47 protein-coding genes, 2 pseudogenes and 1 riboswitch (1 of these 50 running past the window's edge) are annotated in these 57,671 nt (G+C 69.8%); of the genes and pseudogenes, 14 read left to right on the forward strand and 35 right to left on the reverse strand.

The genetic code is table 11. The annotated features are described in order from the left end of the window. A pseudogene (locus TN53_RS47420) lies at window positions 1–1,176 on the reverse strand (hypothetical protein); the annotation flags it as partial. A gap of 218 nt (window positions 1,177–1,394) precedes the next feature. Here TN53_RS47420 and TN53_RS25500 point away from each other — a divergent pair. Then, the gene (locus TN53_RS25500; protein ID WP_046260979.1) at window positions 1,395–1,892 is read left to right on the forward strand and encodes a DUF6668 family protein; all 498 of its coding nucleotides are present in this window, start codon (window positions 1,395–1,397) and stop codon (window positions 1,890–1,892) included. A 91-nt stretch (window positions 1,893–1,983) separates the two neighbouring features. Then, entirely contained in the window at window positions 1,984–2,568 is a 585-nt protein-coding gene (locus tag TN53_RS25505; protein WP_046260980.1) for a flavodoxin family protein, read from the forward strand. 7 nt (window positions 2,569–2,575) lie between these two features. Here TN53_RS25505 and TN53_RS25510 read toward each other — a convergent pair whose 3' ends face one another. The 5 genes from TN53_RS25510 to TN53_RS25530 all read right to left on the reverse strand — a co-directional run bounded on the left by TN53_RS25510 (window position 2,576) and on the right by TN53_RS25530 (window position 8,073). After that, window positions 2,576–3,445: an ABC transporter permease gene (locus TN53_RS25510; RefSeq protein WP_046260981.1), complete on the reverse strand. Its 870-nt coding sequence runs from the start codon at window positions 3,443–3,445 to the stop codon at window positions 2,576–2,578. Then, entirely contained in the window at window positions 3,432–4,424 is a 993-nt protein-coding gene (locus TN53_RS25515; RefSeq protein WP_046260982.1) for an ABC transporter ATP-binding protein, read from the reverse strand. The genes TN53_RS25510 and TN53_RS25515 overlap by 14 nt, the downstream gene beginning before the upstream one ends. A 33-nt stretch (window positions 4,425–4,457) precedes the next feature. Next, on the reverse strand, window positions 4,458–5,681 hold the full coding sequence (locus tag TN53_RS25520; RefSeq protein WP_046260983.1) for a LolA family protein: 1,224 nt from the start codon (window positions 5,679–5,681) through the stop codon (window positions 4,458–4,460). A 249-nt stretch (window positions 5,682–5,930) separates the two neighbouring features. Continuing rightward, complete coding sequence (locus TN53_RS25525) at window positions 5,931–6,932, reverse strand: CHRD domain-containing protein (protein ID WP_234441707.1); 1,002 nt, start codon at window positions 6,930–6,932, stop codon at window positions 5,931–5,933. 130 nt (window positions 6,933–7,062) lie between these two features. Beyond that, entirely contained in the window at window positions 7,063–8,073 is a 1,011-nt protein-coding gene (locus tag TN53_RS25530; RefSeq protein WP_046260985.1) for a polyprenyl synthetase family protein, read from the reverse strand. A gap of 228 nt (window positions 8,074–8,301) precedes the next feature. Between TN53_RS25530 and TN53_RS25535 the strand changes: the two genes are divergently transcribed. From TN53_RS25535 to TN53_RS25545, 3 genes are all read left to right on the forward strand, one after another. Continuing rightward, window positions 8,302–9,783, forward strand: coding sequence for a peptide MFS transporter (locus TN53_RS25535; RefSeq protein WP_420719125.1), 1,482 nt, complete (start codon window positions 8,302–8,304; stop codon window positions 9,781–9,783). A gap of 28 nt (window positions 9,784–9,811) precedes the next feature. Further along, window positions 9,812–11,809, forward strand: coding sequence for a CocE/NonD family hydrolase (locus tag TN53_RS25540; protein WP_046260987.1), 1,998 nt, complete (start codon window positions 9,812–9,814; stop codon window positions 11,807–11,809). Between the two features lie 207 nt (window positions 11,810–12,016). Further along, window positions 12,017–12,201: riboswitch (cyclic di-AMP (ydaO/yuaA leader) on the forward strand. Window positions 12,202–12,204: 3 nt separating this feature from the next. Next, a complete protein-coding gene (locus TN53_RS25545; protein ID WP_046260988.1) occupies window positions 12,205–12,651 on the forward strand; it encodes a transglycosylase SLT domain-containing protein in 447 nt (148 codons plus the stop codon). A gap of 148 nt (window positions 12,652–12,799) precedes the next feature. On the opposite strand, the gene TN53_RS25550 is transcribed toward TN53_RS25545, so the two are convergent. Next, entirely contained in the window at window positions 12,800–13,612 is an 813-nt protein-coding gene (locus TN53_RS25550; RefSeq protein WP_046260989.1) for an HAD family hydrolase, read from the reverse strand. Between the two features lie 512 nt (window positions 13,613–14,124). On the opposite strand from TN53_RS25550, the gene TN53_RS25555 reads away from it, so the two are divergent. Then, window positions 14,125–15,273, forward strand: a complete 1,149-nt coding sequence (locus TN53_RS25555; protein ID WP_046260990.1) for a glycoside hydrolase family 53 protein — start codon at window positions 14,125–14,127, stop codon at window positions 15,271–15,273. 115 nt (window positions 15,274–15,388) lie between these two features. On the opposite strand, the gene TN53_RS25560 is transcribed toward TN53_RS25555, so the two are convergent. After that, window positions 15,389–16,576, reverse strand: a complete 1,188-nt coding sequence (locus TN53_RS25560; protein WP_046261030.1) for an FAD-dependent oxidoreductase — start codon at window positions 16,574–16,576, stop codon at window positions 15,389–15,391. Between the two features lie 56 nt (window positions 16,577–16,632). Further along, a complete protein-coding gene (locus tag TN53_RS25565; protein ID WP_046260991.1) occupies window positions 16,633–17,868 on the reverse strand; it encodes a D-aspartate ligase in 1,236 nt (411 codons plus the stop codon). A 248-nt stretch (window positions 17,869–18,116) separates the two neighbouring features. Here TN53_RS25565 and fahA point away from each other — a divergent pair, with 248 nt between their 5' ends. After that, the gene (fahA, locus tag TN53_RS25570; RefSeq protein ID WP_046260992.1) at window positions 18,117–19,334 is read left to right on the forward strand and encodes a fumarylacetoacetase; all 1,218 of its coding nucleotides are present in this window, start codon (window positions 18,117–18,119) and stop codon (window positions 19,332–19,334) included. Between the two features lie 157 nt (window positions 19,335–19,491). After that, window positions 19,492–20,433 (forward strand): M56 family metallopeptidase, encoded by a 942-nt coding sequence (locus TN53_RS25575; RefSeq protein ID WP_046260993.1) that lies wholly within the window; start codon window positions 19,492–19,494, stop codon window positions 20,431–20,433. 227 nt (window positions 20,434–20,660) lie between these two features. Here TN53_RS25575 and TN53_RS49190 read toward each other — a convergent pair whose 3' ends face one another. Both TN53_RS49190 and recQ read right to left on the reverse strand, forming a co-directional pair. After that, window positions 20,661–21,059, reverse strand: a complete 399-nt coding sequence (locus TN53_RS49190) for a helix-turn-helix domain-containing protein (RefSeq protein ID WP_324609627.1) — start codon at window positions 21,057–21,059, stop codon at window positions 20,661–20,663. Between the two features lie 417 nt (window positions 21,060–21,476). Beyond that, a complete protein-coding gene (gene recQ, locus TN53_RS25580) occupies window positions 21,477–23,480 on the reverse strand; it encodes a DNA helicase RecQ (protein ID WP_046260994.1) in 2,004 nt (667 codons plus the stop codon). Window positions 23,481–23,721: 241 nt separating this feature from the next. Between recQ and TN53_RS25585 the strand changes: the two genes are divergently transcribed. Then, window positions 23,722–24,303 (forward strand): hypothetical protein, encoded by a 582-nt coding sequence (locus tag TN53_RS25585; protein WP_063776274.1) that lies wholly within the window; start codon window positions 23,722–23,724, stop codon window positions 24,301–24,303. Between the two features lie 91 nt (window positions 24,304–24,394). On the opposite strand, the gene nuoN is transcribed toward TN53_RS25585, so the two are convergent. From nuoN to TN53_RS25655, 14 genes are read right to left on the reverse strand one after another with little or no spacing between them, the layout of a single operon-like run. After that, the gene (gene nuoN / locus TN53_RS25590) at window positions 24,395–26,044 is read right to left on the reverse strand and encodes an NADH-quinone oxidoreductase subunit NuoN (protein WP_046260995.1); all 1,650 of its coding nucleotides are present in this window, start codon (window positions 26,042–26,044) and stop codon (window positions 24,395–24,397) included. Continuing rightward, the gene (locus tag TN53_RS25595) at window positions 26,041–27,612 is read right to left on the reverse strand and encodes an NADH-quinone oxidoreductase subunit M (RefSeq protein ID WP_046260996.1); all 1,572 of its coding nucleotides are present in this window, start codon (window positions 27,610–27,612) and stop codon (window positions 26,041–26,043) included. The genes nuoN and TN53_RS25595 overlap by 4 nt, the downstream gene beginning before the upstream one ends. Window positions 27,613–27,617: 5 nt before the next feature. Beyond that, window positions 27,618–29,582, reverse strand: a complete 1,965-nt coding sequence (nuoL, locus tag TN53_RS25600) for an NADH-quinone oxidoreductase subunit L (protein WP_046260997.1) — start codon at window positions 29,580–29,582, stop codon at window positions 27,618–27,620. 14 nt (window positions 29,583–29,596) lie between these two features. After that, window positions 29,597–29,896 (reverse strand): NADH-quinone oxidoreductase subunit NuoK, encoded by a 300-nt coding sequence (nuoK, locus tag TN53_RS25605; RefSeq protein ID WP_003974374.1) that lies wholly within the window; start codon window positions 29,894–29,896, stop codon window positions 29,597–29,599. After that, the gene (locus TN53_RS25610; protein ID WP_046260998.1) at window positions 29,893–30,735 is read right to left on the reverse strand and encodes an NADH-quinone oxidoreductase subunit J; all 843 of its coding nucleotides are present in this window, start codon (window positions 30,733–30,735) and stop codon (window positions 29,893–29,895) included. The genes nuoK and TN53_RS25610 overlap by 4 nt, the downstream gene beginning before the upstream one ends. After that, window positions 30,732–31,340 (reverse strand): NADH-quinone oxidoreductase subunit NuoI, encoded by a 609-nt coding sequence (gene nuoI, locus TN53_RS25615; RefSeq protein ID WP_046260999.1) that lies wholly within the window; start codon window positions 31,338–31,340, stop codon window positions 30,732–30,734. The genes TN53_RS25610 and nuoI overlap by 4 nt, the downstream gene beginning before the upstream one ends. After that, window positions 31,333–32,688, reverse strand: a complete 1,356-nt coding sequence (gene nuoH / locus TN53_RS25620; RefSeq protein ID WP_046261000.1) for an NADH-quinone oxidoreductase subunit NuoH — start codon at window positions 32,686–32,688, stop codon at window positions 31,333–31,335. Before nuoH ends, nuoI begins: the two co-directional genes overlap by 8 nt. Next, window positions 32,685–35,189 carry an NADH-quinone oxidoreductase subunit G gene (locus TN53_RS25625; protein ID WP_046261001.1) on the reverse strand — a complete coding sequence of 835 codons (2,505 nt, stop codon included), beginning with the start codon at window positions 35,187–35,189 and terminating at the stop codon, window positions 32,685–32,687. The genes nuoH and TN53_RS25625 overlap by 4 nt, the downstream gene beginning before the upstream one ends. After that, window positions 35,186–36,535 (reverse strand): NADH-quinone oxidoreductase subunit NuoF, encoded by a 1,350-nt coding sequence (gene nuoF, locus TN53_RS25630; protein WP_046261002.1) that lies wholly within the window; start codon window positions 36,533–36,535, stop codon window positions 35,186–35,188. The genes TN53_RS25625 and nuoF overlap by 4 nt, the downstream gene beginning before the upstream one ends. Beyond that, window positions 36,535–37,407 (reverse strand): NADH-quinone oxidoreductase subunit NuoE, encoded by an 873-nt coding sequence (gene nuoE, locus TN53_RS25635; protein WP_046261003.1) that lies wholly within the window; start codon window positions 37,405–37,407, stop codon window positions 36,535–36,537. Before nuoE ends, nuoF begins: the two co-directional genes overlap by 1 nt. Next, window positions 37,404–38,726: an NADH-quinone oxidoreductase subunit D gene (locus tag TN53_RS25640; protein WP_046261004.1), complete on the reverse strand. Its 1,323-nt coding sequence runs from the start codon at window positions 38,724–38,726 to the stop codon at window positions 37,404–37,406. Before TN53_RS25640 ends, nuoE begins: the two co-directional genes overlap by 4 nt. Then, complete coding sequence (locus tag TN53_RS25645) at window positions 38,723–39,469, reverse strand: NADH-quinone oxidoreductase subunit C (protein WP_046261005.1); 747 nt, start codon at window positions 39,467–39,469, stop codon at window positions 38,723–38,725. Before TN53_RS25645 ends, TN53_RS25640 begins: the two co-directional genes overlap by 4 nt. Continuing rightward, window positions 39,466–40,020, reverse strand: coding sequence for a NuoB/complex I 20 kDa subunit family protein (locus tag TN53_RS25650; protein ID WP_046261006.1), 555 nt, complete (start codon window positions 40,018–40,020; stop codon window positions 39,466–39,468). Before TN53_RS25650 ends, TN53_RS25645 begins: the two co-directional genes overlap by 4 nt. A gap of 14 nt (window positions 40,021–40,034) precedes the next feature. After that, the gene (locus tag TN53_RS25655) at window positions 40,035–40,394 is read right to left on the reverse strand and encodes an NADH-quinone oxidoreductase subunit A (protein WP_046261007.1); all 360 of its coding nucleotides are present in this window, start codon (window positions 40,392–40,394) and stop codon (window positions 40,035–40,037) included. A 714-nt stretch (window positions 40,395–41,108) separates the two neighbouring features. On the opposite strand from TN53_RS25655, the gene TN53_RS25660 reads away from it, so the two are divergent. Further along, entirely contained in the window at window positions 41,109–41,930 is an 822-nt protein-coding gene (locus TN53_RS25660; protein ID WP_052745306.1) for a C40 family peptidase, read from the forward strand. An 82-nt stretch (window positions 41,931–42,012) separates the two neighbouring features. On the opposite strand, the gene TN53_RS25665 is transcribed toward TN53_RS25660, so the two are convergent. Next, a complete protein-coding gene (locus tag TN53_RS25665) occupies window positions 42,013–43,815 on the reverse strand; it encodes a hydroxysqualene dehydroxylase (RefSeq protein ID WP_052745307.1) in 1,803 nt (600 codons plus the stop codon). An 83-nt stretch (window positions 43,816–43,898) separates the two neighbouring features. Here TN53_RS25665 and def point away from each other — a divergent pair, with 83 nt between their 5' ends. Further along, a complete protein-coding gene (gene def, locus TN53_RS25670; RefSeq protein WP_046261009.1) occupies window positions 43,899–44,525 on the forward strand; it encodes a peptide deformylase in 627 nt (208 codons plus the stop codon). Between the two features lies 1 nt (window position 44,526). Here the strand turns inward: def and TN53_RS25675 are convergent, their stop codons facing one another. Beyond that, window positions 44,527–45,825 (reverse strand): geranylgeranyl reductase family protein, encoded by a 1,299-nt coding sequence (locus TN53_RS25675; protein ID WP_046261010.1) that lies wholly within the window; start codon window positions 45,823–45,825, stop codon window positions 44,527–44,529. Window positions 45,826–45,922: 97 nt separating this feature from the next. On the opposite strand from TN53_RS25675, the pseudogene TN53_RS25680 reads away from it, so the two are divergent. Beyond that, window positions 45,923–46,105, forward strand: a pseudogene (locus TN53_RS25680) (GNAT family N-acetyltransferase); the annotation flags it as partial. A gap of 138 nt (window positions 46,106–46,243) precedes the next feature. Further along, complete coding sequence (locus tag TN53_RS25685) at window positions 46,244–46,558, forward strand: PASTA domain-containing protein (protein ID WP_095046724.1); 315 nt, start codon at window positions 46,244–46,246, stop codon at window positions 46,556–46,558. 4 nt (window positions 46,559–46,562) lie between these two features. On the opposite strand, the gene TN53_RS25690 is transcribed toward TN53_RS25685, so the two are convergent. The 4 genes from TN53_RS25690 to TN53_RS25705 are packed head-to-tail and all read right to left on the reverse strand — an operon-like array spanning window position 46,563 to window position 51,273. Further along, window positions 46,563–47,258 (reverse strand): demethylmenaquinone methyltransferase, encoded by a 696-nt coding sequence (locus tag TN53_RS25690; protein ID WP_046261011.1) that lies wholly within the window; start codon window positions 47,256–47,258, stop codon window positions 46,563–46,565. Window positions 47,259–47,304: 46 nt separating this feature from the next. Continuing rightward, window positions 47,305–48,597 (reverse strand): acyltransferase family protein, encoded by a 1,293-nt coding sequence (locus tag TN53_RS25695; protein ID WP_052745309.1) that lies wholly within the window; start codon window positions 48,595–48,597, stop codon window positions 47,305–47,307. Then, window positions 48,594–50,864: a bifunctional polysaccharide deacetylase/glycosyltransferase family 2 protein gene (locus TN53_RS25700; RefSeq protein ID WP_046261012.1), complete on the reverse strand. Its 2,271-nt coding sequence runs from the start codon at window positions 50,862–50,864 to the stop codon at window positions 48,594–48,596. Before TN53_RS25700 ends, TN53_RS25695 begins: the two co-directional genes overlap by 4 nt. Window positions 50,865–50,883: 19 nt before the next feature. Continuing rightward, window positions 50,884–51,273, reverse strand: a complete 390-nt coding sequence (locus TN53_RS25705; RefSeq protein WP_046261013.1) for a hypothetical protein — start codon at window positions 51,271–51,273, stop codon at window positions 50,884–50,886. A 306-nt stretch (window positions 51,274–51,579) separates the two neighbouring features. Here TN53_RS25705 and TN53_RS25710 point away from each other — a divergent pair, with 306 nt between their 5' ends. Then, entirely contained in the window at window positions 51,580–52,542 is a 963-nt protein-coding gene (locus TN53_RS25710; RefSeq protein ID WP_046261014.1) for a chitinase, read from the forward strand. A 91-nt stretch (window positions 52,543–52,633) separates the two neighbouring features. Here TN53_RS25710 and TN53_RS25715 read toward each other — a convergent pair whose 3' ends face one another. The 4 genes from TN53_RS25715 to TN53_RS25730 form a co-directional block, all read right to left on the reverse strand. Further along, complete coding sequence (locus TN53_RS25715; RefSeq protein ID WP_046261015.1) at window positions 52,634–53,083, reverse strand: imidazolonepropionase-like domain-containing protein; 450 nt, start codon at window positions 53,081–53,083, stop codon at window positions 52,634–52,636. A gap of 7 nt (window positions 53,084–53,090) precedes the next feature. Next, window positions 53,091–54,290, reverse strand: a complete 1,200-nt coding sequence (gene mqnC, locus TN53_RS25720; protein WP_046261016.1) for a cyclic dehypoxanthinyl futalosine synthase — start codon at window positions 54,288–54,290, stop codon at window positions 53,091–53,093. A 91-nt stretch (window positions 54,291–54,381) separates the two neighbouring features. After that, complete coding sequence (locus TN53_RS25725; RefSeq protein ID WP_046261036.1) at window positions 54,382–55,113, reverse strand: prepilin peptidase; 732 nt, start codon at window positions 55,111–55,113, stop codon at window positions 54,382–54,384. Then, window positions 55,110–57,671 carry the 3' portion of a BTAD domain-containing putative transcriptional regulator gene (locus TN53_RS25730; protein WP_095046725.1) on the reverse strand. The gene runs 432 nt beyond the window's last position, so 2,562 of the gene's 2,994 nt are visible here — the last part of the coding sequence; the start codon falls outside the window, past its right edge; it ends in the stop codon at window positions 55,110–55,112. The genes TN53_RS25725 and TN53_RS25730 overlap by 4 nt, the downstream gene beginning before the upstream one ends.

Raw genomic sequence — 57,671 nt, forward strand, 5'->3', positions numbered from 1 at the left:
GGGACCGGAAGTCGGCGCGGGACCGGAAGTCGGCGCGGGACCGGAAGTCGGCGCGGGACCGGAAGTCGGCGCGGGACCGGAAGTCGGCGCGGGACCGGAGGTGGGTGCCAGGCCGGAGGTCGGCGCCAGGCCGGAGGTCGGCGCTGCCCCGGGCGTCGGCGCGGGACCGGAGGTTGGCGCGGTTCCCGGCGTCGGCGCGGGACCGGAGGTCGACACGGGCCCGGCGCTGGGCTCAGGGCGGGCAGGCGGTGTGGGGCGTGGGGCGGTTTCCGGCCTGGCGTCCGTCGGCGGTGCGTCTTCCGGGGGTACGTCCGTCACCGGCGCGTCCATCACGGGCGGCGGCCCGAACTGGCCCATGGGGGGCGCGACCGTACCGGGCGCCGCGTCCGCCACCCACTCGGGCACGGCGCGCAGCCGGAACGTCGGCACGGCGTCGCGGGGCTCCTGGCCCTTCGGGTCCGGCAGGGCGCGGAGGGGGAAGGTCGGGGGCTCGGGGGTCTGGCGGAAGAGATGGGTGGGCTTGTCCCGAGGGGGCTGGTCGGCGGGCTCGGCAGAGCCGACCGGACCGGCGGGTGTGGCGGTGGGCAGCACGGCAGACGGGGTGGAGGCTCCGCCCGACTCGGCGGCCCCCGGCACGAAGTCGGCGGGCTCGGATCGCGGCGCAGGCTGAGCGGACTCGGCAACCCCCGGCGCAAAGGCGCCAGGCCCGGACGGCACCGCAGACTCGGCACGCACCCGACCCGACTCCCCCACGTACGACACCCGGCCCGACCCCTCCGGTCCGAAAGCCTCCCCCGGCTCCCCGGAACCCGGCACCGCGTACGACACCTGATCCGGCTCCCCCGGCTGCCTCGTCGGCAGCGGCACCCCACCCGGCACCCCCGGCGGAGCCGTCGGTACCGGCTCTGCCGTGAACCGGCTTGAGCCGTCCGCGTCGATGCGCAGGGCGAGTACGTAGCCGATGCGGTCGTCGTGGACCGTGGCGTGGACGGGGTGGCCGGTGGCGAGGACGATGCGGTGGAGGTGGTCGAGGACGCTCTGGTGGATCTCCTCGCCGGGGATCGGCGTCACCGGTACGCCGCCCACCGACGCGCCGGCCGGGCCGACCAGGACATCGATCGGCGCCGCCGCGAGCACGGCCTGCTGGTCCCGCTTCTCACGGCTGCGTCGCGACATCGTTCCCTCACTCGGATCCGTCGGGGAGTGGGTGGACGGCGTGTTCGAACTCCATGGTGCCTCCATCGGCCGCCGCCCTCCCGCTCCCCCGGCATCCAGAGCCGGTCGTACCCGTACTGTTGAGTAGTCTCTCCGCTCGCTCACGGTTCTCACGTCACCGTGGCGTCACAGGCTCGTCCCAGCCCGGCGGAGGGACGGCCCCGGAAAGGAGACCGTACGTGCAGCAGGCACAGGGACCGGAGATCTGGATCCGTGGTCCGGTGACCGTACCGGAGGGACCTGCGGGGCCCGCCGCCGCCCATGCCACCGCCCGGCGTTTCTCCTTCGTCGGCACCCATGGCGGCGCCGGTGTCTCCACGCTCGCCGCCGTCTACGGCGGCCACGACTGCGGGCGCGACTGGCCCGGCCCCGACGCTCCCCCGTCCGTGCTGCTCGTCGCCCGCACCCATGCGAGCGGGCTGGCCGCTGTCCTGCACACTCTGGACGCCTTTCGGCGCGGAGCGGCCCCGCACGGCCTCGACCTCGACGCCGTGGTGCTCGTCGCGGACGCCCCCGGCCGGCTGCCGAAGCCGCTGGCCCAGCACGTCAAGGTGATCGAGTCGCTGATCGACGTCTACCGCGTGCCGTGGGTGCCCGACTGGCGCCTCGGCGATCTCGGCGGCCGTCTCCCGCGCGAGACCGAGCCTCTGGCCCGCCTCACCGGCCGGTCGCGCTGACGGCGCTCCCCCGTCCACACACGACACCCCCTCGACAGATACTTGCATGCGCATATGATCGGCGTACGACGTCCATCACCTGGGGGATTCCATGACGCGCCGTTTCCTGTTCGTGCTCGGCAGCAGCCGCGACGACGGCAACACCGAGCTGCTGGCACGCACGGCGGCCGAACAGCTGGCCGACGACGTCGAGCAGCAGTGGATCGACCTCAACGACCACCCGCTGCCCGACTTCGAGGACCTGCGGCACGACAGCGACCATGCGCGACCGACCGAGGGGAACGTCGGGCTGCTGTTCGACGCCACCCTCGCGGCGACGGACATCGTGATCGCGTCCCCGCTGTACTGGTACTCGCTCTCCGGACAGGCCAAGCGCTACCTCGACCACTGGTCGGGCTGGCTGCGCACCCCCGGTGCCGACTTCAAGGGCACGCTCGCGGGCCGCACCCTGTGGGGTGTCACCGCGCTGGCGCACGAGGAGTTCGAGGTCGCCGACCCGCTGATCGGAACCCTGCACCACTCGGCCGCGTACATGCGGATGCGGTTCGGCGGGGTACTGCTCGGCAACGGCAGCAAGCCGGGCGACGTACGCGGCGACACGCAGGCGCTGGCCCGCGCGAAGACGTTCTTCGCCCAGGAGGCACCGCTCGCGCGTTTCCCGTACGACACCCCGTGACCGGCGCTCAGGCCGTGATGTCCTTCGTCGTGAACCTCGCCCATGCCGCCGAGCCGAAAACCGCCGCGTACAGAGCCTGGAGGCCGAGGTTCTTCACCAGGTCGTCCCAGTAGACGGGTTCGCGCATGAGGTCGGCGAAGGACAGCCAGTAGTGGGAGAAGAAGTACGGCTGGAGCGCGTGCAGCTGGGGGATCTGGTCGAGGATCTGGACCGTGATGAGCAGGCCCACGGTTGTCGCCATCGCGGCGATGCCGCTGCCGGTCAGCGTCGACACGAACAGGCCGAGGGCCGCCACGCCGGTCAGTGACGCGGCGACGACCAGGGCGATCAGGAAGGCCCGGCCGAGGCCTTCGCCGAAGCTGATCTGTGTGCCGGAGATAGTGGTCAGATCCCCCAGTGGGAAGAGCAGGGCGCCGACCGTGAGTGCCGAGGCCGCGACCACCAGGGTGGCCACGAGGCAGAAGGTCATCACCGTCGCGTACTTGGTGAGCAGGAGGCGGGTGCGGCCGGCCGGGGCGACCAGGAGGTAGCGCAGGGTGCCGGCGTTCGACTCACCGGCTATCGCGTCGCCCGCGATGACGCCGATGGCCATGGGGAGGAAGAAGGGGAGGGTGGCGGCGAGTGCGGTGAAGACCAGGAACAGGCCGTTGTTGGTGATCTGCGAGACGAAGGCGGGGCCGCCGCCACCGCCCCCTCGGGGGCCGCCGTCGTCGCCCGTCTCGATCTTCACGGCGATGCCGACGAGGATCGGTACGGCCGCGAGGACGCCGAGGAGGGCGAGGGTGCGCCAGCGGCGGAAGGTGGTGATCAACTCACTGCGGAACAACCCGAAGGTCCACAACGGACTCGGCTTGACCAGGACCTCAGCTCGCGACATCGAAGCCCTCTCCCGTCAGCGCCACGAAGGCGTCCTCCAGCGAGGCCCGTTCCACTCCGAAGGCCCGTACGCGCACGCCCGCTCCCACCAATGCGGCGTTGATGTCGGCCAGTTCGCCGTCCGGGGGATCCGCGGTCACCCGGTCGTCGGCCACCACCACATCCGCGACGCCCTGTTCCTTCAGCACCCGCGCCGCGTCCCCCGTGTCCGGAGTCGTCACCACCAGCCGTCCGCGCGTCCCCGCCGCCAGGTCGGCCACCGGGCCCTGCGTGATCAGGCGGCCCTGGGCCATCACGGCCGCGTGGGTGCAGACCTGCTCGATCTCGTCCAGCAGATGCGAGGACAGGAAGACGGTCGTGCCGTCCGAGGCCAACTCCCGGACCAGGGAGCGGATTTCACGCATTCCCTGCGGGTCGAGGCCGTTGGTCGGCTCGTCGAGGACGAGGAGTCTGCGGGGTTGGAGGAGGGCCGCCGCGAGACCCAGGCGCTGTTTCATGCCCAGCGAGTACGCCTTGGCCTTCTTGCCGGCCGCGGCCGCCAGGCCCACCCGGTCCAGTGCCGTCGCGACGCGTGCGCGCCGGGTGCGGGGGTCGGCGGTCGGGTCGGCGGCGTCGTAGCGGATGAGGTTGTCGCGGCCGGAGAGAAAGCCGTAGAGCGCGGGGCCCTCGATGAGTGCGCCCACGTGCGGCAGTACGGCGCGCGCGGAGCGCGGCATGGGGCGGTCCAGGACCCGGGCCGAGCCGGAGGTCGGTTCGATGAGGCCCATCAGCATGCGGATGGTGGTGGTCTTGCCCGAGCCGTTCGGGCCGAGGAAGCCGAAGACGCTGCCTGCCGGGACGGTCAGGTCGAGACCGTCGACGGCGAGCTGCCCGCCGCGGTAGCGCTTGGTGAGGGCGCGGGTGTGGATGACGGTGTCACCCACGTCCGCGCTGTCACCGTCGCCCTCCGGTTGCGGCTCCGTGGCGGGCGGCTGGTCCATCGGCTCCCTCGATCCGTTGTGCGCGTGGGGTGGTTACTTGGCCTCGTCGGCCGCCTTCACCAGCGCGTCCTTGGTCACCGCACCGACGTAGACCTTGCCGTCGTCGGTGATCAGGGCGTTGATCAGCCGGGTCTTGAACACCGTGCCCTCGCCGAACTTGCCGCTCGCCTTGTCGCCGAGCGAGTCGAGGAAGCCGCCGAAGGCGCCGCCGGCCTCGGAGCCGGACGGGATGCCCTGGCCGCCGGTGTCGAAGGTGGCGATGGAGGTCCAGCCCTCGCCGATGACGTCGAGCCCGTCGGGACCGCCCGGGGCGAAGCCCTCGTCGCCGGAGAAGCCGCCGGAGTGGCCGGAGTGGCGCTCGGGTGCCCCGGCGGCGTCCTCCTCGGTGACCTTCGCGCCCTTGGGAGGCGTGAAGTCGAAGGTGGACGCGGCCGGCTTGGCATAGCTGATCTGGGTGAAGCCGGCGTCGACGACCGCCGCGCCGCCGCTCGCCGGGGTCAGCGTGAACTTCAGCGGCAGCCCGGTCTTCGCGTCCACGGCCACAGTGACCTGACCGACGGTGGACCCGGAGTCCTTGGGCTTGATGACGAGCCGGTAGGCATCGCGGCCCGCGACGTGCGCGGTGCCCTCGACGGTCACGGAGGTCGTGTCGTCGACCGCCTTGAGGGCGTCCTCGGTGAGGTCCTTGGGCGTGGCCGGGACCTCTTCCCGCTGGTCCTTCCCGTCGCTGTCGTCGGCGGTGCCGTGGAAGACCTCGTTGGTCCCGCTGTCGTAGCCCCACACGTCCTTGCCGTTGTGGATGAGGCTGTACTCGGCGGCGTTCTCCAGGAGCGAGAGCTTCTGCTTGTCCTCGCCGTCGGCCGCGACCCGCAGGGTGTGGGTGCCGGTGGCGAGTGCGGTGAGCTTGGACGTCGGATCGGCCGACGAACCGTCACCCGAGCGCGATCCCGAACCGCCGCCGGTCAGGCTGTTCTCCAGCCCGCCGAAGTCCGGCAGCCCCAGATCCGTGGTGATCTTCACGGTGCCGGACAGCCGCTCCACGTCCGACGCGGCGATCTTCTCGATGAGTTGCTGTGCGCTGATCTTCGGCAGGTCGGGGTCGCCGGAATCGGCGAGCGCCGGGACCAGCCCGATGGTCGCCGCGGCCACTCCCACGACCGCGACCGGGACGACGTACCGCGCGGCCTTGCGCCGCCCGGCGCGCAGGTCGTCGCTCTCGTCCGGCGTCGTGCTGTCGTCGGATCCGTACGGTGCCATGTGTGCCCTACCTCCGTGATAGGCGGCGGCTTCCAACTGCTCCACTCGTCCACCCCGTAGCCGCCATTCTCACCCGAATCGGTGAGGAGTGGTGTTTTCCCGTGGTTCCCATCTGACCAAATCCGTCAGGGCGATACGTCAGCCCCCGGGCTCAACTCCACGTACACCTGCGGTATGACACATGGAGGCGGCGCCTCCCCCGACCCGTAGGGGTCGCGTAGGAAGACGCCGCTCGTGTACGTCGGTGGATCAGCCGCGCAGGAACACGTAGTCCGCCTGGTACGGCACGCCGACGATCGCACCGGGTGTGCAGGAGCCGGTCGGGGCGACGCCGCCGACGGTGTTCAGGCGCAGGATCTCGGTGGTGTCGGCGAGCAGGCCGTGGTGCTTGCCGGACCGGGTGGCCTTCAGGTCGAGCTCGGGGATGTTCCCGTCGCCGTTCGGCGTGCGGGAGATGACCGAGCCGGTGACCGCGCTGCCGTCCCGCGCGATCCATTGCGGGGTACCGGAGTTGGGCTCGACGAAGGAGTGCGCGATGTGGCCGGCGAGCACGGCGCTGACGTCCCGCTGGGCGAAGGCGTACCCGCCGCCCTCGGCCGGCTTGCACTCATAGATCTGCCGGCCCTCGACGACGGACGCCTGGAAGTTGCGCAGCGCGTCCCGGAAGTCGAAGCCGGCGACGGTGACCTGGTGGAGCTGGCCGCGGACGGCTCCGCCGGGGAACTCGGCGGTGTGCAGGTTGGCGTAGAACGCGCCGGGGTCGGACTTCAGGGCGTCGAGCAGCGCGCCGTCCTTCACCTTCACGGTGCCGGTGACGCTGTGCCCCTTGGCCTTGTCGAGCAGCTTGGTGAAGTCGACCTTGACGCCGCCGTTGGCGCCCTTGGCGCCCTGGTGGATGTGGAGCAGGGTGGGCCTGCCGGTGCCGCGCCAGGTCACGGCTACGGACACCTTGTCGCCCTTGACCTTGATGAACTCCAGTGCGGCGCCGTCCTTGTCGTTCACGGCGGGGCCGCCCTGGACGGGCACCTCGTTGGCGCCCCGGAGGCTCGCGGCGAGGATCGTGCCGCCGCTGCCGCCGAGGACGCCGCTCCGACTGACGATGCTCTCGCCGCCCGAGTGGCCCACGTGGTCGACGCGGTCACCTCCGGCGGCGAAGGCGGGAATCACCGTGGCGGCGACACCACCGGCGGCGGCCACCGCGACGGCGGTGACGACGAGGCTCTTACGGCGCTTGGAGAACGTCGCTTTCATGCCCATGATTCTTTTGTCTCCCCGTATTGCAGCTGACGCCCCCTGCGTCAGCTTCTGGGCATGAATACGGGGTCGATCTCAGATTGGACTCAGTCCAGATTGGTGACGTACGTCACATACGCCGGGCCTGTCAGCCCGCCCGGTGGACCACCGCGTCGCACATCTCCATGAGCGAGGCCTTCACATCGCCCTCCGGCAGCGGAGCGAGCGCCGCCCGGGCCTCCTCCGCGAACCGCACGGTGTCCCGCCGCGCCTGCTCCAGCGCGGGATGCGCCCGCAGCGCGGCCAACGCCTCGGCGTGCCGCGCGTCGTCGGTCAGGTCGGAGTCCAGCAGCTCGCACAGCGCGATGTCCTCCGCGAGGCCCAGCCGCGCCGCCCGCTCCCGCAGTCGCAGCACCGGCATGGTCGGGATGCCCTCGCGCAGATCCGTCCCCGGGGTCTTCCCGGACTCGCGGGAGTCCGAGGCGATGTCCAGGACGTCGTCCGCGAGCTGGAAGGCGACGCCGAGGCGCTCGCCGTACTGCGTCAGCACGTCGACCACCGACTCGTCGGCGCCCGACATCATGGCGCCGAACCGGCAGGACACCGCGACCAGCGAGCCGGTCTTGCCGCCGAGCACGTCCAGGTAGTGCTCGACCGGATCCCGGCCGTCCACCGGCCCCGCGGTCTCCAGGATCTGACCCGTGACCAACCGCTCGAACGCCTCGGCCTGCACCCGGACCGCCTCCGGACCGAGGTCGGCCAGGATGTGCGAGGCGCGGGCGAAGAGGAAGTCGCCGGTGAGGACCGCGACCGAGTTGCCCCACCGGGTGTTCGCGCTGTCGACCCCACGCCGCACGGACGCCTCGTCCATCACGTCGTCGTGGTACAGCGTCGCCAGGTGGGTCAGCTCCACCACCACGGCCGACGGCACGACTCCGGGGGCGTAGGGGTCGCCGAACTGGGCAGTGAGCATCACGAGCAGCGGACGGAAGCGCTTCCCGCCCGCCCGTACGAGGTGCTGCGCGGCCTCCGTGATGAAGGGGACCTCGCTCTTGGTGGCTTCGAGCAAACCCTCCTCGACGGCCGCCAATCCGGCCTGGACATCGGCTTCCAGAGCCTGGTCCCGCACGCTCAGCCCGAACGGCCCGACGACGGTCACGAGGGGTCTCCTGTCTGCTGGTGTCTACTGGCGATTACACGGTTTGTCGATAGGTCGCTGCCATCACTCAAGTCAGCGTATCCGGTCACGTTTCGATCACCGCTGCCGCCCACCCGTGCAGCACGGGCGGTATCGGATCACGACCGGTATGTTTTTGATCACCTGAAAAGAACGGATATCTGTCGACTTAGACGGAAGTAGTAGAGCGTGTCTCGAACAACCGTTGACGTGGATCCCGGCAGCCAACCCCCGCCCGAGGACGACACCGCCTTCTTCGGCCAGCCCAAAGGCCTGCTCACCCTCTCCGGTCTGGAGGTCTGGGAGCGCTTCTCGTTCCTGGGCATGCAGGCCATCCTCGTCCTGTACTTCGCCGACTCCGTGGCCAACGAGGGCATGGGCATGTCGGCCGGAACGGCCGCGTCCGTCTCCGCGGCCTACGGCACCCTCGTCTACCTCGTCTCGGTCGCCGGCGGCTGGCTCGCCGACCGGATCCTCGGCTCGTACCGCGCGGTGCTGTGGGGCGGCATCCTGATCGCCTGCGGCCACTACTCCATGGCCGTGCCGACCTCGACCATGACCTGGGTGGGCCTGGGGCTCATCAGCGCGGGCACCGGCCTGCTCAAACCCAACGTGGCCACCATGGTCGGCAGGCTCTACGCCACCGACGACGACCGCCGGGACGCCGGGTTCGCGCTCTACTACATGGCGATCAACATCGGCGCCTTCGCGGGCCCGCTGATCACCGGCTGGCTCGGCGACCACAAGGGCTGGCACTGGGGTTTCTCGGCCGCCGCGATCGGTATGACCTTCGGTCTGATCCAGTACGTCGCGGGCCGCCGTCACCTGGCCGGACGCAGACACTCGGCCGAGTTCGCGCTCGCGCCGCACGCGATGCGCCGGGCGGTGCGCCTGATCGTCCTGGGCCTCGTCGCCGTGGCGGTCGTCGCCGGTCTGCTCGCCGCCGCCGGCTGGCTGACCATGGACCGCTTCGTCGACCTGCTCACCCTGATCTCGGTGATCGCGCCGGTCGTCTACTTCGCGGTGATGTTCCGCAGCCCGCGGGTCACATCCGAGGAGCGCGGCCGCCTCAAGCCGTACATCGTCCTCTTCCTGGCCTCGACCGTCTTCAACTTCATCCTCTTCCAGGCCTACTCCACGATGATGCTGCTGGCCTCCACGAACGCCGAGACGGCCATCCTCGGCTTCGACTTCCCGGCCAGTTGGTACGCCTCCGCGCTCGGTGCCTTCGAGGTCGGTCTCGCGCCCTTCGTCGCCGCGCTGTGGGTCCGGATGGGCCACAGACAGCCGCACGCCTCCAACAAGATCGCGATCGGGGTCGTGCTGGGCGGTCTGTCGTTCCTGCTGATGGTCCTGCCGACCAGCGGGCACGGCGGCGACGACTACCTGATGTCCGCCTGGTGGATCGTCGGCTCGTACTTCCTGCTGGGCCTCGGCGACATCCTCCTGGAGACCTCCGGCATGTCGGCCACCACCAAGCTCGCCCCGGTCGCCTTCTCCAGCCAGACCATGTCCCTCTGGTTCCTGTCCCTCGCCCTCGCCAACGGCATCCAGGCCCAGACGGTGAAGCTCTACGACGACGTCTCCAAGCCGGCCTACTTCGGCGTCAACGGCGCGATCGCGGTGGCCGCGGGCCTCGCGGTGATGGCCGCCGCGCCGTGGCTGCGCCGCACCATGCACCCGGTCCACTGAAACCGACGGAGCCACTGGGGTCACGCTCATGCACATCCGTACGTCCTTCCCCTTCGACACGACCCACGAGGACCTCCGCATCCCGCTTCCGGACGGGACACAGCTGTACGCGCGCGTGTGGCGGCCGCTGACGGACGAGCCCGTACCGGCGCTCCTCGAGTACCTCCCGTACCGGCTTTCAGACTGGACCGCGCCCCGCGACTTCCAGCGCCACCCCTGGTACGCGGGCCACGGGTACGCCTCCGTGCGCGTGGACATCCGCGGGCACGGAAACAGCGAGGGCATGCCGACGGACGAGTACTCGGCGACCGAGCTGGCCGACGGGGTCGAGGTGGTCAACTGGCTGGCGGCGCAGCCCTGGTGCAGCGGCAAGGTCGGCATGTTCGGCATCTCCTGGGGCGGCTTCAACTCCCTGCAGATCGCGGCCCTCGCGCCCGAGCCGCTCAAGGCGGTCGTCACGGTCTGCTCGACGGACGACCGCTATGACAACGACGTGCACTACATGGGAGGTTCCGTCCTCGCGGTCGACATGCACGCCTGGGCGGCCACCATGCTCGCGTTCGTCTCCCGGCCGCCCGACCCGCGGTACGCGGGCCCGGCCTGGCGGGACATGTGGCTCAAACGCCTGGAGCGGGTCGACCCGTTCATCCACACCTGGCTGGCCCACCAGACCCGGGACGACTACTGGCGCCACGGCAGCGTCTGCGAGGACTACGGTGCGATCGACGCGCCGGTCCTGGCGGTGGGCGGCTGGCACGACCCGTACCGCGACACGGTCCTGCGGCTGGTCGGGCAGCTGCCGGCCGACCGCGTACGAGGGCTCATCGGCCCCTGGTCCCACCAGTACCCCGACCGCGGCCTGCCGCCGGGACCGGCGATCGGCTTCCTCCAGGAGACCCTGCGCTGGTGGGACCAGCATCTGAAGGGCGTGGACACCGGGATCATGCGGGAGCCGCTGCTGCGGGCGTACGTCAGCGACTCGCACCCTCCGGCCACGGTGTACGGGACCCTCCCCGGCCGCTGGGTCGGTGAGCCGGCCTGGCCCTCACCCCACGTCACGACGGTGTCGTACGGCCTCCAGGGCGCCCCTGTGCTGGTCCGTTCCCCGCAGCACACGGGCGTGGACGCCGGCCGTTTCTTCCCCTTCGGGAACGACGCCGATCTGCCGCCGGACCAGCGGGAGGAGGACGCCCGCTCGGCCTGTTTCGAGTTCGCGGTGGGTGCGGAGACGTGGGTGCTGGGGCGGCCGCGGGTGCGGCTGCGGCTGACCTCGGAGGTGCCGCGCGGGCAGGTCGTCGCCCGGCTCTGCGATGTGGCGCCGGACGGTTCGTCGACGCTGGTCACCCGGGGTGTGCTCAATCTGTCGGCGCGGCACGGGCGGGACCGGGCGGTGCCGTGGGAGCCGGGGGCCACCGAGGAGGTGACGTTCGAGCTGAACGGCATCGGGCACGCCTTCCCGCCCGGGCACCGCATCCGGCTCGCCGTCTCCTCCGCGTACTGGCCGTGGATCTGGCCGCAGGCCGACTCCGCGGCGGGGTTCGCGCTGGAGCCGGCGGGGAGTTTCCTGGAACTTCCGGTGCGATCCCGTGAGTCGGCGGGCGAGATCACCTTCGACGAGCCCGAACAGTCCGAGCCGCTCGGCGTCAACTTCCCGGCCACGCTGGACGAACCGCGCCCCGAGCGGCTGGTCGTACGCGATGTCGCCAAGGGTGAGTGGCGTCTGGAGGTCGACCCCCGGTACGGCGGCACGCGCGTGTACCCCGATGGTCTGGAGTTCACCGAGGACGCGCTGGAGACGTACACGATCGACGAAACGGACCCGCTGTCGGCGCGCACCCGCTCGGACTGGTCGATCCGGCTGCACCGGCCGGAGCAGGCGTGGGACACGACGGTCCGTACGCGCTCGGAGATCACCTGCGACGGGGCGGAATTCTTCCTGACCGTCAACGAGGTGGTCTGCACGGAGGGCGGAGAGGTGGTTTTCCACCGGACGTGGGAGAAGCGGATCCCACGGACGGCCGGTTAACTGCCAGTTGGGCATCTATGGTCGTTTTGCCCCTCTTGCGCTCGGCGGTGACTTGCCTCACTCCGCCACACCCGTCACCCCCGGAATTCAGCGCCCCATAAGCCGCACACCATGATCAACGGGTGTGATGTGTGAATCCGGTACTTGTTCCGGACATGTGCTCTCGCATACGTTCCCGGCCCAGGGCGGACGCCTAATCCTGCCGCCGCCCGGAGACCGCTCACTCACGAGAACACGTACGGCAGGAGCGGGGGACCCAGGTAAGTCGCCGTACCGGGATGTCTTCGGACAGAACCGGCACGGCTCGGGGTGAAGTCATGCCTTTTCGGCATGGCCGGGCAACTCCCGCCCGAACCCGACAGCTCACCTCGCAGGCGCCGGAGAGGAAATTCGTCATGCGTCTGTCCCGCAAGCTCGCCGTCGCCAGTACCGGCCTCGCCCTGCTGGCCCTCCCGATCGTCGGCGCGACCAGCGCCTCCGCAGCCACCCCGACCGTGGCCACGGCGACCTCGCTCGGCTACTCCAACACCCTCGACGGCTGGATCAGAGCCTCGCTCCAGGTCATGGCCCAGAACGGCATCCCCGGGTCGTACAACAGCATCTACCGCAACATCATCCGCGAGTCGTCCGGCAACCCCTACGCCATCAACAACTGGGACTCCAACGCGGCCGCCGGCACCCCCTCCAAGGGCCTGCTCCAGGTCATCGACCCCACGTTCCAGGCGTACCACGTGTCCGGCACCTCGTGGGACCCGTACGACCCGGTCGCCAACATCACCGCGGCCTGCAACTACGCGGCGCAGCGGTACGGGTCGATCGACAACGTGTGGGGCGCGTACTAAGCGCTCCGCTGGAAGTGCCGCGTTGCGCCGTCAGTCGGCTGCGGCACCGTCGTGGCTGGTCGCGCCCACGCGGCGGTAGCCGCACATGGACACAGCCCCGCGCCCCTGCGGGGCGCTGCCGAACCGCAGCGGGCTTCGCCCGGCCCGCTCAGGTCTTGCGGAACAGCCTCTCGAGGACGGCGGCGATGCCGTCGTCCTCGTTCGAGAGGGTGATCTCGTCGGCCACCGCCTTGAGTTCGGGGTGGGCGTTGGCCATGGCTACGCCGTGGGCCGCCCAGTCGAACATGGGGATGTCGTTGGGCATGTCGCCGAACGCGATGGTCTGTTCGGGGCCGAGGCCGAGGTGTTCGGCGGCCAGGGCGAGGCCCGTAGCCTTGGTGATGCCGCATGGCTGGAGTTCGACGGTGCCGGGGCCCGACATCGTCACCGTCGCAAGGGAACCGACGACTCCGCGGGCCGTCGCCGCCAACTCGTCGTCGGACAGGGCGGGGTGGCGGAGCAGGACCTTGCTGATCGGCTCGCACCACAGGTCGTCGCGGCGGTCGACCCGTACCGCGGGGAGGGTGGGGTGCGGCATCAGATACCCCGGCTCGATGAGCGTGAGACCGTCGACGCCGTCCTGGTCGACGGCGGCGTAGACCTGGCCGACCTCGGCCTCGATCTTGCCGAGCGCGGTCTCGGCCAACTCCCGGTCCAGGGTGACCGACCACAGCAGACGGTCCGCGCCGGCGTCGTACACCTGCGCGCCCTGCCCGCACACCGCGAGCCCCGTGCTGCCCAGGTCGTCGAGGAGCGGCCGCACTCTCGGGGCCGGCCGGCCGGTCACCACCAGATGCCGGGCCCCGGCCTCCGCCACCCGCGCGAGCGCGGCGAGCGAACGGTCGGAGAGCGTGTCGTCGCCCCGGAGCAGGGTTCCGTCCAGGTCAGTGGCGACGAGTGAATATGCGGTGGGTGCGGCCATGATCAGAGAATACGGATGGAAACCTCCATCGACTCGACGCGAACCGGACGGCTGCACCCTTCACATCCGTTGACGTCGGCTCCGGTTCGACGCTCAAGTGGAATCTCGCACCACCAGTTCCGTCGTGATGCGTTCGAAGGGCCGGCGGACGGAGGCGACGAACACCGCGTCAGCCGGCGCCGGTCACCGTCGCTCGCGGCGAGAGCCATTGAGTGCGAGCGCCCGGAACTCAGGTCGCGGGCACGGTGGTTGACGACGTAGCCGGTGGTTCGCGGCGCCCGTTCGTGTGGGCCTTCACGATGCGATCGAGGGACCACCGCACGCGGCGAGGCTCCCGCGCGGCTCTGTGATCGTGCACAGAAGAGAGGCCTTTCAACCCCTTGTCACGGGAGGGGGCTTCGGGTTACCTACTTGTTGCTCGCGGGTGTCCGGCGCTCGCGAGGTTGTGCACGATCACAGACCCACGGGGTGGTCACGTCACTTCGGCTTGATCACTTTGAAAGGAACCGAACATGCGCAGACGCAGTGTTCTCACCGCTGCGGGAGCCGCCGCACTGGCCGTCCCCGTGCTGGGGGCGGCACCCGCGGCCGCCTCCACGGGCGGTCACCGTGGGCTGGACATCCGGGCCATGGACATCTCCTCGCTGCCCAAGAACGAGGACCACGGCGCCGTGTACCGCACGGCCGACGGCCGCCGCGAGGACCCGATCCGTCTCCTCGCCCACGCGGGGATCACCCACGCCCGTCTGAAGGTCTGGGTGAACCCGGTCGACGGCTACAACGACAAGGCCCGTGTTCTCCCGCTCGCCCGCCGACTGAGACGGGCCGGCATCGGCATCTGGATCGACTTCCACTACTCCGACACATGGGCCGACCCGGCGCACCAGACCAAGCCGGCCGCGTGGGCGGATCTGGACATCACGGGTCTGGCGCGGGCCGTCTACGACCACACGGCCGACGTGCTCGGCGCCCTGAAGCGGCAGGGCACCCCGGCCGACCTCGTTCAGGTCGGCAACGAGATCAACGGCGGCATGCTCTGGCCCGAGGGCAAGAACTGGGGGAGCGACAGCGGAGGTTGGGGCAACCTGGCCGCCCTGCTGAAGTCCGGTCTGAGAGCCGCCCGCGACACCTCGCCGCGCATCCGCACGATGCTGCACATCGCCTCGGGCGGCGACAACGGCACGTCCCGCTGGTGGTTCGACACCGCCGTGTCCTACGGCCTCGACTTCGACATCATCGCCCAGTCGTACTACCCGTTCTGGCACGGCACCCTGGAGACCGCCGCCGCCAACTTCGCGGATCTCACCGCCCGTTACGGCAAGCCGGTCGTGATCGCCGAGACCGCCTACCCGTTCACGCTGGGCAGCGAGGACGACATCAACGACATCCTCAACAGCCCCTCGCAGCTGGCCCCCGGCTTCCCCGCCACCCCCGAGGGCCAGGCCGCCTGGCTGCGCGCGGTCGCCGACCTCGCCGCCGCCGTCCCCGGCGGACAGGGCCTCGGCTACTGCTACTGGGAAGGCGTGTGGACCTACCGCGCGGGCAGCGGCTGGAACCCACAGGACCCGGGATCGGGCAACGCGTGGGAGAACCTGGCGCTGTTCGACTTCGAGGACAAGGCGCTGCCGGGGCTGCGGACGCTGGGCCGCTACCGGTCGTAGCTCCCCTTTGTCCGTGTGACTGCCCCGGCTGGGAGCGTCACGCGACCGAGTACGCCAACCCGCCCGGGCTGATAGAGGAGTTCATGGCGTGGCAGCAGGCCCAGCTGCCGGGCGCCTAACCGTGCGCCGCCGCCAGATGCCTCACCAGCCTCGGTGAGGCGAACTCCGTACCGCACACGAACCGCATCACCGGCCCGTACGACGAGGCCGCCGGAAGTCCGGTGAAGTAGAGCCCCGGCACCGACGACACATATCCCGCGCCCAGTTTCGGCGCGCCCCGGCTCACCGCCAGTGCCGTACGGAGTTCATGGCCGAGGAAGTCCATCGCGGCGAGGTCGACGCGGTAGCCGGTAGCGGCGATGACGTGGTCGGCCGACAGCCGTTCCGTGCCGCCGGTGGCGGTGAGGACCGTCAGCGTGGGATGGCCGTCGGCCGCGTCCGCGCTCAGGACGCGACGGACCTCGCTGACCCTCACCCGGCCCTGGAAGCGGTCGCGCAGCCACCAGGCGCCGAGCGGGCCGAGGACACGGCGGACCAGGTAGTGGCGGGCCTGGGCCGGGAGGTGGCGGTAGGGGTGGGGGTAGTAGGTGAGCGCCCACAGGGACCAGGCACGGCCGAAGGGCGACTCCGGGCGGAGCCGGGGCTGGTGCCACGGGGGCTCGCCGAAGGCGACCCGGCCCCGGGAGACGACCCTGACCCGGGCGCCCGCCTCCGCCGCGAGGGCCGCCGTCTCCAGCGCGGACTGGCCTGCGCCGACGACGATCAGCTCCTTGCCCGCGTAACGGCTCAGGTCGTGGTGCTGGGAGCTGTGGGAGACCGGGCCCGTGGGGGTGGGTCCGTCACCCGTGGTCAGCTCGGGCGGCTGATGGGCCAGCCCCGCGAGTCCGGTGGCGACGACGACCGCGCGGGCGGTGAACGACTCTCCCGAGTCCAGCTTGAGTTCGAAGCCCTGGGAACCCCGGTCCACCGACACGACCCGCACCCGCTCCAGCTCGGGCACCAGCTTCTGCTGGAACCACTCGCCGTACGCGATGAAGGTCTCCACCGGGACGATGTCCTCGTCGGTCACCAGCCGCGGTATGCCCGCCGCGTCGCAGTAGTCGACGAGGGTGTGGCCCCGCTGGGGCGCGTCGAGGTCGGAGGCCGCCGGGGTCGACTTGAGGAGCATGCCGGCGGGCATGTGGTCGCGCCAGCTGACCATGGGGTCGCCGAAGACCCGGACGGGGATGCCGCGGGCCCTGAGATGGGCGGCGGTGGACAGGCCGTAGGGCCCGGCACCGATGACTGCTACCGGTCGGATCACGAAGTCCCTCCCCAGGAACGTCTCCACTTCGTGGAGCCATCTGTTGCTTCGCGCTGCTACTTCGAGGCGCCGCGGCGGTTGGTCCGCCACAGCTGGTACAGATGCTTCGCGCCCGGCCGCACGAAGCGCGCGAGCATCGTGAGGAACGGCAGCGGGTCGTCACCCGCGAGCCAGGCCAGCTCCGTCCCGCTCGCCCGGTCCGGCGCGTGCGGCGTCGTATAGCCGCTGCGGCGGTAGGCGAGGAGGGCGGCCAGGTCGATGTTCTCCACGATGTACCGGTGGCCGGCCCGCTGTTCCCCCTCCGGGACGCTGCGGCCTGTCAGGTCCAGGTGCAGGGCGCGGACGACGTCCACCCCCGACTCGTTCTCGAAGAGCCGGAACTGGGCGCCCATGCGCGGGTTGAAGTCGAGGAGTTTGTACAGCCCGTCGCGCCGGTCGAAGCGCAGGTCGAGGTCGATGATGCCGGTGAAGCCGATCTCTTTGATGAAACGCGCGGCGAGGTCCGCGAGTTCCGGATTGTCGACTACGTACGCGTTCGCGGTCATCCCCGCGTGCGGCGGCCAGGAACGGACCTTGACCCCGGTGAACATCGCCAGCGGCGTGGAGTCGGCGTCGAAGTAGGCGTGCACGATCCAGTCCTCCGCCTGCTCCCTGGGCAGATACTCCTGGAGGATCACCCCGGGCCGCTCGCCCCAGTCACGGGCGCGGGTGAGCAGGCGCTCGCGGGTGGCGATCCGGGTCGTGCCGTTCACGGCCGGCCGGGTGCGCCGCACGAACGCCTCGCGGTTCTTGGCCACCACCGGGAAGAGCGCCTTGTCGGCGAAGGCGACGATGTCGTCGTAGGACCGCGGGAAGGCCGTCGCCGGGCTGGGAATGCCGTGTTCCACACACAGCTCGTGCAGTCCCTGTTTGCTGGCGAGGCGGCGTGGCAGTCCCCGGTCGACACCCGGGACGAGGAAGCGGGCGCCGAGTTCGTCGCGGTGCTCGGCGATGAGCACCGCGGCCTCCTCGTCCGTGGGGACGAGGACCGTCGGGCGGCCGATGGCGCGACCGATCCGAAGCAGCCCCTCGACGAGCCGTCCGGGCTCCTCCGTCCCCGTCGTCGGCCAGACGAAGGCCTTCCTCAGATAGCGGGAGGCGGCCGCGGGCGTACAACGGTCCTCCGTGATCGCGTACATCGGGACGCCGAGGCGGCCCAGACTGCGGATCGCGCCGACCCCGCCGTGGTGCAGCGGATAGTCGCCGAACTTCACGATCAGGCCCGGCACCTCACGGTCGGCCTCAAAAGGCACACGTCTGTCTGCGCTCCTGGCCACGGGTCCCCCCACGTGTCCCGGCTGCGGAACGGCCCCACCCCGCCCGTAGTCCCCAAAGGACGCTAAGCCGGAATTGACGCCTCCAACGATCCCTTACCAGAGCATTACGGACTCTTTAGCCCCTCCCGGTCAGCCCTTTAAGCCCTCCCAAGACAAGCGACTCGGCCGTAACGTGTGGCGCGACCACATGGCATACGCATCGATTGAGAGCGAGGCAGTACCCCATGCCCCCCTTCGATCTCCCCGAGGGCGACCCCTTCGGCCCGCACAACCTCCCGTACGGCGTCTTCTCCGTGGGAGAGCCGGCCGACCGGACCGTCGGCGTCCGGCTCGGCGACCACGTACTCGACGCCGGCGCGGCGGCCCACGCACTGGGTTCGCCGTACGCCGCCCTGCTCGCCCGGCCGTCCCTGAACCCGCTGCTGGCGGCGGGCCGCACCGCGTGGTCGGACGTACGGCGGGCCCTGACGGCATGGGTGACGGTGCCCTCGCACCAGTCGGCCGTCCAGGAGTTCCTGCATCCGCTCTCGTCGGTGACCCTGCACCTGCCCTTCGAGGTCGCGGACTACGTCGACTTCTACGCCTCCGAGAACCACGCCCGCAACGTCGGCCACATCTTCCGCCCCGACGCCGCGGACTCCCTGACCCCCAACTGGAAACACCTGCCGATCGGCTACCACGGCCGCTCGGGCACGGTCGTGGTGTCGGGGACGGATGTCGTACGACCCTCCGGCCAGCGCAAGGCCCCTACGGACCCGGCCCCCGTCTTCGGCCCCTCGGTCCGCCTGGACATCGAGGCGGAGGTCGGCTTCGTCGTCGGCGTGCCCTCGGCCATGGGCTCGCCGGTGACGCTGGGCGACTTCCGGGAGCACGTCTTCGGGCTGTGCCTCCTCAACGACTGGTCCGCGCGCGACATCCAGGCCTGGGAGTACGTCCCCCTCGGCCCGTTCCTCGGCAAGTCCTTCGCCACGTCGGTGTCGGCGTGGATCACCCCGCTGGACGCACTGGAGGAGGCGCGGGTGGCACCACCGGAGCGGACACACGACCTGCTGCCGTATCTCGACGACTCGGCCTCCGGGGACGGTCCGGGCGGCTACGACCTCCGTATCTCCGTGTCGATCAACGGGCACCTGGTCTCCGAGCCCCCCTTCTCCACCATGTACTGGACCGCCGCACAGCAACTGGCCCACATGACGGTGAACGGCGCTTCGCTGCGCACCGGTGACCTGTACGGCTCCGGAACCGTCAGCGGTCCCTCCGGGCACGAACGCGGATCCCTGCTGGAACTGACCTGGAACGGCCGCGACGCCCTCGAACTCCCCGACGGCAAACGGACCTTCCTGGAGGACGGCGACGTGGTGACCCTGTCGGCGTGGGCGCCCGGGCCGGACGGCGTGCGGGTGGGTCTGGGCGAGGTGGTGGGACAGGTGGTGTCGCGGTGACGTGGTCGACGGTGAGGTGAAGTACGGGCCGGGGGTCGTCCCGAGGTCTGCCGTGCACCGCCCGCCGCCGTCATACTGGCGGCGGGCGACACAGCGGACGAACGCGTCGGCCCACCCTTAGCCGCCTCCTCCACCGACCGGATCCGGAGCCCGTGGGATGACGTTCTGCCTGCTCCTGCTGAGCGCCGTCGCGCTGGCCGCCGCCGTGCCGGCCCCCCGTGCGCTGACCCGGGCCGCCTGGCCCGAAAGGGAACCCGTGGTGGGGCTCTGGGTGTGGCAGTGCCTGGTCGCCACCGTCCTGATGTGCTGCCTGACGGCCCTGGTGCTCGGCGCCGCCGCCGTCTTCCACACGGTCCGCGACCATGTCTTCGCCCCCGCGCCACCGGCCGTGACCGCGGCCTACGACCTGTCCGCCGCCCCCGCCTGGGCGGCCCTGCTGACCCTGCTGCTGGCCTGCGGAGCCGCCTGGACGACCGCGATGCTCGCCCGCGAGCTCGTGGAGGCACGCCGCCGCCGCGGCCTGACCAGGGCGCATCTGCGCGAACGCGCCCCCGAACTGCCCGGCGGCCTGGAGAAGGCCGCGCGCGGCCCCCTGCTGGTACTGGAGGACGAATACCCCGACGCCTGGTGGATGCCGGGCAGCCCGCCCCAGCTCGTCGTGACGACCGGTGCCCTGCACCGCCTGACCGACCACCAGCTGGACGCCGTCCTCACCCATGAACGCGACCACGCCCGCTCCCACCACGACTGGCTGCTCCACCTCTCGACCGCCCTCGCCACCGGCTTCCCCCGGGTGCCCTTGTTCGCCCACTTCTGCGACGAGACCCACCGCCTGGTCGAACTGGCCGCCGACGACACGGCCTCCCGCCGCTGCGGCCACCTGACCACCGCCCTCGCCCTGATCGAGCTGAACCAGCACCGCGGCGTCCTGTCCTGCTCCTCCAGCCACCGCCTGCTGGGCGAGCGGGTCGACCGGCTGCTGGAACCCCGGCCACGCCTGCTGCGCAGACACCGCGCACTGACGGCCACAGTGGCGGCCCTGGTCCCCCTGCTGCCCCTGCTGATCGCGTTCGGGCCAGGGCTGTCGGCACTGGCCTAACCTGGCAGATCTTGCTCAACGACAGCCGTTTACGCAGGTCAGCCGCGCGCCTGACACCCCGGAAGATGGCGCAACACTGATTTTCCTACCTCTTCGCGGCGGTCCTGGGCGTGGCCACGGGCACGCTCGAACAGGCCATCGTCTTCATCAGCTTCGCTGTCGCCCTCTCCCGTCTCGGTCTCCACCCGGCACTCGGCGCACTGCCCACCTGCGTGAGGAGGTGGTGCTCACGATGGGCGGCTGGCTCGCGGTCGGCATCGGCGTCTCTTGACATCCTCCCCCTCTTGGAAGAGGGGGATTCCAGCCCGTGCAGGCTGGAGTTCACGGACGCTCTTGGACCGCGTGGGCGGTGTCGTCCCTCCGGCACCGGTGGTTCGCCGGGGGCGGGGGATACCGCCCTGTCCTGCCGCGACGTTGATACTGGCGTTGGCACCCAGCCACTCGTTCTCCCGCCGGGCCTCGGTGAGCTGACGACACTGCTCGGCTAACGCTGGCGCCGCCTTCCGGCCCGGCTGCCAGTGCGCGTGCTGCTCGACGGCCAGGTTCCACACGTACCGGGCATCCGCGCAGTGCAGCAGCATCCGCTGCTCCTGTTCGCCCGTCGGGTACATCCGAAACCGTGCCATGCCGCGAACCTAGGCCGCACGTTCCCCGGCCGTGCACGCTATCGATCACCATCACCCATTCAAGTGATCACATCCCACCGACCACCCACCACCTGTCCGTGGCAGCCCTCAACATCACCGGACGACGCCGAACCGCCCTGGCGGCGATCCGGCCTGGCGGCGATCCGGCCTGGCAGATCAGGTCCGGCGCCACGACCGCACTTTCCGCAGCCGCCGACGTCGCCGTCCCCGCCCTGACCGACCCCACCGGCCGACGTACGCAAGGCGACGGTCCTGACCCTGACCCGGCACGCGCACACCGAGGACGGCCACCTGACCCGACCGGAGTCGGCGCCGGAACCCGTCCGGCCGTGAGCCCCACCCATACCCAGCTCCGGTCCGCCCCCTGCCCCCTGCCCCCTGCCCCCTGCCCCCTGCCTACGTCCAGTCGGGCTCCGGCTCCTCGTCCATCTCGGGCCAGTGGTCCGCACCCGGATCCACGTCGCCCTCCGGACTCGGCGCCCCCGCGGCCGGAGGGCCGTCGCCGAGCCCGGCCAGGACCGCCAGCACGCCATCCCCGTATGTCACCAGCTTCTTCTCGCCGACGCCGCCGACCGTCCCGAGCTGTGCCACCGACGTCGGCCACACGGTCACGATCTCCTTGAGCGTGGCGTCGTGGAAGATGACGTACGCCGGGACGCCCTGCTCGCGCGCCTGCTCGCCCCGCCACGCCCGCAGCGCCTCGAAGGCCGGCATCAGCGACTCGGGCAGTTCCACCGCCGCGGCCTTCGCCTTGCGCTCGCCCCGCCCGGAGGAGGAGCCGGCGGTCTTCACGGAGGCCGGCTTCTTCGGCTCCTTGCGCAGCGGTACGTCGCGTTCCCGCCGCAGCACCGAGCCGCTCGCCTCGGTCAGCACCAGCGTGCCGTACTCCCCCTCGACCGCGAGCAGTCCCTGTGCCAGCAGCTGACGGACGACACCGCGCCATTCGCCCTCGGAGAGTTCCTCGCCGATACCGAACACGGACAGCTGGTCGTGGTCGAACTGGATGACCTTGCCGGTGCGCTTGCCGAGCAGGATGTCGACGATCTGCACCGCGCCGAACTTCTGACCGCGCTCACGCTGCAGCCGCACCACCGTCGACAGCACCTTCTGCGCGGCGACCGTGCCGTCCATGGTCTCCGGCGGAGTGAGGCAGGTGTCGCAGTTGCCGCAGCCCGCCGGGTCCGGCTCCTGGCCGAAGTAGTTCAGCAACTGCCCACGCCGGCACTGCGCCGTCTCGCACAGCGCCAGCATCGCGTCCAGGTGGGAGGCGGCCCGGCGGCGGAACGCCTCGTCGCCCTCGCCGGACTGGATCAGCTTGCGCTGTTGTATGACGTCGTTGAGTCCGTAGGCCATCCAGGCCGTCGACGGCAGTCCGTCGCGTCCCGCGCGGCCGGTCTCCTGGTAGTAGCCCTCGACCGACTTGGGCAGGTCGAGGTGGGCGACGAAGCGGACGTCCGGCTTGTCGATGCCCATGCCGAAGGCGATGGTCGCGCACACGACCAGGCCCTCCTCACGCAGGAACCGCGACTGGTGCGCCGCGCGCGTGCCCGCGTCGAGCCCCGCGTGGTAGGGCACGGCCTCGATGCCGTTCTTGCTCAGGAACTCCGCCGTCTTGTCCACCGAGTTGCGCGAGAGGCAGTACACGATGCCCGCGTCGCCCTCGTGCTCCTGGCGCAGGAAGCTCAGCAGCTGCTTCTTGGGGTCGGCCTTGGGCACGATCCGGTACTGGATGTTGGGCCGGTCGAAGCTCGCCACGAAGTGCCGGGCCGTCGGCATGTTCAGCCGCTGGGTGATCTCCTGGTGGGTCGCGTCCGTGGCCGTCGCGGTCAGCGCGATCCGCGGGACGTCCGGCCAGCGCTCGCCGAGCAGGGAGAGGGACAGATAGTCGGGGCGGAAGTCGTGGCCCCACTGGGACACACAGTGCGCCTCGTCGATCGCGAAGACCGAGATCTTGCCGCGCGAGAGGAGGTCCAGCGTGGAGTCGAGCCGCAGCCGCTCCGGTGCCAGGTAGAGCAGGTCCAGCTCACCCGCCAGGAACTCCGCCTCCACCACCCGCCGCTCGTCGAAGTCCTGCGTGGAGTTCATGAACCCGGCGTTCACGCCGAGCGCCCGCAGCGCGTCCACCTGGTCCTGCATCAGCGCGATGAGCGGCGAGACCACGATGCCCGTACCGGGTCTGACCAGGGACGGGATCTGGTAGCACAGCGACTTGCCGCCACCGGTCGGCATGAGGACCACGGCATCGCCGCCCGCGACCACGTGCTCGATGACCGCGCCCTGCTCGCCGCGGAAGGCCTCGTACCCGAAGACCCGGTGCAGCGTGGCCAGCGCCTCACTCTCGGCCGTATCTGCCACCTCGGTCACCCTTGGCATCTCGCTGATCCCACCCATCCCGCGCATAGCCCTGTCCCCCGTACGTAGTCCCTCGACCACTGCGTCCACGATAGGGGTCCGCACCGACAACGCCGGAGTTATCCACAGGCTCGCCCCGTCACTCTCCGCGCTCACGCCAATGGCCTCGGTCACATGGCGCCCCCGTGGTCGGCGGGACATGCTGCTGAGGCGGGTCAGGGGAGGCCCGTCACTTCGGACGGCGTGCCTCACAGGAGCATGCGCCTCTTTCGCTTCAAGGAGCCTCATCATGTCCTCTCGGCCCCTCAAGGCCGCCATCACCATGGCGATAGCCGGCGCTCTCTCCCTGACCGCCGCCCCCGCGCAGGCGGCGCCCGAGCCCGACCCGTTCGTCTGGGTGGACCTGGTCCCGACGTACACGAACACCGCCAAGAACTCCTACGAGCCGCTCGCCCCGCCGGACGGCTGGGCCCGCACCGACACCTGCGTGCCCGGAATGGGCTACCGCTACGAAAACGCCGAGTATCTCGCCGACAGTGTCGTGGACCCCGCCAAGCCGGAGGTCCTGCTGTACGAAGGCGGGTCCGACACCAGCGATCGCGATCTGGTCGCAGTGGGTTGGGCCGTCGAGAACACGGGACAGGCCGCGCCGGAGTTGTTCGGCAAGACGTTCCGCAGCACCGAGGTGTCCGGCTACTACACGCTTCACGCGTGGATCTACGAGGACAACCCCGACGGATTCTTCGAAGCCTTCAACCCCGACGTGAAGTGCCCCGCCGCGCCGACACCGGCGACCACAACCACGACCACGACCACGACCACCGTGCCCGACTGGGTGTCCAGCCTCGACAACCTCGACGGGACGGCCTGAGCGCAACGCGGCGGCCCCGGCTCCCACGAGGGGAACCGGGGCCGCCGTAAAGCGCCGCGGGCACAGGCACCACAGGTACAGGCACCGCAGGTCAGCGCACGAACACTCCCGCCTGGTTCGCCAGGTCCAGGAAGTACTGCGGCGCCACACCGAGGACCAGCGTGACCGCCACGCCGATCCCGATCGCCGCCATCGTCAGCGGCGACGGCACGGCGACCGTCGGGCCCTCGGGCCGCGGCTCGCTGAAGAACATCAGCACGATGACGCGGATGTAGAAGAACGCCGCGATCGCCGACGAGATCACGCCGACCACGACCAGCGGCGCCGCGCCGCCTTCCGCCGCCGCCTTGAACACGGCGAACTTCCCGGCGAACCCGGAGGTCAGCGGAATGCCCGCGAAGGCCAGCAGGAACACCGCGAACACGGCGGCCACGAGGGGCGAACGGCGTCCGAGACCGGCCCACTTGGACAGGTGCGTCGCCTCACCACCGGCATCGCGTACCAGCGTCACCACGGCGAACGCGCCGATCGTGACGAAGGAGTACGCCGCCAGGTAGAAGAGGACGGACGAGACGCCGTCCGGCGTGGTCGCGATGACGCCCGCGAGGATGAAGCCCGCGTGCGCGATCGACGAGTACGCCAGGAGTCGCTTGATGTCGGTCTGGGTGATCGCGACGATCGCACCGCCGAGCATGGTGACGATCGCGACGCCCCACATGACCGGCCGCCAGTCCCAGCGCAGGCCCGGCAGCACGACGTAGAGGATCCGCAGCAGAGCGCCGAACGCGGCCACCTTGGTCGCCGCCGCCATGAACCCGGTCACCGGCGTCGGCGCGCCCTGGTACACGTCCGGCGTCCACATGTGGAACGGGACCGCGCCGACCTTGAACAGCAGGCCCATCACGATCATCGCGGCGCCGATGAGAAGCAGCGCGTCGTTGCCCATGGTGTCCGCGAGGGCCGGGTCGACGTTCGCGACCGTGCCGTCGACGACCTGTGCGATCGTCGCGTACGACACCGAGCCCGCGTACCCGTACAGCAGTGCGATGCCGAACAGGGTGAACGCGGAGGCGAAGGCGCCGAGCAGGAAGTACTTGACCGCGGCCTCCTGCGACATGAGCCGCTTGCGGCGGGCCAGGGCGCACATCAGGTACAGCGGCAGCGAGAAGACTTCCAGCGCGATGAACAGCGTCAGCAGGTCGTTGGCCGCCGGGAAGATCAGCATGCCGGCGACGGCGAACAGCAGCAGCGGGAACACCTCGGTGGTGGTGAAACCGGCCTTCACCGCGGCCTTCTCGCTGTCGCTGCCGGGCACGGAGGCGGCCTGGGCGGCGAAGGAGTCGACCTGTTTGCCGTGCTCCACCGGGTCCAGGCGCCGTTCGGCGAAGGTGAACAGGCCGACCAGGCCCGCCAGCAGGATCGTGCCCTGAAGGAAGAGCGCCGGTCCGTCGACGGCGATCGCGCCCATCGCGACGATGCCCGCCTTGGTGGTGGCGTATCCGCCCTCCGCGAGCGCGACGACCGCGGCGAAGGCCGAGATCAGCGCTACTGCGGAGACGAACACCTGGGCGTAGTACCGCTGCTTGCGCGGTACCGCCGCCTCGATCAGCACCCCGATGATCGCCGCACCGACGACGATCAACGTGGATGACAATTGTCCGTATTCGATCTTCGGCGTATCGATCTTCGAGATCGGATCGGCCGCGGTTGTCCACAGGCTGTGGACGACTGTTGCGCTCACTTGGCCGCCTCCACCTCGGGCTGGGGGTCCTTCTTCTGTACGTCGGACATGGTCGCCTTGACCGCCGGGTTGACGATGTCCGTGACGGGCTTCGGGTAGACGCCCAGGAAGATCAGCAGTACGACCAGCGGCGCGACCACCACGAGTTCACGCACCCTGAGGTCGGGCATCGCCGCGACCTCGGGTTTCACCGGGCCCGTCATCGTCCGCTGGTAGAGGACGAGGGTGTAGAGCGCGGCGAGCACGATGCCGAAGGTGGCGATGATCCCGATCACCGGGTAGCGCGCGAACGTGCCGACCAGGACCAGGAACTCACTCACGAACGGTGCGAGACCCGGCAGCGACAGCGTCGCCAGACCGCCGATCAGGAACGTGCCGGCGAGCACCGGGGCGACCTTCTGCACTCCGCCGTAGTCGGCGATGAGCCGCGACCCGCGCCGCGAGATCAGGAACCCGGCGACCAGCATCAACGCGGCCGTGGAAATACCGTGGTTGACCATGTAGAGCGTCGCACCGGACTGGCCCTGGCTGGTCATCGCGAAGATGCCCATGATGATGAAGCCGAAGTGCGAGATCGACGCGTACGCCACCAGCCGCTTGATGTCCCGCTGGCCGACCGCGAGCAGCGCCCCGTAGATGATGCTGATCACCGCCAGGACGAGGATCGCGGGCGTCGCCCACTTGCTGGCTTCGGGGAAGAGCTGGAGGCAGAAGCGGAGCATCGCGAAGGTGCCGACCTTGTCGACGACCGCCGTGATGAGGACGGCGACCGGGGCGGTGGCCTCCCCCATCGCGTTGGGCAGCCAGGTGTGCAGCGGCCACAGCGGTGCCTTCACCGCGAAGGCGAAGAAGAAGCCGAGGAACAGCCAGCGTTCGGTGCTGGTCGCCATGTCGAGCGAGCCGTTGGCCCGCGCCTCGGCGATCTCCTGGAGACTGAAGTTCCCGGCGACCACGTACAGGCCGATCACCGCGGCCAGCATGATCAGGCCGCCGACCAGGTTGTAGAGGAGGAACTTCACGGCGGCGTACGACCGTTGTGTCGACGCCGTCTCCTCGCCGTGCTCATGGGCACGGTCTCCGAAGCCGCCGATGAGGAAGTACATCGGGATCAGCATGGCTTCGAAGAAGATGTAGAACAGGAAGACGTCGGTGGCCTCGAAGGAGAGGATCACCATCGCCTCGACGGCCAGGATCAGGGCGAAGAAGCCCTGCGTCGGCCGCCACCTCGTGTTGCCGGTCTCCAGCGGGTCGGCGTCGTGCCAGCCCGCGAGGATGATGAACGGGATCAGCAGCGCGGTCAGCGCGATGAGCGCCACCCCGATGCCGTCCACGCCCAGCTCGTACCGGACCCCGAAGTCCTTGATCCACCAGTGGGATTCGGTGAGCTGGTAGCGGTCGCCGTCCGGGTCGAAGCGGACCAGGACGATCGCGGCGAGCACGAGTGTGGCGAGCGAGACGAGCAGCGCGAGCCATTTCGCGGCGGTGCGCCGGGCGGCCGGTACGGCGGCCGTGGCGATCGCGCCGATCGCCGGGAGCGCCGCTGTCGCTGTCAGCAGAGGAAAGGACATCGGTATCAGACCGCCCTCATCAGCAGGGTCGCGGCGATCAGCACTGCCGCACCGCCGAACATCGAGACCGCGTACGACCGCGCGTAGCCGTTCTGCAGCTTGCGGAGCCGTCCGGAGAGGCCGCCCATGGAGGCCGCCGTACCGTTGACCACGCCGTCGACCAGGGTGTGGTCGACGTACACCAGGGACCGCGTGAGGTGCTCGCCGCCGCGGACCAGGACGACGTGGTTGAAGTCGTCCTGGAGCAGGTCGCGTCGGGCGGCCCGGGTGAGCAGGGAGCCGCGCGGGGCGACGACCGGGACCGGGCGGCGGCCGTACTGGAGGTAGGCGAAGGTGACGCCGATGACCATCACGGCGACCGTGGCGGCCGTGACCGTCGTGGCGCTGATCGGCGCGTCGCCGTGGTCGTGCCCGGTGATGGGCTCCAGCCAGTGCAGGAAGCGGTCGCCGATGCCGAAGATGCCGCCCGCGAAGACCGATCCGAAGGCCAGCACGATCATGGGGATCGTCATGGACTTCGGCGACTCGTGCGGGTGCGGTTCGGCGTGCTCGCCGTGGTGCTCGGCGGCGGGCTCGGCGCTCGGCGCCTCCGGGGAACGGGTGGGCTGGTTGCGCCAGCGCTCCTCGCCGAAGAACGTCATCAGCATCACGCGCGTCATGTAGTACGCCGTGATGGCCGCGCCCAACAGCGCGCAACCGCCGAGGATCCAGCCCTCGGTGCCGCCCTTGGCGAAGGCCGCCTCGATGATCTTGTCCTTGGAGAAGAAGCCGGACAGGCCCGGGAAGCCGATGATCGCGAGGTAGCCGAGGCCGAAGGTGATGAAGGTGACCGGCATGTACTTCCGGAGGCCTCCGTACTTCCTCATGTCGACCTCGTCGTTCATGCCGTGCATGACCGATCCGGCGCCGAGGAACAGCCCGGCCTTGAAGAAGCCGTGCGTCACCAGGTGCATGATCGCGAAGACGTAGCCGATCGGGCCGAGGCCCGCGGCCAGCACCATGTAGCCGATCTGCGACATGGTCGAGCCGGCCAGCGCCTTCTTGATGTCGTCCTTCGCGCAACCGACGATCGCACCGAACAGGAGCGTGACGGCGCCGACCACGGTGACGACCAGCTGGGCGTCGGGCGCCAGGTTGAAGATGTTGGCGGAGCGGACGATCAGGTAGACGCCCGCGGTCACCATCGTCGCGGCGTGGATGAGGGCCGAGACCGGGGTCGGGCCCTCCATCGCGTCCCCGAGCCAGGACTGCAGCGGTACCTGGGCGGACTTGCCGCAGGCGGCGAGCAGCAGCATCAGGGCGATGCCGGTGAGGGTGGCCTCGGAGGCGCCGGTGACGAGTCCGGGTTCCTCGTGGCTGCCGAGGACCGGGCCGAAGGCGAAGGTCCCGAACGTCGTGAACATCAGCATGATCGCGATCGACAGGCCCATGTCGCCGACGCGGTTGACCAGGAAGGCCTTCTTCGCGGCGGTCGCGGCGCTGGGCTTGTGCTGCCAGAAGCCGATCAGCAGGTAGGAGGCGAGACCGACGCCCTCCCAGCCGACGTACAGCAGAAGGTAGTTGTCGGCGAGGACGAGCAGCAGCATCGCCGCGAGGAACAGGTTCAGATAGCCGAAGAAGCGGCGGCGCCGCTCGTCGTGCTCCATGTATCCGACGGAGTACAGGTGGATCAGCGAGCCGACGCCGGTGATCAGCAGCACGAACGTCATCGACAGCTGGTCGAGGCGGAAGGCGACGTCCGCCTGGAAGCCCTCGACCGGGACCCAGCTGAACAGGTGGCTCGTCAGGGTCCTGTGTTCGGCGTCCTTGCCGAGCAGGTCGGCGAAGAGTACGGCGCCGATCACGAAGGAGGCGGCCGCGAGGGCCGTGCCGATCCAGTGGCCGACGGCGTCGAGCCGCCGGCCGCCGCACAGCAGTACGGCCGCTCCGAGCAGAGGCGCCGCCACCAGCAGCGCAATCAGGTTCTCCACGATTCAGCGACCCCTCAGAGCTTCATCAGGCTGGCGTCGTCGACCGAGGCCGAGTGGCGGGAGCGGAACAGGGACACGATGATCGCGAGCCCGACCACGACCTCCGCGGCGGCGACGACCATCGTGAAGAAGGCGATGATCTGGCCGTCGAGGTTGCCGTGCATCCGGGAGAAGGCGACGAACGCCAGGTTGCAGGCGTTGAGCATGAGCTCGATGCACATGAACACGACGATCGCGTTGCGCCTGATCAGTACGCCGGTGGCGCCGATCGTGAACAACAGCGCCGCGAGGTAGAGATAGTTGACGGGGTTCACTTCGACGCCTCCTCGGCCCGCTTGAGGTTCGCTGGCGCTGTGTCGGTCCGCTCCAGGCGGTCCTCGGCGCGCTGTTCCAGTGCGCGCAGATCGTTGAGCGCCTCGGTCGAGACGTCACGGATCTGGCCGCGCTCGCGCAGCGTCTTGTTGACGGTGAGCTCGGAGGGGGTGCCGTCGGGCAGCAGGCCCGCGATGTCCACGGCGTTGTGCCGGGCGTAGACACCGGGTGCGGGCAGCGGCGGAAGGTGCTTGCCCTCGCGGACGCGCTCTTCGGCCAGCTCCCGCTGGGTCTTGGCGCGCTCGGTGCGCTCGCGGTGGGTGAGCAGCATGGCGCCGACGGTGGCCGTGATCAGCAGGGCGCCGGTGATCTCGAAGGCGAACACGTACTTGGTGAAGATGAGGGTCGCGAGACCCTCCACGTTGCCGTTGGCGTTGGCCTGCGCCATCCCGTTGAACTCGGTCAGGGAGGCGTTGCCGATGCCGGCGGCCAGCAGGATGCCGAAGCCGAGGCCGCAGAGAAGGGCCAGCCAGCGCTGGCCCTTGATGGTCTCCTTCAGGGAGTCCGCGGCCGTGACGCCGACGAGCATCACCACGAAGAGGAACAGCATCATGATCGCGCCGGTGTAGACGATGATCTGTACGACGCCCAGGAAGTAGGCGCCGTTGGCGAGGTAGAACACCGCCAGGATGATCATGGTGCCGGCGAGACTGAGCGCGCTGTGCACGGCCTTCTTCATGAAGACGGTGCACAGGGCGCCGATCACGGCGACGGTGCCGAGCACCCAGAACTGGAAGGCCTCGCCGGTGGAGGTGGAGTAGGCGGCGAGCTGCATGCTCATGCGCCGACCTCCTCTTCTGGCTTGTCTCCCTTGGAGACGGCGACCTGCTGGACCGTGCCGGGCGCGGCCTCGGTCACCAGGCCCCGGTAGTAGTCCTGCTCGTCCGTCCCCGGGAAGATCGAGTGGGGCGAGTCGACCATGCCCTCTTCGAGCCCGGCGAGCAATTGCTCCTTGGTGTAGATGAGGTTGGCTCGGCTGGAGTCGGCGAGCTCGAACTCGTTGGTCATCGTCAACGCGCGCGTGGGACACGCCTCGATGCACAGGCCGCACAGGATGCAGCGGGCGTAGTTGATCTGGTAGACGCGCCCGTACCGCTCGCCCGGCGAGTAGCGCTCCTCTTCCGTGTTGTCCGCGCCCTCGACGTAGATCGCGTCGGCGGGGCAGGCCCAGGCGCACAGTTCGCAGCCGATGCACTTCTCCAGGCCGTCCGGATGGCGGTTGAGCTGGTGCCGTCCGTGGAAACGGGGAGCGGTGGTCTTCTGCTGCTCCGGGTACTGCTCGGTCAGCCGCTTCTTGAACATGGCCTTGAAGGTCACGCCGAAGCCGGCCACGGGGTTCTGGAAACCGGGCGACGACTGCCCGGCCTCCTTGGACTCCTCAGCCATCGGACGCCTCCTTTCCATCCAGAGATCCGTCACTCTGAGTATCGGGCCCGCCACTGACAATCAGCTCCCGCTCCCGGCGCGGGCGGCGCCTGGGCGCGGGTGGCAACTCCTGTCCGGGCAGCGGCGGTACGGGGAATCCGCCGGCCATCGGGTCGAAGCCGACGGGCGGGGCGGGCTCCTCCTTCGGCGTCCCGCGGAACATGTCCACGACGAAGGACAGCAGCAGGAGCAGCAGGACGCCGCCGCCGACGTAGAGGGCGATGTCGGCGAAGTCGTAGTTCTCGTTGCGCAGGGTCCGCACGGTCGCGACGAGCATCAGCCACACCACGGAGACCGGGATGAGGACCTTCCAGCCGAGCTTCATCAGCTGGTCGTAGCGGACACGAGGGAGCGTGCCGCGCAGCCAGATGAAGAAGAACAGCAGCAGCTGGACCTTGATGACGAACCAGAGCATCGGCCACCAGCCGTGGTTCGCGCCCTCCCAGAAGGTGCTGATGGGCCAAGGGGCCCGCCAGCCGCCGAGGAAGAGCGTCACGGACACGGCCGAGACCGTCACCATGTTCACGTACTCGGCGAGCATGAACAGCGCGAACTTGATGGACGTGTACTCGGTGTTGAAGCCGCCGACCAGGTCGCCCTCGGACTCCGGCATGTCGAACGGGGCGCGGTTGGTCTCGCCGATCATCGTGACGATGTAGATGATGAAGGAGACCGGCAGCAGGATGACGTACCAGCGGTCCTGTTGCGCCTCGACGATCGCCGAGGTCGACATCGACCCGGAGTAGAGGAACACCGAGGCGAACGCGGCGCCCATGGCGATCTCGTACGAGATCATCTGCGCGCAGGAGCGCAGTCCGCCGAGCAGCGGGTAGGTGGATCCGGAACTCCAACCCGCAAGCACGATGCCGTAGATGCCGACCGAGGCGACCGCGAGGACGTAGAGCATCGCGATCGGCAGGTCGGTGAGCTGCATCGTGGTGCGCTGGCCGAAGATCGAGACCTCGTTGCCGGCCGGGCCGAAGGGGATCACCGCGATCGCCATGAAGGCCGGGACGGCCGCGATGATCGGTGCGAGGACGTAGACCACCTTGTCCGCGCGCTTGACGATGAGGTCTTCCTTCAGCATCAGCTTGACGCCGTCGGCGAGCGACTGGAGCATGCCCCAGGGTCCGTGCCGGTTGGGGCCGATGCGCAGCTGCATCCAGGCGACGACCTTGCGCTCCCACACGATGGAGAACAGCACGGTCACCATCAGGAAGGCGAAGCAGAACACCGCCTTGAGGACGACCAGCCACCAGGGGTCGGTGCCGAACAGCGAGAGGTCTTCAGCGGCGAGGTACGGGCTCATGCCTCCACCTCCTTGGGGGCTTCGGCGGCGAGCGTCGCCGGGCCGATGCGGACGAGTGAGCCGGGCACCGCACCGGCGTCGGAGGCGACTCCCCCGCCCGCGGAGTTCAGGGGGAGCCAGACCACGCGGTCGGGCATCTCGGTGATCTGCAGCGGGAGTTCGACGGCACCGTTGGAGCCGGTCACGGTGAGCACGTCGCCGTCCTTCACCCCGGCCTCGGCGGCGCTCGCGGCCGACACGCGTGCGCGGGCCGCGTGCCGCGTCCCGGCGAGCGCCTCGTCACCGTCCTGGAGGCGGCCCTGGTCGAGCAGCAGCCGGTGCCCGGCCAGTACGGCCTCGCCGGCGGCCGGCCGCGGCAACTGGACGGCGGTTTCGAGCGGTTCGGTGGCCCGGGGTCCGTCCCAGGCGCCGAGCCGGTCGATCTCGCCGCGCACGGTCCGCAGGTCCGGCAGACCCAGGTGGACGTCCATGGCGTCGGCCAGCATCTGCAGCACGCGCGCGTCGGTGGGCGCGAGGCGGCGGGTCATCTGCTCGGGCTTGAGCGCGGCCTCGAAGAAGCGCACCCGGCCTTCCCAGTTGAGGAAGGTGCCGGCCTTCTCGGCGACCGCGGCGACCGGCAGGACCACATGCGCGTGCTCGGTGACCTCGCTGGGCCGCAGCTCCAGCGAGACCAGGAAGCCGACCTCGTGAAGTGCTTCACGTGCGCGTGCCGGGTCGGGGAGGTCGGCGACCTCGACGCCCGCGACGATCAGCGCCTGGAGTTCTCCGGTGGCGGCGGCCTCGACGATCTGGCTGGTGTCGCGGCCGTAGCGGTGCGGGAGTTCGGCGACGCCCCAGGCCGTGGCGACCTCCTCACGCGCGCGTGGGTCGGTCGCCGGACGTCCGCCCGGCAGCAGCGACGGCAGCGCGCCCGCCTCGACGGCGCCGCGCTCTCCCGCCCTGCGCGGGATCCACACCAGCTGCGCGCCGGTCGCGGACGCGGCCCGTACGGCGGCGGTCAGTCCGCCCGCCACGGCGGCCAGTCGCTCACCGACGACGAGTACCGCGCCCTCGGAGCGCAGCGCCTCGGCGGCCCGGGCCCCGTCGCCCTCCAGGCCGGCCCCGCCCGCAAGCGCGTCCAGCCACTCGGTCTCGGTGCCGGGAGCGGCGGGGAGCAGCGTGCCGCCGGCCTTCTCCAGGCCGCGCGTCGCGTGCGTGGCCAGTGCGAACACCTTCTGCCCGTGCCTGCGCCAGGCCTTGCGCAGCCTCAGGAAGACGCCGGGCGCCTCCTCCTCGGCCTCGAACCCGACCAGCAGGACGGCGGGCGCCTTCTCCAGCGCGGTGTAGGTGACGCCCGTACCGTCGAGGTCACGGCCGCGTCCGGCGATCCGCGCGGCGAGGAAGTCGGTCTCCTCACCGCTGTGCACACGCGCGCGGAAGTCGATGTCGTTGGTGTCGAGCGCCACGCGTGCGAACTTGCTGTACGCGTAGGCGTCCTCGATGGTGAGCCGGCCACCGGTGAGGACTCCGGTCCGGGAGCGGGCCGCGGCAAGTCCCTGAGCGGCCGCCTCCAGGGCCTCGGGCCAGGAGGCTGGCTCGAGAACACCGTCGGTGTTGCGCACCAGAGGCGTCTCCAGGCGGTCGCGCTGCTGCGCGTAGCGGAATCCGAACCGCCCCTTGTCGCAGATCCACTCCTCGTTGACCTCGGGGTCGTTGGCCGCGAGCTTGCGCATGACCTTGCCGCGCCGGTGGTCGGTGCGCGTGGCGCAGCCGCCGGAGCAGTGCTCGCAGACGCTCGGGGTGGAGACCAGGTCGAAGGGGCGCGAGCGGAAGCGGTACGCCGCCGAGGTGAGCGCGCCGACCGGGCAGATCTGGATGGTGTTGCCGGAGAAGTACGACTCGAAGGGGTCGCCCTCACCGGTGCCGACCTGCTGCAGTGCGCCCCGCTCGACCAGTTCGATCATCGGGTCGCCCGCGATCTGGTTGGAGAAGCGGGTGCAGCGGGCGCACAGCACGCACCGCTCACGGTCGAGGAGCACCTGGGTGGAGATCGGCACGGGCTTCTCGTACGTCCGCTTCCTGCCCTCGAAGCGGGACTCGGCCTGGCCGTGCGACATGGCCTGGTTCTGCAGGGGGCACTCGCCGCCCTTGTCGCAGACCGGGCAGTCCAGCGGGTGGTTGATGAGGAGGAGTTCCATCACACCGTGCTGGGCCTTCTCCGCGGCCGGCGAGGTGAGGTGGGTCTTCACCACCATTCCGTCGGTGCAGGTGATGGTGCAGGACGCCATCGGCTTGCGCTGGCCCTCGACGTCGACGATGCACTGGCGGCAGGCGCCGGCGGGGTCGAGGAGGGGGTGGTCGCAGAAGCGGGGGATCTCGATGCCGAGTTCTTCGGCGGCGCGGATGACCAGGGTGCCCTTGGGCACGCTGATCTCGGCGCCGTCGATGGTCAGCGAGACGAGATCTTCCGGCGGGACCGCCGCCTCTCCCCCACCGGAGGGAGCGCTCGTGGTCACCGTCATGCGTTCACCTCCGTGCGGGAGTCGGCCCAGACCGTCGACTTGGCCGGGTCGAAGGGGCAGCCGCGGCCCGTGATGTGCTGCTCGTACTCCTCGCGGAAGTACTTGAGCGAGGAGAAGATCGGCGAGGCGGCTCCGTCGCCGAGGGCGCAGAACGACTTGCCGTTGATGTTGTCGGCGATGTCGTTGAGCTTGTCGAGGTCGGACATGACGCCCTTGCCGGCCTCGATGTCGCGCAGCAACTGCACGAGCCAGTAGGTGCCTTCGCGGCAGGGTGTGCACTTGCCGCAGGACTCGTGGGCGTAGAACTCGGTCCAGCGGGTGACGGCGCGGACGACGCAGGTCGTCTCGTCGAAGCACTGGAGGGCTTTGGTGCCGAGCATGGAGCCCGCGGCGCCCACTCCCTCGTAGTCGAGGGGGACGTCGAGGTGCTCGTCGGTGAACATCGGCGTCGAGGAGCCGCCCGGCGTCCAGAACTTGAGCCGGTGCCCGGGCCGCATTCCGCCGCTCATTTCCAGGAGTTGGCGGAGGGTGATGCCGAGCGGGGCCTCGTACTGGCCGGGGCTGGTGACATGGCCGCTGAGCGAGTAGAGCGTGAAGCCCGGGGACTTCTCGCTGCCCATCGACCTGAACCAGTCTTTTCCTTTTTGCAGGATCGCGGGAACCGACGCGATCGACTCCACGTTATTCACCACAGTCGGGCACGCGTAGAGACCCGCGACGGCAGGGAAAGGGGGACGGAGCCGCGGTTGACCGCGGCGGCCTTCGAGCGAGTCGAGCAGTGCGGTCTCCTCACCGCAGATGTACGCGCCTGCGCCCGCGTGCACGGTGAGTTCCAGGTCGAGCCCGCTGCCCAGGATGTTCTCGCCGAGGAAGCCCGCCTCATGGGCCTCGCGCACGGCCTCGTGCAACCGCCGCAGGACTGGGACGACTTCACCGCGCAGATAGATGAAGGCATGCGACGACCTGATGGCATAACACGCGATGACAATGCCCTCGATGAGGCTGTGCGGGTTCGCGAACAGGAGCGGGATGTCCTTACAGGTTCCCGGCTCCGATTCGTCGGCGTTGACAACTAGATAGTGCGGCTTCCCATCACCCTGGGGAATGAACTGCCATTTCATTCCCGTGGGGAATCCCGCGCCGCCGCGGCCGCGCAGACCGGAGTCCTTGACGTACGCGATCAGGTCGTCCGGTGACATGGCGAGCGCCTTGCGGAGCCCCTCGTATCCTTCGTGCCTTCGGTAGACGTCCAGAGACCAGGACTTGTCCTCGTCCCAGAAGGCCGACAGCACGGGTGCGAGCAGCTTCTCGGGGCTGGTGTCTTTCAACTCGGGTGCCAAGGTCATCACTCCCCCTCCTCGGCGGTAGGCCCTGCCGGGTGGGCCGGGTCGGAGGCCGACGTGTCCTGAGGCGCGTCGTGCGAGCTCAGGTGCTGTGTCGGTGACGGGTCGTGTACGGCCCTGTCCTGCGGCTCGTCGTGCGGGCCGCCGTTGCGCGGGTGGACCACGCGCGCGGGTGCGGTCTCTCCTCTGGCCAGGCGGAGGCCCACCAGCGACGCGGGTCCCGCGCCGCCGCTTGCCTCGACGGCCCCTGGCCGCTCGTCGGGGAAGCCGGCGAGGATCCGCGCGGTCTCCTTGAAGGTGCACAGCGGCGCCCCGCGCGTGGGCTCGACCGTCCGGCCCGCGCGCAGGTCGTCGACGAGGTGTTTGGCGCTGGACGGGGTCTGGTTGTCGAAGAACTCCCAGTTGACCATCACGACGGGCGCGAAGTCGCAGGCCGCGTTGCACTCGATGTGCTCCAGCGTGACCTTGCCGTCCTCGGTGGTCTCGCCGTTGCCGACGCCGAGGTGCTCCTGGAGCTCCTCGAAGATCGCGTCACCGCCCATCACCGCGCACAGGGTGTTGGTGCAGACGCCCACCTGGTAGTCACCGCTCGGCTTGCGCCGGTACATGGTGTAGAAGGTGGCGACCGCGGTGACCTCGGCGGTGGTCAGGCCCAGCACGTCCGCGCAGAACCGCATCCCGGTGCGCGTGACATGGCCCTCCTCCGACTGCACGAGATGCAGCAGCGGAAGGAGCGCGGACCGGGAGTCGGGGTAGCGGGCGATGACCTCGCGCGCGTCCGCCTCCAGCCGGGCTCGAACGTCGTCCGGGTAGGCGGGCGCGGGCAGTTCGGGCATGCCCAGGCTGACGCCCTGCTCGGAAGAAGAGGTGGTCACCGGTCGACGCCTCCCATCACGGGGTCGATGGACGCGACGGCGACGATGACGTCGGCGACCTGGCCGCCCTCGCACATCGCCGCCATGGCCTGAAGGTTGGTGAAGGACGGGTCCCGGAAGTGGACCCGGAAGGGGCGGGTACCGCCGTCGGACACGGCGTGCACCCCGAGTTCGCCCTTGGGCGACTCGACGGCCGCGTACGCCTGTCCCGGCGGGACCCGGAAGCCCTCGGTGACCAGCTTGAAGTGGTGGATCAGGGCCTCCATGGAGGTGCCCATGATCTTCTTGATGTGGTCGAGGGAGTTGCCGAGCCCGTCGGGGCCCAGGGCGAGCTGGGCGGGCCAGGCGATCTTCTTGTCGGCGACCATGACCGGGCCGGGCTGGAGCCGGTCCAGGCACTGCTCGACGATCCTGAGGGACTGGCGCATCTCCTCGAGGCGGATCAGGAAGCGGCCGTAGGAGTCACAGGTGTCGGCGGTCGGGACGTCGAAGTCGTAGGTCTCGTAATCGCAGTACGGCTGCGCCTTACGCAGGTCGAACGGCAGCCCGGTGGAGCGCAGGATCGGGCCGGTGGCGCCGAGAGCCATGCAGCCGGCCAGGTCGAGATAGCCGATGTCCTGCATACGGGCCTTGAAGATGGGGTTCCCGGTGGCGAGCTTGTCGTACTCCGGGAGGTTCTTCCTCATCTTCTTCACGAACTCGCGGATGTGGTCCACCGCGCCGGGCGGCAGGTCCTGGGCGAGTCCGCCGGGGCGGATGTACGCGTGGTTCATCCGCAGGCCCGTGATGAGCTCGTAGATGTCGAGAATCATTTCACGATCACGGAATCCGTAGATCATGATCGTGGTGGCGCCGAGTTCCATGCCACCGGTGGCGATGCACACCAGGTGCGAGGAGAGCCGGTTCAGCTCCATCAGGAGCACCCGGATGATCTTGGCCCGCTCGGTGATCTGGTCCTCGATGCCGAGGAGTTTCTCGACGGCGAGACAGTAGGCGGCCTCGTTGAAGAAGGACGTCAGGTAGTCCATGCGCGTCACGAACGTGGTGCCCTGCGTCCACGTGCGGTACTCGAGGTTCTTCTCGATGCCGGTGTGGAGGTAGCCGATGCCGCAGCGGGCCTCGGTGACCGTCTCGCCGTCGATCTCCAGGATCAGGCGGAGCACTCCGTGCGTGGACGGGTGCTGCGGGCCCATGTTGACGACGATGCGCTCGTCGTCCGCGCGGGCCGCGGACTGTACGACCTCGTCCCAGTCGCCACCGGTGACCGTGTAGACGGTGCCCTCGGTGGTCTCCCGGGCGGATGCTGACTGCGTGCTCACGAGTACGACCTCCGCTGGTCCGGAGCCGGGATCTGGGCGCCCTTGTACTCGACGGGGATGCCGCCGAGGGGGTAGTCCTTGCGCTGCGGGTGGCCCTGCCAGTCGTCCGGCATCATGATCCGCGTCAGGGCCGGGTGACCGTCGAAGACGATCCCGAAGAAGTCGTAGGTCTCGCGCTCGTGCCAGTCGTTGGTCGGATAGACGGAGACCAGGGACGGGATCTTCGGATCGGCGTCCGGGGCGCTGACCTCAAGGCGGATCAGCCGGTTGTGGGTGAGCGAGCGCAGGTGGTAGACGGCGTGCAGCTCGCGGCCCTTGTCGTGCGGGTAGTGCACCCCGCTGACGCCGGTACAGAGCTCGAAGCGCAGGGCCGGGTCGTCGCGCAGGGTGCGGGCGACGCGCAGCAGGTGTTCGCGCTCGATGTGGAAGGTGAGCTCGTCGCGGTCGACGACCGTCTTCTCGATCGCGTTGTCGGGCAGGAGGCCCTGCTCCTCCAGTGCTCCCTCGAGTTCGTCGGCGACCTCGTCGAACCAGCCGCCGTAGGGGCGGGCCGCGGGTCCCGGCAGGCGGACCGAGCGCACCAGGCCGCCGTAGCCGGAGGTGTCGCCGCCGTTGTTGGCGCCGAACATGCCGCGCTGGACGCGGATCTCCTCGCCTCCCTGGCCGCGCTGACCGGGGAGGTTGGAGGCGCTGAGGTCCTTCTCGGGGTTCGCGCCGTCGCCGGCAGCGTTCGCGTCGCTCACCGCAGCAGCCCCTTCATCTCGATGGTGGGCAGGGCCTTGAGCGCCGCTTCCTCCGCCTCGCGGGCCGCCTCCTCGGCGTTCACACCGAGCTTGGCGCCCTGGATCTTCTCGTGGAGCTTGAGGATGGCGTCCAGCAGCATCTCGGGCCGTGGCGGGCAGCCCGGGAGATAGATGTCGACGGGGAGGATGTGGTCGACGCCCTGGACGACCGCGTAGTTGTTGAACATCCCGCCCGAGGAGGCGCAGACCCCCATGGAGATGACCCACTTCGGGTTCGCCATCTGGTCGTAGACCTGCCTGACCACCGGGGCCATCTTCTGGCTGACCCGGCCGGCGACGATCATGAGGTCGGCCTGGCGGGGTGAGCCGCGGAAGACCTCCATGCCGAAGCGGGCCAGGTCGTAGCGTCCGGCGCCGGTGGTCATCATTTCGATGGCACAGCAGGCGAGGCCGAAGGTGGCCGGGAAGACGGACGCCTTGCGCACCCAGCCCGCGGCCTGCTCGACGGTGGTCAGCAGGAAGCCGCTCGGCAGCTTTTCTTCGAGTCCCATGAGTTAGAGGCCCCTCAGTCCCATTCCAGGCCGCCGCGCCGCCACACGTACGCGTACGCAACGAAGACGGTGAGCACGAAGAGCAGCATCTCCACGAGCCCGAAAACACCCAGGGCGTCGAAGGTGACGGCCCAGGGGTAGAGGAAGACGATCTCGATGTCGAAGACGATGAAGAGCATCGCCGTCAGGTAGTACTTGATGGGGAAGCGCCCGCCGCCGGCCGGCGTGGGGGTTGGCTCGACCCCGCACTCGTAGGCGTCGAGCCGGGCCCGGTTGTACCGCTTCGGACCGATCAGCGTGGCCATGACCACGGAGAAGATCGCAAAGCCTGCCCCGAGCGCTCCCAGTACGAGGATGGGCGCATACGCGTTCACCGCTCCTCGCTCCTCTCAGTCGGCACTGACTGCTGGCGATGGCGTTGAGTTCGCTTCCGCCCCACCCGTCCCGCAAGTCCCGCCCGTCCCGGCGAAGATCGCGAACATGTGAAGCAGGTCACAAGCCCAACTGACCCGCATCTTATGCCCGCCGGTCTGTGATCTGCGACACGGGGTATTGCACAAGCTTTGTGATCTCCACCACCTGATGAAGGATCATGAAGTCGGATGAGCGGTGATCTTCGTACGTGAAGCGTCCGAGCGATCACCAGAGGTGACATTTTGGCTCGTCGGTGCAGCTGGGAGCAGGCGTCTCCATATCAAGAGAGTTCCCTTGCATGCAAATTGGCGCTGGACCCGACCGCTTGGTAGTACGCCGCCTTCACACATCAGGAGGAGTCGCGAGGCGCGATGTGGACGCGTGCACACATTCACGAGCGGGTGAGGGCGGGATGTGTGCGCGTGACGCAGCCGGCGCTGTAACCGTTGCGTGACCTCCGCCACATCGATGAGAGACCTCTGAGAACCGGGCTTGGCCACCTGTCCCAACCGGTGGTAGGCGCGGGGCAATTCGGACGTAACCACGAAACCACGTGATCAAGGGCTTGTTGGGTCGCGTCCGCAATGTCCGTTACGGCGTCAATAAGGAGCGGTGGGCCAGGAATTCGAGGCGCCCATTGAACAACTGTGGCGCAGCACACGTTTCTTGAAGGTATGGAGGAGCCCCTGATACCGCTTGGTCTCATGTCCCACACCGCTCACATACGCAGCCACCGGAAACCCCGCCGCAGCGCGACGACATCGATCGCCGTGCGCGCCGGAGTTGCCGGTGGCGTTCTCAGCATGGCAGCGGCGGGCGCGTCGGCCTCGGCGAGCGCCGCCGAGACGACGCAGACCCTCGAACTGCCCGCGCTCACGGCCGACCTGTCCGCTCAGGTCGCCCAGTCCGCGGACGCCACGCAGCAGGCGGCCGCGAACTACGAGCTCCAGGCCGAGCGCGACGCGGCCGCCGCCGCTGCCGCCCAGGAGGCCAAGAAGGACCTCGCTGAGGCGAAGAAGAAGGCCGAGGCCAAGAAGAAGGCCGAGGAGGCCCGCAAGGCCGCCGCGGAGGCCGCCGCCTCGCGTTCCTCGGAGCGGACCACCCTCTCCGCCACGACGACGACCGCCTCGGCGCCCGCCAGCGGCAGCGTCGCGACCGTCATCGCCTTCCTCAAGGCACAGGTGGGCGACGCCTACGTCATGGGCGCCACCGGGCCCAACGCGTGGGACTGCTCCAGCCTGGTCCAGGCCGCGTTCAAGCAGGTCGGCGTCGAGCTGCCGCGGGTCTCGCAGGACCAGTCGATGCAGGGCACCGACATCCCGCTGTCGCAGATCCAGGTCGGCGACATCCTCTACTGGGGCGGCAAGGGTTCCGCCTACCACGTGGGCGTCTACATCGGTGACGGCCAGTACCTGGACGCGGCCAACCCCTCCAAGGGTGTCGTCATCCAGGACCTGTCCGGATACCCGGCGTCGGGCGCGGTGCGCGTACTCTGACGAGCACGCACACGCGTAACGAACGTCGGAAGGGCCGCAGCCGCTCGGGGGCAGCGGCCCTTCCGCCCTTTGCGGAGCCCGCCTAGCCGAGGTCGAAGGTGTTGGGCAGCCCCAGCCGGTGGCGCACCTCGTCGATCCGTTTCAGCGGCTCCATCTCCGGGGGCCGGTACAGCTCCTGGATCTCACATCGCTCGGCGTCCGAATTGTCCGCGTCCAGCAGTGCGTTGACGGCCAGTCGCGCGGACTCGTTGGCGCCCTCCATGGTCGCCAGGTCGACGTCGGTGCGGACGTAGTCGCCCGCGAGGAAGAAGTTCGGCACCTCTGTGCGGGCCGTGGGGCGGTTGTAGAGCGTGCCCGTGGGGTGGATGAGGAGTTGCTCGCGGTTCCGCGGCTCAGGGCCGCCCAGGCCCGTCACAGCCGGGTCCATGAACCAGCCGAGCCGGTCGTCGTCCACGAGGGTCGTCTTGCCGGCGTCGTTGAGGCCGTCCTTCAACTGGGCCCAGAGTTCGGCGACGACCTCGTCCCGCGTGCACTCCTTGGCCGTCTTGCCGTACAGGATGCCGGGTTTGTCCCACTCGGAGATGATCGCCGAGAGACAGTCGCGGGCCTGTCCGTCGCCGTAGTCGCGCGGGAAGTCCCGTCCGGGCCAGAACTGCGCCTGGCCGACGGCCGTCACCGACCAGGGTGAGTCGAGGCAGTTGATGTGGCCGTGGACGACCGGCTTGGGCGTGCGGAGATAGAACATCACGCCGGTCATCCAGTCGGTCCGCAGCGCGTCGCACCGGGAGAGCTGCGGATCCGCCGCGCGCAGGGCCGAGCCCCACGTCACGCGCGCGTGCTCGACGGGCAGCGCGCAGACGTAGTGGTCGGCGGTGACGGTACGATCCTCGCCGCCGTCGCGGGCCGAGACACGGACGCCGGTCACCCGGCCGCCGGCGTACAGGACGTCGTGAACCTGCGTGCCGAGGACGAACTCCACGCCGAGGGAGCGCAGATGCCGCTCCCAGGGGTCGATCCAGGCCTCGCTGGTGGGGGCGTTGAGGACGCGGTCGATGTCGGCGTCGCCGTCCATGCCGCGGCCGAGGAGGCCCCACAGGAGCAGCGCCTCGATGATGACGCGGCCGACGGTGCGGGTGGAGGCGACCTCCGCGCGGGTGGCGACCAGATTGCGGGTCTGCCCGATGCCGAGCAGCGTCTGGTACTCGGCGCTCATCTCCTGCGCGCGGATGAAGTCCCACCACGCGACCTTCTCCCACTGGTCCTCGCGGCGGGCGTCACAGCTGGTGAGGTGGACCAGGAGGCGGTCGGCGAAGTAGGCGGCCTCGTGGGCGGGGAGGCGGGTGCCGAGATCCAGGGCGGAGAGGATCTGGTCACGGATCCAGGACGGGGTGAGGTCGCCGGGGGCGGGCGGGGTGGTGGCCCGGCGCAGTGGGAAGTGCAGGTCGGGACGGCCGCCCGCGCGGGCGAAGAGGGCCTCCGTACCGCTGACGAGGTTGTCGTGGACGCCGTTCGCGTTGCCGGCGAAGGGGATGCGGCGCATCGTGTCCGGCAGGTTCCGGTAGAAGCCGGGGAAGAAGCGGAAGCCGTGCTCGGCGGGGAGGTCCGCGCGGCCGCCGGCCGCCGTGCCGGGGAAGGGCATCGAGCGGGCCTTGCCGCCGAGGGCGTCGTAGTACTCGTAGACGGTGACGGCGTAGCCACGTTCGGCGAGTTCGTGCGCGGCGCTGAGGCCGGAGACACCGCCGCCGAGGACGGCCACCCGCCTGCCGGAAGCCGCCTCCGCGCTCCCGGCGGGCCATAACGCCAGCGCGCCGGCCACTCCCCCCGTACCGGCCAGGAAGCGTCTGCGGGTGTGGCCGTCGGTCTGCTCCATGTGTTCTGTTGTCATGGGCAACGGAGGGTAGGGAGGGGCCCCGGAGACCGGAACCCCGATGACCCACCGCCCACAGCATCCACACAACGAGGAGAAACATGCCCAGCGTGTTCGTTCAAGGCAGGCCGACCGACTCCTACCCCCGCCTCGCGCCCGAGGCCCGGCGCGGACAGGTACGGCGCATCACCGAGGTCGGCGAAGGGGTCCTGCACAAGCCGTGCCGGGACGTGACCGAGTTCGGGCCCGATCTCGCCGCGCTCATCGCCGACATGTTCCTGACGATGTACATCGCGGACGGGGCAGGGCTCGCGGCGAACCAGGTCGGGGTGGATCTGCGGCTGTTCGTGTACGACTGCCCGGACGACGACGGGGCCCGGCACGTCGGGCACATCGTCAACCCGGTGCTGGAGCAGCTCGATCCCACCGGACGCAGGCTCCTCGACGACCACGAGGGCTGCCTCTCCGTGCCGGGCGCCGTGATGGACGTACCGCGTCCGGACCGGGCAGTCGTGCGCGGGCTCGACAAGGACGGTGAGCCGATCACGATCGAGGGAAGCGGCTACTTCGCACGCTGCCTCGCCCATGAGACCGACCATGTCGACGGACACGTCTACCTGGACCGGCTCTCCCAGCGCGAACGCAAGGACGCGCTACGGCAGGTGGCGGACCGGCGCGAGGAGGTCCTCGCACGCCGGGCCGCCAACATCGAGGCGCTCAGCGGCTGATTCAGGCCTTCGGCGCGACCTTGCTCAGCCCGTTGATGATGCGGTCCATCGCGTCGCCGCCCGTCGGGTCGGTGAGGTTGGCCAGCATCTTCAGGGTGAACTTCATGAGCAGGGGGTGGGTGAGGCCGCGCTGGGCCGCGATCTTCATGACCTTCGGGTTGCCGATGAGCTTCACGAAGGCGCGGCCCAGCGTGTAGTAGCCGCCGTAGGTGTCCTTGAGGACCTGCGGGTAGCGCTGGAGCGCGATCTCCCGCTGGGCCGGCGTCGCCCGGGCGTGGGCCTGGACGATGACGTCGGCGGCGATGTTGCCGGACTCCATGGCGTAGGCGATGCCCTCGCCGTTGAAGGGGTTCACCATGCCGCCGGCATCGCCGACCAGGAGCAGGCCCTTGGTGTAGTGGGGCTGGCGGTTGAAGGCCATCGGCAGGGCGGCGCCGCGGATCGGGCCCGTCATGTTCTCCGGCGTGTAGCCCCACTCCTCCGGCATCGACGCGCACCAGGCTTTGAGCACCTCGCGCCAGTCGAGCTCCTTGAAGGAGTCGGAGGTGTTGAGCACACCGAGGCCGACGTTCGAGGTGCCGTCGCCCATGCCGAAGATCCAGCCGTAGCCCGGCAGCAGCCGGGGCTCGGGCCCCCGGCGGTCCCACAGCTCCAGCCAGGACTCCAGGTAGTCGTCCTCGTGGCGCGGCGACTCGAAGTACGTGCGGACGGCCACGCCCATCGGACGGTCCTCGCGGCGGTGCAGGCCCATCGCCAGGGACAACCGGGTGGAGTTGCCGTCGGCCGCGACCACGAGCGGCGCGTGGAAGGTGACCTCCCGCTTCTCGCCCGTGTCGCCGAGCTTGGCGTGCACGCCGGTGATGCGACCGGTGCGGTCGTCGATGATCGGGGCGCCCACGTTGCAGCGCTCATAGAGCCGTGCGCCCGCCTTCTGCGCCTGGCGGGCGAGTTGCTCGTCGAAGTCGTCGCGCTTGCGGACGAGGCCGTAGTCCGGGAAGGACGCGAGATCCGGCCAGTCCAACTGGAGGCGGACGCCGCCGCCGATGATGCGCAGGCCCTTGTTGCGCAGCCAGCCCGCTTCCTCGGAGATGTCGATACCCATGGCCACCAGCTGTTTGGTGGCTCGCGGGGTGAGGCCGTCGCCGCAGACCTTCTCGCGCGGGAACGCCGTCTTCTCCAGGAGAAGCACGTCGAGTCCGGCCTTGGCGAGGTAGTACGCGGTCGTGGAGCCGGCCGGCCCCGCGCCGACGACGATGACATCGGCGGTGTTTTCGGAGAGGGGCTCAGTCACGACGGTCACGGCGGGATCTCCCCAAGTTCGCAATGTGCGTGCCGACCGGCACTGGACATGGGCAGTCTATTCAGCACGATTGATCACCCGGCTGAAGGGCTGCCCCGTGAACCGAGCTCTCCCTGTAGTAAGGCTGCGCGTCCCCACCGACGAGGACGCCGTCGCCTGGCAGGTCATCGCGGGGGGCTGGGGGGGGTACCCCCCGAGAAAGCACAGCACCGGCGCCCAGCCATGGCCGCAGGACTGGGGACCCAAGGGTGAGATCGAGATCGGCTGGCGGCTCGGGCGCGCGCGCCTCGATCTGTGACGCAGAGTGATAATCGGCTACAGAAAAATACTCAGCGCTTCCGGGTAGCGCCCCAGTGCGGTTACTCTGCCCATACCGCTGGGGGTGACATCTGTGCGAATAACACCCAAAACGCCCGAAGTGCGCGTCCCTCGTCTGGTCGGTCTGATGGCCGTCGACGCGCGCGAGACGGCCAGGGCACAGGGCCTGTTCATCAATGCGCCGGACCGCCAGGACTTCCACCTCGCCGTCGTCGACTACGTCGTACGCCAGTACCCGCAGCCCGGCGCCGAGGTGCCGCGGGAGTCGATGGTCTACGTGTGGTTCGACTTCGGTCCTGGTGAAGGCGGCGGAGGCATGCGCGAGCCGCGCGTGCCGAACCCGTCGGGCGGCGGGCTCCAGCGCGAGCTGGACGAACCCGGCGACCCCTGCACGGTCGGGATCGGCCCGCCCTGAACGCTCAGCCCGCCTTGAACCCTCGGTGCAGGGCCACGACCCCGCCCGTCAGATTCCGCCACGCCACCTTCGACCAGCCGGCCTTCTGCAGGCGCTCGGCCAGCGCGGGCTGGTCGGGCCAGGCGCGGATGGACTCGGCGAGGTAGACGTAGGCGTCGGGGCTGGAGGACACCGCGCGGGCCACCGGCGGCAGGGCGCGCATCAGGTACTCGGTGTAGACCGTGCGGAAGGGCGCCCAGGTCGGGTGCGAGAACTCGCAGATCACGACCCGGCCGCCGGGCTTGGTCACCCGGTACATCTCCCGCAGCCCGGCGTCGAAGTCCTGCACGTTGCGCAGCCCGAAGGAGATCGTGACCGCGTCGAAGGTGTCGTCCTTGAAGGGCAGCTTCGTCGCGTCGCCCGCCGTCAGCGGCAGCCACGGGTGGTTCTTCTTGCCGACCTTGAGCATGCCCAGCGAGAAGTCGCAGGGGACGACGTAGGCGCCGGTCCGCGCGAAGGGCAGGGACGAGGTGGCCGTGCCGGCGGCCAGGTCCAGGATCTTCTGCGCGGGCCGGGCGTCGACCGCCTTGGCGACCTCCTTGCGCCACGCCCGGTCCTGGCCGAGCGACAGCACGTCGTTCGTCAGGTCGTACCGTTCCGCCACGTCGTCGAACATCGAGGCGACTTCGTGCGGCTGCTTGTTCAGGGAAGCGCGGGTCACGGGCCCATTCTTGCAGCCGCCCCCGAGGAAACGGCCCAGGCCCCGCTCACGGCAGCAGCTTCGGCTTCTTCCGCGCCGCCACGTCCTCCACCCAGCCGCAGGCCAGCACGAACACCGCGATCAGCACCCACCCGATCCCGAACATGAACCACTGGCTCTCCAGCGGCAGGTACTTCTCGAAGGCCGGCACGTTCCAGAACTGGTCGATCAGCGGTACGGCGAGGATCAAGGCGATCTCATGCCAGAGGTAGATCGTCACCGCGCGCGCGTTGAAGACCGTCACGACCCGGTCGAGCCGCTCGAAGCGGGTGAGCCACGCGAAGTCGATCGCGAAGTACGCCTTGGCCCACATCAGCAGCATCACGAACCCGGCCGACCAGAAGGCCTGCGCGAGCGGGATCTCGTCGAGGTCGTAGGTGCCGACCTCGCCCTGGTGGGAGAAGGCGTACCAGCCGCCGTAGCCGATCGCGGCGAACGACAGGACGACCACGAGCGCCGGTCTCATCCTCCGCAGCGCGCCGTCGCGGTGCGCGAAGCCGAGGATCCAGCAGAAGAGGTACGTCGAGAAGTCCCAGATCTCGTTGCCGAGCCGTCCCTCCGGCCCGGACCACACGAAGTTGAGGACCAGTATCGGCGCGAGGGACAGGAACAGCACCGGGATCGGGGCGAGTCGGAAGACCCGCAGCAGGAGCGGGGACAGCAGCACGAACCAGAGATACGTCCGCAGGTACCAGAGGATCTCCCAGGCCTGTACGCCCCACCGGTTCCCCGGCGGATCACCGAACGGCACGATCCAGTAGACGATCTCCCAGTGCGGCATCCAGCCGTGGACCAGCATCGCGAGGACCACGAAGAAGCCCCAGAACCAGAACGGGGGCAGCAGCCGGCGGAGCCTGCTCTTCACCACCTTCAGCGCGGGCCGCTCCAGCGACTTCGCCATCAGGGTGCCGGCCAGGCCGAACATGATCCCCATGGAGGGGAAGACCATCCCGCACCAGGCCCACCCGAAGGTGTGATAGGTGACGACCCGGATGAGGGCGACGGCCCTGAGAGTGTCGAAGTAGCGGTCGCGGCCGGCGGACTTGGGCAGCGGCTTCTCCTCCGCCGCCTCCTCCGCGGGCTTTTCCCCTACGACCGCTACTTCGGGCTCCGGGTCCGGCTCGACCGGGGGCAGCGGAGCCGTCTCCTCCACGGCCACGGGCTGCCCGTAGTCCACGTACTGCTGCTGCGGATAGGTCTGCTGCGGATACGTCGGCTGTACATAGTGCGGCTGCTCATAACCGCCGTACCCCTGCCCGTTCCCGTATCCGTAGCCGTACCCCTGCTGCTCCCAGCTCATCGGCTCGCCCCCGCCGGCGTCCCGACCTCGCCGGTCCGCTTCAGCTTCTGCCAGCGCAGCCGGCCGCCTGTGAGGGCCGTGATGCAGGAGTGAATGAGGACGAGGTACATCATCTGCCGGTAGGCCAGCTGCTGGAGCGGCATCATCAGCAGGTAGCGGTACTTCTCCTTGTCCAGCCGGAAGGCGTACGCGGCGCAGACCAACTGCACGGCCAGCACCGCGAGCCAGGCCAGCAGCGCCGCCTGGAAGTCGATGAAGATCATCGAGTACGCGGTGAAGACGTCGATCAGCGGCGCGAAGACCGGCGTGACGATCTGGAAGATCACCACCAGCGGCATCCCGACCCGGCCGAAGCGGCCCGAAGGACCCTTGTCGGTCAGGGACCTGCGGTGCTTCCACAGTGCCTGCATGGTGCCGTACGACCAGCGGTAACGCTGCGACCACAGCTGCTTCAGCGAACCCGGTGCCTCCGTCCAGGCCTTGGCGTGCTCCTGGTAGACGACCCGCCGGCCCGCGCGGTGCATGGCGATGGTGATGTCGGTGTCCTCGGCGAGCGTGTCCTCACTCATCCCGCCGACCTCGAGCACCGCCTCGCGGCGGAACGCGCCGATTGCGCCCGGGATCGTCGGCATGCAGCGCAGCAGGTCGTACATACGGCGGTCGAGGTTGAAGCCCATCACGTACTCGATGTGCTGCCAGGCGCCGATGATCGTGTCGCGGTTGCCGACCTTGGCGTTGCCGGCGACCGCGCCGACCTCGGGGTCGGCGAAGGGCTGCACCAGCTGGTGCACGGCGTCCGGCTCGAAGACGGTGTCGCCGTCCATCATGATGACGATGTCGTAACTGGAGTTGCGCACCCCGTTGTTGAGGGCGGCCGGCTTGCCCGCGTTCTCCTGGCGGATGACCCGGACGTTCGTCATGCCCAGCTCGTGGGCGGCATTGCGCGAGATCTCGGAGGTGCCGTCCGTCGAACCGTCGTCGACGACGATGATCTCGATCGGATGGGTGCTCCGCGCCAGCGACCTGAGCGTGTTGGCGATGCACTCCTTCTCGTTGTACGCCGGGACGATCACGCTCACCGGCCGGGTGACCGTCGGCCCCCAGCTGAAGCGGCGTTTGTTGCGCTGTCTGTAGTGGCGGCGGGCGAGGATCAGCATCATCCCGAACCGCCCCATGACGGCGACCCCGACGACCATGAGACCGACCGACAGCGTGGGTACCGCGTACTCGGCGACGGCGACGGCCGCGAGCAGGGCCTTGCCCTCATACAGGGTCGCTCCGCCGGCCTCGCGGTGGGCGGCCTGGAGGTTGCCGACGCCCGTGCCCCCGCCGGGCTGCCCGCCGTTCGCGGCCGCCGGTCCGCCGGCCTGTTGGCCGTTCGCCGACTGCTCCTTCTCGATGACCCCGCTGATGGTGGTGAAGGTGTACCCCTTCGCCTTCATCTTCGCGATGTACTCGGGCAGCGCCTTCATCGTCTGCGAGCGCTCGCCACCGGCGTCGTGGAAGAGCACGGACGCCCCGTCGTCGCCGTCCGGTGTCGCCCACTTGACGATCTTCGAGACGCCCGGCTTCTTCCAGTCGTCGCTGTCGGTGTCGACGAAGACGCTGGTGTAGCCGTCCTCGCCGAGCTTCTCGTAGACGGGCCAGCTGTAGTTGTCGATGGCGTCCGTCTCCGAGGAGTACGGCGCCCGGAACAGCGTGGTGGTGATGCCCGCCGCACCCGCGAGGGCCAACTGGGTCTGCTGCATCTCGCGGTTGACCCGGGCGTCGCTCTGATAGGAGAGGTCGACGTGGGTGAAGGTGTGGATGCCCACCTCGTTGCCCTGCTCGACCATGTCCTTCACGATGCCCGGATAGCGCGAGACCATCGAGCCGACCACGAAGAACGTGGCGGGGACGTCGTACTTCTCCAGGATCTCCAACACCTTTGGCGTGTACGTCGGGTTGGGGCCGTCGTCGAAGGTCAGCGCGATCGTCTTGTCCGGGACGGAGACGCTCCTCGCCGAGCCGCCGCGGAAGCTGACGATCGGGCCGCCGTCGAGGATCTTGTCCGGCACCTTGCTGGAACTGGCCCCGTCGCGGACCCGCTCGTCGCCGCCGACCTCGGCGCGCAGATAGCCGTCGAGCAGCATCACGCTGGTCAGCGCGAGCAGGAGCAGGCCGGCGAGGAGGACGCGCGGCTTCTGGAGCGCCGCGGCCCTGCCCGCCGCCCGCCCGAGGCGCGAGGGGGCGCGGCGGCGGCCGCGGGAGGGAGTCGTCGTACTCATAAGGGTGGCTGCGCTCCGGTCAGTTGGCGGTCGCGGAGGCGGACGGCGTGGGCACGCCCGACGGCAGCGCGGGCGGAGAGCCGCTGGGCCTCACGCTGTTGCCGATGCCGCCCTGTGGCTGGGTGCCGGGTCCGTTGCCGTTCTGGGCGCCCGGACCTCCCTGGCCCTGGCCGCTTCCGAAGGGCAGCAGCGAGGACGGGTTCGAGGTACCGATGCCCATGAAGGCGAGGCCCAGGACGACGGCGTACCCCACACACAGGACACCGACGAGAAGACCGATCCGGCGCAGCAGCTTGGAGCGGCGTCCGGAGTTGTCAACGAACACGGGCCCGTCGGCGGACTCGTTGCCACGGCGTTTGCGGCGGCGACCACGTTCGGCGCGGATTTCGATGGCAGGCTCGGAATGCATTCCCCGAACGCTAGAGAGTCTTTATGTGTCCGAAACTCAGGAATTCATGTGAGGCGCGTATGAGAAACGTCTTAACCTGTGTCTTCTCTGAGAGTTCGCCAGAATGCCTGCGCAACTCCCCGGGAGGGGAAAAGGGTTGGTTGTCCGCTTCGGGCGGCCGGATAGCCCGATTTATCCGCACGAACCCATGTGCTCTCCATCCAAATCCAGTCCTCATGAAGCTCAGTCTCGTGTGAGACATTTCCACTCGCCCAGCACAGTTTGTTCTCATCCTGAGACAGAAATCACGAGAGCGGGTGCACCGGAATGTGGCGTTTCCTGAGGCCGGCGGCGGGCCTGAGTTGCCTGTTTGCCCTGGCCACGGCGGGTTGTTCCGCCGAGGCTTCCGAAGAGACCTCGTCGAGCACGTCGTACGCCCCCTACGTCAGCGCCACGGAAGCCTCCGGCAACGACTCGGCCGGCGCTCCGACGACGTACAACCTGGCCTTCGTGATCGCGGACGGCAGCGACTGCACGCCCACGTGGAACGACTCGCACGCCATCGGCGACTCCTCGGTGGCCTCCCGGATCTCGCAGCTCAAGGAGGACGGCGCGAGTGTGCGGGTCTCCTTCGGCGGGGCCTCGGGCAAGGAGCTTGCGGAGAGTTGCGACAGTGCGACGGCGCTCGCCCAGGCGTACGGCGAGGCCCTCGACGCGGCCGGCTCCACCCAGGCCGACTTCGACATCGAGGGTGACGCGCTGACGGACTCCGCGTCGGTGGAGCTGCGGTCGGAGGCGATCGCGCTGCTGCAGAAGTCGCGCGGCGACCTCACCGTGTCCTTCACGCTGCCCGTGATGCCGTCGGGGCTCGACGACGACAGCATCGCGTTGCTGGAGTCCGCCAACGACAGTGCCGTACAGGTCTCCACGATCAACCTCATGACCATGAACTACGGCGAGTCGTACGACGAGGACATGGGCGACTACGCGATCACCTCGGCGAAGGCCGCGCATACGCAGCTGAGGGAAGTCTTCGGGACGTCGAACGCCGTTGCGTGGCGGGCGATCGCCCTGACGTCGATGATCGGGGTCAACGACGTCGACAACGAGACGTTCACGTTGTCGGACGCGGCTCAGGTGCGTTCCTTCGCCGAGGAGAAGGAGATCGGGTGGGTGTCGATGTGGTCGACGTTCCGGGACCAGCAGTGTGACGACGACGGTGATGAGCTCACCAACTGCAGCGGGGTGAAGCAGAGTTCGGGCGCGTTCGCGGAGGCGTTCGCGGAGTAGTGGGTCGGCTGCGGGCCCGGTGGGGGCTGGTCGCGCCCACGCGGCGGAGCCGCACATCGATACAGCCCCGCGCCCCTTGGGGGCGCTCCGGCTAACGGCGTCTGTGGACCAGCCGGCCCGCGCACACCGTCGCGATGCACTCGCCGCTCTCGTCGAGGACCGCCAGATCCGCCCGGCCCGTGGGGATGATCGCCGTCGGCTGTGTGCGGCGCAGCACGACCACGTCGTTCCGCTCTGCCGCCGCGCGGAGTTCGGGCGTATCGGCGTGCTCCGCGATCACCGCCACCGCTCCCAGCTTCAGCACCGCGTGGATACGCTCGCGCGGGCTCGGAGCCTCCGGGAGCGGGCCCTCGTGAATGCGCCCCGGTCCCAGCACCCCCGGCCACCGCCGCACCCTGGCCCCGGGAAACTGCTCCTGCACCTCCGCCAGCGGCCCCACCGCTGCGACCCGGACGCCCTCGACGGCCACAGCACCGTCTTTGATCGGGTCCGGGTCGTCCCAGGTGCAGCAGACCTCGTCCGCGGCGTGAATCGTCAGCACAGGTACGTCAGTTGGACGCGAGGATCTTCAGCTCGGGATGTGCCGTGCCGCCCTCGATCGCCGTGGAGGAGATGTGGGACATGACGCGCGCGTCGGCGGGGTCGTTCGCCGGGTCGTCGTGGACGACGAGGTGTTCGTAGGTGGTGGCGCGCTGGGCCGGGACGCGACCCGCCGTGCGGATCATGTCGATCATTTCCTGGAGGTTGGAGCGGTGCTTGGCACCGGCCGCCGAGACGACGTTCTCCTCCAGCATGACCGAGCCGAGGTCGTCCGCGCCGTAGTGCAGCGTGAGCTGGCCCGCGTCCTGGCCGGTGGTCAGCCAGGAGCCCTGGATGTGGGCGATGTTGTCCATGAAGAGCCGGGAGATCGCGATCATCCGCAGATACTCGAAGATCGTGGCCTGCGTGCGGCCCTTCAGGTGGTTGTTCATCGGCTGGTAGAGGTACGGGATGAAGGCCCGGAAACCACCGGTGCGGTCCTGTACGTCACGGATCATCCGCAGGTGCTCGATGCGCTCGGCGTTGGTCTCGCCGGTGCCCATCAGCATGGTGGAGGTGGACTCGACGCCCAGGTTGTGCGCGGTCTCCATGATCTCCAGCCAGCGCTCACCGGACTCCTTGAGCGGTGCGATGGCCTTGCGGGGACGCTCGGGGAGCATCTCGGCACCGGCCCCCGCGAAGGAGTCGAGACCGGCCGCGTGGATGCGCTGGATCGCCTCCTCCACGCTCACCTTGGAGATACGAGCCATGTGCTCGACCTCCGAGGCACCCAGCGAGTGGATCACCAGCTGGGGGAAGTCCTTCTTGATGGCGGCGAAGTGCTTCTCGTAGTACTCGACGCCGTAGTCCGGGTGGTGGCCGCCCTGGAACATGATCTGGGTGCCGCCGAGCTCGACGGTCTCCGCGCACCGGCGCAGGATGTCGTCCAGGTCGCGCGTCCAGCCCTTGTCCTTGGCCGTGGGCGGGGCGTAGAAGGCGCAGAACTTGCACGCAGTGACGCACACGTTCGTGTAGTTGATGTTCCGCTCGATGATGTAGGTCGCGATGTGCTCCGTGCCCGCGTACCGACGGCGGCGCACCGCGTCCGCGGCCGAGCCCAGCGCGTGCAGCGGGGCGTCGCGGTAGAGGTCGAGCGCCTCCTCCGGAGTGATCCGCCCACCGGATGCGGCGCGGTCGAGGACGGACTGAAGGTCGGCCTTCTCGGTCACCGGAGCGTCCCTTTCGTCAAGGGTTGTGGACGGAACCATCCGTATTGGACGGACCCGGCCAGCCTACGCCAGCCCATGTACGGCACCGACGTCAGGCCGCGTACGCGCCGATCAGCAGTCCGACGAACGCCCCCATGATCAGGAACGGTCCGAACGGGATCGCTGTTTTGCGCCCCGCCTTCCGCGCGACGACCAGCGCACCGCCGTACAGCGCCCCCAGCAGGAACCCGGCGAAGGTCCCCAGCATGACTGTCGGCCAGCCGTACCAGCCCAGCACCGCCCCCGTCCCGAGCGCGAGCTTCACATCGCCGAAGCCCATGCCGGCGGGGTTGATCAGGAACAGCACGAAGTAGCCGCCGCCGAGCGCGAGGGCGCCCAGGAGTGCTGTCAGCCAGTCCCCGGTGTGCTCGGGCACGAACGACATCGCGCCCAGCAGTGCGAGGGCGGTGCCCGCGAGCGGCAGGGTCAGGACGTCGGGCAGCCGCTGCACCCGCAGGTCGACCACGGCCAGCAGTACGCCGACCGGGGCGAGCAGCAGCCAGACGGCGATCTCGGGCCGGGTGCCGGTCGCGGCGGCGAGGGCGGCGCAGACGAGGGCGGTGACGGTGGAGAGGAGGGCCACGGGAGGGCCGTAGGGCTGTGCTCGCTCTTCGCACCGTTTGCAGCGCGCCCGTCCGATCCACCCGCCGAGGGGATGGCCGCCCGGGCAGGTGGCCTGCCACTCCTCCCCCGACGGGACGGAGAACCGATAGGCGGCCCTCGGCAGGAACGCGCCCGCCGCCGCGCCCCACAGCGCGGCGGCGATCACGAGGGAGGTGGTCATCCCACGGCCGCGACGCCGTTGCGCCACGTCGGCAGGAGTTCGTCGAGCAGTGCCTCGGTGCGCGGCGGCAGGCCGCGGGCCCCGCTGCGGGTGATGAGGTCGGCGGCGAGGGCCTGGAGCCGGTCGGTGTCGCCGGTGGCGTGGGTGGCACGGAGCAGTTCGTGCCAGAGGCGCTCGTCGCCGGGCGCGGAGTTGAGGGCGGCGCCGAGGGCCTCGATGGCCTTCTCCGCGCGGTCCTTCACCAGGTGGAACTCGGACAGCGCGAGGCCGATGTCCGCGACGAGGAGGGGGAGTTGGGCGTCGATGATCTCGTGGGTGAGCCAGCGGTAGCGGCCCTCGGGCCGGTCGGCGAGGAGCGGTCCGCGGACCAGGACGAGCGCGTCGGTGAGCAGCCGGCCGCGCACGGCACGGCTGTCGACGCCGCGGCCCTGCGTGGCCTCGTGGTAGAGGGAGCGCAGGACGTCGAGGTCGGAGACGACGGTCTTGGCGAGCGTGAGCCGGCCGGTGCTGTCGGTCCTGAGGCGCGGCGAGCCGTCGGGGTCGGTGCCGAGCCAGGCCCGGAGCCGGTCGAGGAGGGCCTCGCGTACGTCGTCCGTGACGCCGCGCGGCCAGAGCGCGGAGGACAGCACGCGCGGGTGCACGCCCTCGCGGTGCAGGAGCAGCAGGGCGAGCGCCTCGTGGAGCAGGGCGCTGCGGTCACCGTCGGGGGTGTCGAGGCCGATGATCTCGTACGGCCCGACGAGCCGCGCGTACACCGCCGGCCGTCCCTGCTCGCTGACGTCGACGAGGAACGGGGGTGCGGTGGCCGGCCCCTGCGGTTCGCGCTCCGGGTCGGACTCGACGAACAGTTCGACGACCGCGCGCTGCAGGGGTACGGGCAGGAGCTGGGCGTCGAGTTCGAGGCCGAGCAGCGGTGCGAGCAGCTTGCCCTGGCCGGTGATCTCCATCTCCCAGGCGGCGCCGGGCAGATCGCCGCTCTCGGTGCCCACGAGGTAGCCGATGCCGAGCCGACTGGCGTCCGCGGCGAGTTCGGCGAGCTTGATCGCGTCGTCGGCGGAGGGCTCGGCGGCGAGGAGGACGAGGTGCGGGGCCCAACGGGTGTGCTGGGCGGGTCCGGTACGCCCGGTGAGGACCGAGTCGTGCCCGGCGGCCCCCAGCGCACCGCGCCGCTGCCGGGTCTCGGCCTCCATGGTCTCGACGAGGTCGTCGATCCCTTCGAGGTGCCGCAGCCGGTTGGGCGCGAGGGGCGTGAGGTCCTCGCCGAAGCCGACGAGGGTGATGGTCATGCGGTCCGACCAGCCGTTGGTGGCCAGTTCGGCGGCGACGGAGGCGAAGACGGCGGCACGGTCGGCCTCGCTGCCGCTCAGCGACACGATGCCGGGCACCGACTCCAGGTTGAGCAGCAGCCGGGAGTCGTCCATGGTGCCGAGGCTGACGAGGCCGGGGTAGGGGGCGGCGGCGTCGACGTCCTCGTACTGCTCGGCGTCGGTGCGCGCGAGCATCCAGAACGTCTGGTCCTGGCCGAGCTGCCAGGGGGCCGGCGGGTTTCCGGACGGCTGGGCGAGCTGGAGGTGAAGGTCGCCGTTGTTGCTGAGCCAGGTCGCGTAGACGGTGGGCAGGGGGCGCGACTCGGCGGCGAGGGAGGCGGCGAGCCCGCGCAGGGAGCGGTCCAGCAGTCGTACGCCTTCGGGGTCGGCGCCCACGAGCAGGGCGTCCTGCGCGTCGGCGGCGTCCCCGGTCGGCGTGGGCGGCTCCATGCCGCGCCGGCCGCCGACGGCACCGAAGGCCGACTGCCACAGGGCCTGCCGACGGCGACGCCCGAGGGCGCCGAGGAGACCGGCGGCGAGGAGGGGGGCGCCGACGAGGGCCTGCGGGAGGCCGAAGGCGTCGGAGGCGGCGTTCGTGGAGGTGGCGTGCTGCTGGTGCTGCTCCTGGTGGCCGGTCCGCTGGTCGGGGGCGGGGCGCTGCTCCGGGAGGGAGACCTGGCCGGCGCCGCCGCCCTGCTGTGCTCCACCGCCCTGCTGTGCTCCGCCGCCCTGGGCGTGGTCGCCGCTCCGGCCGTAGTCGTGGATCTGCTGCTGGGCGGCGGAGCCTCCGGACGCCTCGGGCATCTCGACGAGGTCCCCGCCCCGGGCGTCGCCCGGCATCTCCATGATCCAGCCGGGCCGGATGAGGCTGGCCTCGGACAGCTTGGAACCGTCCGGCTGCACCCGGTCCTTGTTGAGGTCGAAGATCTCCTTGTACCGGCGCCCGTCACCGAGGTGCCGTTCGGCGATCTCCCAGAGGGAGTCGTGGTGACGTCCCTCGGGCGGCTGGATCCGGTAGTACTTCGTGTCGTCGGCCTTGGACGCGCTGCCCCCGGCATCCGCGTGCGCTGCGGCGCCGGCGGCCTGCTCGGCGAGGGCCGCGGCAGTGCTCGCGGCCTGCTCCTGCTGCTGGGCGAAGAGACCGCCGCCGGGGGTCTGCTGTGCGGCGGCGACCGTGCCCCGCTGGTTCCCCTCCATGTCGTGCCCGAGCTGGGACAGCCCCGGGGTGAGGCTGGCGGCGGTGGCGCCGAC

Source organism: Streptomyces sp. WM6386 (genome assembly GCF_000972385.1).
Lineage (GTDB): Bacteria > Actinomycetota > Actinomycetes > Streptomycetales > Streptomycetaceae > Streptomyces.

Excerpts from the sequence above, each read along its gene's own strand:
- TN53_RS25505 (WP_046260980.1), top strand. The coding sequence starts at position 1,984 with ATGACGCGCCGTTTCCTGTTCGTGCTCGGCAGCAGCCGCGACGACGGC.
- TN53_RS25510 (WP_046260981.1), bottom strand. The coding sequence starts at position 3,445 with ATGTCGCGAGCTGAGGTCCTGGTCAAGCCGAGTCCGTTGTGGACCTTC.
- TN53_RS25515 (WP_046260982.1), bottom strand. The coding sequence starts at position 4,424 with ATGGACCAGCCGCCCGCCACGGAGCCGCAACCGGAGGGCGACGGTGAC.
- TN53_RS25520 (WP_046260983.1), bottom strand. The coding sequence starts at position 5,681 with ATGGCACCGTACGGATCCGACGACAGCACGACGCCGGACGAGAGCGAC.
- TN53_RS25525 (WP_234441707.1), bottom strand. The coding sequence starts at position 6,932 with ATGAAAGCGACGTTCTCCAAGCGCCGTAAGAGCCTCGTCGTCACCGCC.
- TN53_RS25540 (WP_046260987.1), top strand. The coding sequence starts at position 9,812 with ATGCACATCCGTACGTCCTTCCCCTTCGACACGACCCACGAGGACCTC.
- TN53_RS25545 (WP_046260988.1), top strand. The coding sequence starts at position 12,205 with ATGCGTCTGTCCCGCAAGCTCGCCGTCGCCAGTACCGGCCTCGCCCTG.
- TN53_RS25550 (WP_046260989.1), bottom strand. The coding sequence starts at position 13,612 with ATGGCCGCACCCACCGCATATTCACTCGTCGCCACTGACCTGGACGGA.
- TN53_RS25555 (WP_046260990.1), top strand. The coding sequence starts at position 14,125 with ATGCGCAGACGCAGTGTTCTCACCGCTGCGGGAGCCGCCGCACTGGCC.
- fahA (WP_046260992.1), top strand. The coding sequence starts at position 18,117 with ATGCCCCCCTTCGATCTCCCCGAGGGCGACCCCTTCGGCCCGCACAAC.
- TN53_RS25575 (WP_046260993.1), top strand. The coding sequence starts at position 19,492 with ATGACGTTCTGCCTGCTCCTGCTGAGCGCCGTCGCGCTGGCCGCCGCC.
- TN53_RS49190 (WP_324609627.1), bottom strand. The coding sequence starts at position 21,059 with ATGGCACGGTTTCGGATGTACCCGACGGGCGAACAGGAGCAGCGGATG.
- recQ (WP_046260994.1), bottom strand. The coding sequence starts at position 23,480 with ATGCGCGGGATGGGTGGGATCAGCGAGATGCCAAGGGTGACCGAGGTG.
- TN53_RS25585 (WP_063776274.1), top strand. The coding sequence starts at position 23,722 with ATGTCCTCTCGGCCCCTCAAGGCCGCCATCACCATGGCGATAGCCGGC.
- TN53_RS25595 (WP_046260996.1), bottom strand. The coding sequence starts at position 27,612 with ATGTCCTTTCCTCTGCTGACAGCGACAGCGGCGCTCCCGGCGATCGGC.
- TN53_RS25610 (WP_046260998.1), bottom strand. The coding sequence starts at position 30,735 with ATGAGCATGCAGCTCGCCGCCTACTCCACCTCCACCGGCGAGGCCTTC.
- nuoI (WP_046260999.1), bottom strand. The coding sequence starts at position 31,340 with ATGGCTGAGGAGTCCAAGGAGGCCGGGCAGTCGTCGCCCGGTTTCCAG.
- nuoH (WP_046261000.1), bottom strand. The coding sequence starts at position 32,688 with ATGAGCCCGTACCTCGCCGCTGAAGACCTCTCGCTGTTCGGCACCGAC.
- TN53_RS25625 (WP_046261001.1), bottom strand. The coding sequence starts at position 35,189 with ATGACGGTGACCACGAGCGCTCCCTCCGGTGGGGGAGAGGCGGCGGTC.
- nuoF (WP_046261002.1), bottom strand. The coding sequence starts at position 36,535 with ATGACCTTGGCACCCGAGTTGAAAGACACCAGCCCCGAGAAGCTGCTC.
- TN53_RS25650 (WP_046261006.1), bottom strand. The coding sequence starts at position 40,020 with ATGGGACTCGAAGAAAAGCTGCCGAGCGGCTTCCTGCTGACCACCGTC.
- TN53_RS25660 (WP_052745306.1), top strand. The coding sequence starts at position 41,109 with ATGGAGGAGCCCCTGATACCGCTTGGTCTCATGTCCCACACCGCTCAC.
- TN53_RS25665 (WP_052745307.1), bottom strand. The coding sequence starts at position 43,815 with ATGACAACAGAACACATGGAGCAGACCGACGGCCACACCCGCAGACGC.
- def (WP_046261009.1), top strand. The coding sequence starts at position 43,899 with ATGCCCAGCGTGTTCGTTCAAGGCAGGCCGACCGACTCCTACCCCCGC.
- TN53_RS25695 (WP_052745309.1), bottom strand. The coding sequence starts at position 48,597 with ATGAGCTGGGAGCAGCAGGGGTACGGCTACGGATACGGGAACGGGCAG.
- TN53_RS25700 (WP_046261012.1), bottom strand. The coding sequence starts at position 50,864 with ATGAGTACGACGACTCCCTCCCGCGGCCGCCGCCGCGCCCCCTCGCGC.
- TN53_RS25705 (WP_046261013.1), bottom strand. The coding sequence starts at position 51,273 with ATGCATTCCGAGCCTGCCATCGAAATCCGCGCCGAACGTGGTCGCCGC.
- TN53_RS25710 (WP_046261014.1), top strand. The coding sequence starts at position 51,580 with ATGTGGCGTTTCCTGAGGCCGGCGGCGGGCCTGAGTTGCCTGTTTGCC.
- TN53_RS25725 (WP_046261036.1), bottom strand. The coding sequence starts at position 55,113 with ATGACCACCTCCCTCGTGATCGCCGCCGCGCTGTGGGGCGCGGCGGCG.